This window comes from Flavobacterium sp. MMS24-S5 (assembly GCF_050320125.1).
GTDB classification, from domain to species: Bacteria; Bacteroidota; Bacteroidia; order Flavobacteriales; family Flavobacteriaceae; genus Flavobacterium; species Flavobacterium tyrosinilyticum.
Genome location: NZ_CP190016.1, coordinates 1,845,486 through 1,903,156, shown reverse-complemented (window position 1 = coordinate 1,903,156; position 57,671 = coordinate 1,845,486). Strand labels below are relative to the sequence as shown.

53 protein-coding genes, 1 tRNA gene and 4 pseudogenes (2 of these 58 cut by a window edge) are annotated in these 57,671 nt (G+C 33.6%); 26 read left to right on the top strand and 32 right to left on the bottom strand.

All coding sequences use genetic code 11. The features are described from left to right. The 11 genes and pseudogenes from ACPWTF_RS08655 to ACPWTF_RS08605 all read left to right on the top strand — a co-directional run. Nucleotides 1–1,779 carry the 3' portion of a TonB-dependent receptor plug domain-containing protein gene (locus ACPWTF_RS08655; protein WP_427875160.1) on the top strand. Its footprint begins 387 nt before the window's first position, so only the last 1,779 of its 2,166 coding nucleotides appear in the window; its start codon lies beyond the left edge, outside the window; it ends in the stop codon at nt 1,777–1,779. Between the two features lie 12 nt (nt 1,780–1,791). Further along, the gene (locus ACPWTF_RS08650) at nt 1,792–3,207 is read left to right on the top strand and encodes an HmuY family protein (RefSeq protein ID WP_427875159.1); all 1,416 of its coding nucleotides are present in this window, start codon (nt 1,792–1,794) and stop codon (nt 3,205–3,207) included. Between the two features lie 283 nt (nt 3,208–3,490). Continuing rightward, complete coding sequence (locus ACPWTF_RS08645; RefSeq protein WP_427875158.1) at nt 3,491–4,969, top strand: SGNH/GDSL hydrolase family protein; 1,479 nt, start codon at nt 3,491–3,493, stop codon at nt 4,967–4,969. 89 nt (nt 4,970–5,058) lie between these two features. Further along, nucleotides 5,059–6,387 (top strand): GDSL-type esterase/lipase family protein, encoded by a 1,329-nt coding sequence (locus ACPWTF_RS08640; RefSeq protein ID WP_427875157.1) that lies wholly within the window; start codon nt 5,059–5,061, stop codon nt 6,385–6,387. A gap of 1 nt (nt 6,388) precedes the next feature. Beyond that, nucleotides 6,389–8,071 carry an MBOAT family O-acyltransferase gene (locus ACPWTF_RS08635; protein ID WP_427875156.1) on the top strand — a complete coding sequence of 561 codons (1,683 nt, stop codon included), beginning with the start codon at nt 6,389–6,391 and terminating at the stop codon, nt 8,069–8,071. A gap of 237 nt (nt 8,072–8,308) precedes the next feature. Then, complete coding sequence (gene ffh / locus ACPWTF_RS08630; protein ID WP_095929402.1) at nt 8,309–9,673, top strand: signal recognition particle protein; 1,365 nt, start codon at nt 8,309–8,311, stop codon at nt 9,671–9,673. Nucleotides 9,674–9,803: 130 nt separating this feature from the next. After that, nucleotides 9,804–10,689 (top strand): annotated as a pseudogene (locus tag ACPWTF_RS08625) (bifunctional 5,10-methylenetetrahydrofolate dehydrogenase/5,10-methenyltetrahydrofolate cyclohydrolase). A 391-nt stretch (nt 10,690–11,080) separates the two neighbouring features. Further along, complete coding sequence (locus tag ACPWTF_RS08620; protein ID WP_250837351.1) at nt 11,081–12,007, top strand: magnesium transporter CorA family protein; 927 nt, start codon at nt 11,081–11,083, stop codon at nt 12,005–12,007. 410 nt (nt 12,008–12,417) lie between these two features. Continuing rightward, a complete protein-coding gene (locus tag ACPWTF_RS08615) occupies nt 12,418–13,032 on the top strand; it encodes a hypothetical protein (protein WP_427875155.1) in 615 nt (204 codons plus the stop codon). A 4-nt stretch (nt 13,033–13,036) separates the two neighbouring features. Continuing rightward, a complete protein-coding gene (locus ACPWTF_RS08610) occupies nt 13,037–13,327 on the top strand; it encodes a winged helix-turn-helix domain-containing protein (protein ID WP_095929406.1) in 291 nt (96 codons plus the stop codon). A 60-nt stretch (nt 13,328–13,387) separates the two neighbouring features. Continuing rightward, nucleotides 13,388–14,779 (top strand): DUF4173 domain-containing protein, encoded by a 1,392-nt coding sequence (locus ACPWTF_RS08605; RefSeq protein WP_427875154.1) that lies wholly within the window; start codon nt 13,388–13,390, stop codon nt 14,777–14,779. A 45-nt stretch (nt 14,780–14,824) separates the two neighbouring features. Here the strand turns inward: ACPWTF_RS08605 and rluF are convergent, their stop codons facing one another. From rluF to ACPWTF_RS08590, 3 genes are all read right to left on the bottom strand, one after another. Further along, a complete protein-coding gene (gene rluF / locus ACPWTF_RS08600; protein ID WP_427875153.1) occupies nt 14,825–15,658 on the bottom strand; it encodes a 23S rRNA pseudouridine(2604) synthase RluF in 834 nt (277 codons plus the stop codon). Nucleotides 15,659–15,766: 108 nt separating this feature from the next. Then, nucleotides 15,767–16,114, bottom strand: coding sequence for an antibiotic biosynthesis monooxygenase family protein (locus ACPWTF_RS08595; protein ID WP_250837347.1), 348 nt, complete (start codon nt 16,112–16,114; stop codon nt 15,767–15,769). A 13-nt stretch (nt 16,115–16,127) separates the two neighbouring features. Then, nucleotides 16,128–17,279: a cytochrome P450 gene (locus ACPWTF_RS08590; protein WP_427875152.1), complete on the bottom strand. Its 1,152-nt coding sequence runs from the start codon at nt 17,277–17,279 to the stop codon at nt 16,128–16,130. Nucleotides 17,280–17,353: 74 nt separating this feature from the next. Between ACPWTF_RS08590 and ACPWTF_RS08585 the strand changes: the two genes are divergently transcribed. After that, nucleotides 17,354–18,034 (top strand): ArsR/SmtB family transcription factor, encoded by a 681-nt coding sequence (locus tag ACPWTF_RS08585; protein ID WP_427875151.1) that lies wholly within the window; start codon nt 17,354–17,356, stop codon nt 18,032–18,034. Between the two features lie 197 nt (nt 18,035–18,231). Here the strand turns inward: ACPWTF_RS08585 and ACPWTF_RS08580 are convergent, their stop codons facing one another. From ACPWTF_RS08580 to ACPWTF_RS08570, 3 genes are all read right to left on the bottom strand, one after another. Continuing rightward, nucleotides 18,232–19,104 (bottom strand): alpha/beta fold hydrolase, encoded by an 873-nt coding sequence (locus ACPWTF_RS08580; protein ID WP_427875150.1) that lies wholly within the window; start codon nt 19,102–19,104, stop codon nt 18,232–18,234. Between the two features lie 163 nt (nt 19,105–19,267). Next, nucleotides 19,268–20,047, bottom strand: coding sequence for a zinc ribbon domain-containing protein (locus ACPWTF_RS08575; RefSeq protein ID WP_095929412.1), 780 nt, complete (start codon nt 20,045–20,047; stop codon nt 19,268–19,270). Nucleotides 20,048–20,050: 3 nt separating this feature from the next. After that, nucleotides 20,051–21,145: a Nif3-like dinuclear metal center hexameric protein gene (locus tag ACPWTF_RS08570; protein WP_427875149.1), complete on the bottom strand. Its 1,095-nt coding sequence runs from the start codon at nt 21,143–21,145 to the stop codon at nt 20,051–20,053. Nucleotides 21,146–21,255: 110 nt separating this feature from the next. On the opposite strand from ACPWTF_RS08570, the gene ACPWTF_RS08565 reads away from it, so the two are divergent. The 3 genes from ACPWTF_RS08565 to lpxK are packed head-to-tail and all read left to right on the top strand — an operon-like array spanning nt 21,256 to nt 22,791. Next, on the top strand, nt 21,256–21,501 hold the full coding sequence (locus ACPWTF_RS08565; RefSeq protein WP_427875148.1) for a DUF2683 family protein: 246 nt from the start codon (nt 21,256–21,258) through the stop codon (nt 21,499–21,501). Next, nucleotides 21,483–21,764 carry a Txe/YoeB family addiction module toxin gene (locus ACPWTF_RS08560; RefSeq protein WP_427875147.1) on the top strand — a complete coding sequence of 94 codons (282 nt, stop codon included), beginning with the start codon at nt 21,483–21,485 and terminating at the stop codon, nt 21,762–21,764. The genes ACPWTF_RS08565 and ACPWTF_RS08560 overlap by 19 nt, the downstream gene beginning before the upstream one ends. Nucleotides 21,765–21,768: 4 nt before the next feature. Next, nucleotides 21,769–22,791, top strand: coding sequence for a tetraacyldisaccharide 4'-kinase (gene lpxK / locus ACPWTF_RS08555; protein ID WP_427875146.1), 1,023 nt, complete (start codon nt 21,769–21,771; stop codon nt 22,789–22,791). A gap of 24 nt (nt 22,792–22,815) precedes the next feature. Here the strand turns inward: lpxK and ACPWTF_RS08550 are convergent, their stop codons facing one another. The 3 genes from ACPWTF_RS08550 to lipA form a co-directional block, all read right to left on the bottom strand. Next, nucleotides 22,816–24,987, bottom strand: coding sequence for an ATP-binding protein (locus ACPWTF_RS08550; RefSeq protein ID WP_427875744.1), 2,172 nt, complete (start codon nt 24,985–24,987; stop codon nt 22,816–22,818). Nucleotides 24,988–25,016: 29 nt separating this feature from the next. Further along, entirely contained in the window at nt 25,017–26,015 is a 999-nt protein-coding gene (gene gap / locus ACPWTF_RS08545) for a type I glyceraldehyde-3-phosphate dehydrogenase (protein ID WP_427875145.1), read from the bottom strand. Nucleotides 26,016–26,089: 74 nt separating this feature from the next. Further along, complete coding sequence (gene lipA / locus ACPWTF_RS08540; RefSeq protein WP_202005899.1) at nt 26,090–26,956, bottom strand: lipoyl synthase; 867 nt, start codon at nt 26,954–26,956, stop codon at nt 26,090–26,092. Nucleotides 26,957–27,151: 195 nt separating this feature from the next. Between lipA and ACPWTF_RS08535 the strand changes: the two genes are divergently transcribed. Then, nucleotides 27,152–28,027 carry a M48 family metalloprotease gene (locus ACPWTF_RS08535; protein WP_427875144.1) on the top strand — a complete coding sequence of 292 codons (876 nt, stop codon included), beginning with the start codon at nt 27,152–27,154 and terminating at the stop codon, nt 28,025–28,027. Nucleotides 28,028–28,228: 201 nt separating this feature from the next. Then, a complete protein-coding gene (locus ACPWTF_RS08530) occupies nt 28,229–29,101 on the top strand; it encodes a M48 family metalloprotease (RefSeq protein ID WP_427875143.1) in 873 nt (290 codons plus the stop codon). Nucleotides 29,102–29,154: 53 nt separating this feature from the next. Here the strand turns inward: ACPWTF_RS08530 and ACPWTF_RS08525 are convergent, their stop codons facing one another. The 10 genes from ACPWTF_RS08525 to recF all read right to left on the bottom strand — a co-directional run bounded on the left by ACPWTF_RS08525 (nt 29,155) and on the right by recF (nt 38,059). Then, nucleotides 29,155–29,535, bottom strand: a complete 381-nt coding sequence (locus ACPWTF_RS08525; protein ID WP_095929421.1) for a PH domain-containing protein — start codon at nt 29,533–29,535, stop codon at nt 29,155–29,157. A gap of 62 nt (nt 29,536–29,597) precedes the next feature. Then, nucleotides 29,598–30,335: a DUF4184 family protein gene (locus tag ACPWTF_RS08520; protein WP_427875142.1), complete on the bottom strand. Its 738-nt coding sequence runs from the start codon at nt 30,333–30,335 to the stop codon at nt 29,598–29,600. Nucleotides 30,336–30,435: 100 nt separating this feature from the next. Next, on the bottom strand, nt 30,436–31,257 hold the full coding sequence (locus tag ACPWTF_RS08515; protein WP_427875141.1) for an energy transducer TonB: 822 nt from the start codon (nt 31,255–31,257) through the stop codon (nt 30,436–30,438). Nucleotides 31,258–31,414: 157 nt separating this feature from the next. Then, nucleotides 31,415–31,966 carry an RNA polymerase sigma factor gene (locus ACPWTF_RS08510; RefSeq protein ID WP_095929424.1) on the bottom strand — a complete coding sequence of 184 codons (552 nt, stop codon included), beginning with the start codon at nt 31,964–31,966 and terminating at the stop codon, nt 31,415–31,417. Beyond that, complete coding sequence (locus ACPWTF_RS08505; protein ID WP_379801423.1) at nt 31,957–33,063, bottom strand: glycosyltransferase; 1,107 nt, start codon at nt 33,061–33,063, stop codon at nt 31,957–31,959. The genes ACPWTF_RS08510 and ACPWTF_RS08505 overlap by 10 nt, the downstream gene beginning before the upstream one ends. Nucleotides 33,064–33,148: 85 nt before the next feature. Next, nucleotides 33,149–33,763, bottom strand: coding sequence for an FMN-binding negative transcriptional regulator (locus ACPWTF_RS08500; RefSeq protein WP_427875140.1), 615 nt, complete (start codon nt 33,761–33,763; stop codon nt 33,149–33,151). Between the two features lie 120 nt (nt 33,764–33,883). Next, nucleotides 33,884–34,897: a UDP-N-acetylmuramate dehydrogenase gene (gene murB, locus ACPWTF_RS08495; protein WP_427875139.1), complete on the bottom strand. Its 1,014-nt coding sequence runs from the start codon at nt 34,895–34,897 to the stop codon at nt 33,884–33,886. A gap of 138 nt (nt 34,898–35,035) precedes the next feature. Next, nucleotides 35,036–36,085: a glycosyltransferase gene (locus tag ACPWTF_RS08490; RefSeq protein ID WP_427875138.1), complete on the bottom strand. Its 1,050-nt coding sequence runs from the start codon at nt 36,083–36,085 to the stop codon at nt 35,036–35,038. Between the two features lie 100 nt (nt 36,086–36,185). Continuing rightward, on the bottom strand, nt 36,186–36,863 hold the full coding sequence (locus ACPWTF_RS08485) for a DUF2461 domain-containing protein (protein WP_427875137.1): 678 nt from the start codon (nt 36,861–36,863) through the stop codon (nt 36,186–36,188). Between the two features lie 116 nt (nt 36,864–36,979). Continuing rightward, nucleotides 36,980–38,059: a DNA replication/repair protein RecF gene (gene recF / locus ACPWTF_RS08480; protein WP_427875136.1), complete on the bottom strand. Its 1,080-nt coding sequence runs from the start codon at nt 38,057–38,059 to the stop codon at nt 36,980–36,982. Between the two features lie 241 nt (nt 38,060–38,300). Between recF and ACPWTF_RS08475 the strand changes: the two genes are divergently transcribed. The 7 genes and pseudogenes from ACPWTF_RS08475 (at nt 38,301) to ACPWTF_RS08445 (ending at nt 45,360) form a co-directional block, all read left to right on the top strand. After that, a complete protein-coding gene (locus ACPWTF_RS08475) occupies nt 38,301–39,083 on the top strand; it encodes a tetratricopeptide repeat protein (protein ID WP_250837326.1) in 783 nt (260 codons plus the stop codon). 81 nt (nt 39,084–39,164) lie between these two features. Then, a complete protein-coding gene (gene ribH, locus ACPWTF_RS08470; protein ID WP_095929433.1) occupies nt 39,165–39,737 on the top strand; it encodes a 6,7-dimethyl-8-ribityllumazine synthase in 573 nt (190 codons plus the stop codon). 134 nt (nt 39,738–39,871) lie between these two features. Beyond that, the gene (locus ACPWTF_RS08465) at nt 39,872–40,555 is read left to right on the top strand and encodes a DUF6624 domain-containing protein (protein WP_427875135.1); all 684 of its coding nucleotides are present in this window, start codon (nt 39,872–39,874) and stop codon (nt 40,553–40,555) included. Between the two features lie 150 nt (nt 40,556–40,705). Next, nucleotides 40,706–42,644: pseudogene (gene mutL, locus ACPWTF_RS08460) on the top strand (DNA mismatch repair endonuclease MutL). Next, the gene (locus ACPWTF_RS08455) at nt 42,641–43,390 is read left to right on the top strand and encodes a rhomboid family intramembrane serine protease (RefSeq protein WP_427875134.1); all 750 of its coding nucleotides are present in this window, start codon (nt 42,641–42,643) and stop codon (nt 43,388–43,390) included. The pseudogene mutL and the gene ACPWTF_RS08455 overlap by 4 nt, the downstream one beginning before the upstream one ends. 42 nt (nt 43,391–43,432) lie before the next feature. Next, nucleotides 43,433–44,296: a rhomboid family intramembrane serine protease gene (locus ACPWTF_RS08450; RefSeq protein WP_427875133.1), complete on the top strand. Its 864-nt coding sequence runs from the start codon at nt 43,433–43,435 to the stop codon at nt 44,294–44,296. Nucleotides 44,297–44,343: 47 nt separating this feature from the next. Continuing rightward, nucleotides 44,344–45,360: an endonuclease/exonuclease/phosphatase family protein gene (locus ACPWTF_RS08445; RefSeq protein ID WP_095929564.1), complete on the top strand. Its 1,017-nt coding sequence runs from the start codon at nt 44,344–44,346 to the stop codon at nt 45,358–45,360. A 96-nt stretch (nt 45,361–45,456) separates the two neighbouring features. On the opposite strand, the gene ACPWTF_RS08440 is transcribed toward ACPWTF_RS08445, so the two are convergent. The 7 genes and pseudogenes from ACPWTF_RS08440 to ACPWTF_RS08410 all read right to left on the bottom strand — a co-directional run bounded on the left by ACPWTF_RS08440 (nt 45,457) and on the right by ACPWTF_RS08410 (nt 51,375). After that, a complete protein-coding gene (locus ACPWTF_RS08440) occupies nt 45,457–46,071 on the bottom strand; it encodes a WbqC family protein (RefSeq protein WP_427875132.1) in 615 nt (204 codons plus the stop codon). Between the two features lie 91 nt (nt 46,072–46,162). Then, nucleotides 46,163–47,716 carry a signal peptidase I gene (gene lepB, locus ACPWTF_RS08435; protein ID WP_427875131.1) on the bottom strand — a complete coding sequence of 518 codons (1,554 nt, stop codon included), beginning with the start codon at nt 47,714–47,716 and terminating at the stop codon, nt 46,163–46,165. Nucleotides 47,717–47,772: 56 nt separating this feature from the next. Next, nucleotides 47,773–48,474: a 4-hydroxy-tetrahydrodipicolinate reductase gene (gene dapB / locus ACPWTF_RS08430; RefSeq protein WP_250837319.1), complete on the bottom strand. Its 702-nt coding sequence runs from the start codon at nt 48,472–48,474 to the stop codon at nt 47,773–47,775. A gap of 40 nt (nt 48,475–48,514) precedes the next feature. Then, a complete protein-coding gene (locus ACPWTF_RS08425) occupies nt 48,515–49,075 on the bottom strand; it encodes a DUF5683 domain-containing protein (protein WP_095929440.1) in 561 nt (186 codons plus the stop codon). After that, on the bottom strand, nt 49,075–49,977 hold the full coding sequence (locus tag ACPWTF_RS08420) for a ParB/RepB/Spo0J family partition protein (protein ID WP_095929441.1): 903 nt from the start codon (nt 49,975–49,977) through the stop codon (nt 49,075–49,077). Before ACPWTF_RS08420 ends, ACPWTF_RS08425 begins: the two co-directional genes overlap by 1 nt. 5 nt (nt 49,978–49,982) lie before the next feature. Further along, the gene (locus tag ACPWTF_RS08415; RefSeq protein ID WP_427875130.1) at nt 49,983–50,750 is read right to left on the bottom strand and encodes a ParA family protein; all 768 of its coding nucleotides are present in this window, start codon (nt 50,748–50,750) and stop codon (nt 49,983–49,985) included. A gap of 219 nt (nt 50,751–50,969) precedes the next feature. After that, nucleotides 50,970–51,375: pseudogene (locus ACPWTF_RS08410) on the bottom strand (septal ring lytic transglycosylase RlpA family protein). Nucleotides 51,376–51,603: 228 nt separating this feature from the next. On the opposite strand from ACPWTF_RS08410, the gene ACPWTF_RS08405 reads away from it, so the two are divergent. Further along, nucleotides 51,604–53,775, top strand: a complete 2,172-nt coding sequence (locus ACPWTF_RS08405) for a hypothetical protein (RefSeq protein WP_427875129.1) — start codon at nt 51,604–51,606, stop codon at nt 53,773–53,775. A 304-nt stretch (nt 53,776–54,079) separates the two neighbouring features. Here the strand turns inward: ACPWTF_RS08405 and ACPWTF_RS08400 are convergent, their stop codons facing one another. From ACPWTF_RS08400 to ACPWTF_RS08385, 4 genes are all read right to left on the bottom strand, one after another. Next, nucleotides 54,080–54,331, bottom strand: a complete 252-nt coding sequence (locus ACPWTF_RS08400) for a GIY-YIG nuclease family protein (RefSeq protein WP_427875128.1) — start codon at nt 54,329–54,331, stop codon at nt 54,080–54,082. Nucleotides 54,332–54,452: 121 nt separating this feature from the next. Next, nucleotides 54,453–54,704, bottom strand: coding sequence for a GIY-YIG nuclease family protein (locus tag ACPWTF_RS08395; protein ID WP_427875127.1), 252 nt, complete (start codon nt 54,702–54,704; stop codon nt 54,453–54,455). 120 nt (nt 54,705–54,824) lie between these two features. Next, nucleotides 54,825–55,076 (bottom strand): GIY-YIG nuclease family protein, encoded by a 252-nt coding sequence (locus tag ACPWTF_RS08390; protein ID WP_427875127.1) that lies wholly within the window; start codon nt 55,074–55,076, stop codon nt 54,825–54,827. Between the two features lie 54 nt (nt 55,077–55,130). Then, nucleotides 55,131–55,205 (bottom strand) — tRNA-Pro (locus ACPWTF_RS08385). A gap of 176 nt (nt 55,206–55,381) precedes the next feature. On the opposite strand from ACPWTF_RS08385, the pseudogene trxB reads away from it, so the two are divergent. Continuing rightward, nucleotides 55,382–56,330, top strand: a pseudogene (trxB, locus tag ACPWTF_RS08380) (thioredoxin-disulfide reductase). Between the two features lie 126 nt (nt 56,331–56,456). On the opposite strand, the gene ACPWTF_RS08375 reads toward trxB, so the two are convergent. Further along, a complete protein-coding gene (locus ACPWTF_RS08375; RefSeq protein ID WP_427875126.1) occupies nt 56,457–57,317 on the bottom strand; it encodes a GIN domain-containing protein in 861 nt (286 codons plus the stop codon). Between the two features lie 83 nt (nt 57,318–57,400). After that, nucleotides 57,401–57,671: the 3' end of a head GIN domain-containing protein gene (locus ACPWTF_RS08370; RefSeq protein ID WP_427875125.1), read on the bottom strand. It continues 464 nt past the right edge of the window; only the last 271 of its 735 coding nucleotides appear in the window; its start codon lies beyond the right edge, outside the window — the gene reads right to left on this strand; the stop codon is at nt 57,401–57,403.

Here is a 57,671-nt window from a genome sequence, read left to right as displayed (position 1 = left end):
GTTGAGCGAATCGAAATTATCGAAGGATCAATGGGAGTAACCCATGGAGCAAATGCAGTTACTGGTATTTTAAATATTATTACAAAAAAAGGAGGCGGTTATAAGTGGCAGATTAATGCGACCGTTCAAGAAGAAACAGTAGGTAAAGAGTTTGCATTTTTTGATAAAGGTCGTCATATTCAATCGGCTAAAATTGGTTACAATTTTAATGAAAATTGGTTTGTCAATATTGGAGGAAATCGAAATGCGATGGCCGGTTATTATGACGATAAGAAGGGAAAAGATTATGATAAAAATGATGGGCTTAGAGGTTATACCCAGCTTCCGAAAGAACAATTGGTAGGGAATGCAATTTTAGGCTACCAAAAAGATGGTTTTAGAATTTTTTACAAATTTGATTATTATGGTGAAGATGTTCACTATTACAATCCACAAGTAAATATACAGGATAATTATCCTTTTCCAGATACTTATTTTTCAAGAGATAAAAGATATATCACCAATCGTTATTACCACCATTTAAATGCCAATGGAAATCTTTTCTCGAAACTAAAATATAATGTTTCCGTTTCTCAACAGAAACAAGAACGTGATTTGGAAAATTTTGTCTACCACATAGATACAAAACAGGAGGTAGATAATCAAAGAGCCACTTATCAATCAAAAGAGGTCTTTTATTCGACAGGTACACTTAGCAATTTCTTTGATAATAAAAGTGTAGACTTTCAGCTTGGCTACGAAATCACTAACGAGAATGGTTTCTATGACTCTTCAGTTGGGGCATTTAGAGATGATAATCAGCAAGGCGTAGATATTAGAAAGAGACTTGAAAATTATGATATTTATTCAGTTGCAGAAATTGGCGTAAACGAGAAATTCTCCATTCGTCCAGGGCTTCGATTTTCATTTCAAAGTGCTTTTAACAATCAATATGCAAGTTCATTAGGTTTAAGATATCTTTTTGATAAAGGATTAGAAGCAAGAGCTTCTTTAGGTAAATCCTATCGTACTCCAAACTTTGATGAGCTGTATACTTATTTTGTTGATTCAAACCATAATATGCAAGGAAATCCAAATCTGATTCCTGAAAACAGTACATCGTATGAAGTTAGTTTTAAAAGAGCTTGCTCTTTTAATTCGGGCGCTCAAATATCTAACAATTTAGCTGTTACGTATTTAGATGTTGATGACAGAATTGATATGGTGGTTACACAGGTAACTCCCACTTGGAATTATAGATATATGAACATCAACAAATATAAAATGTGGAACATTTCTACAGTTGAACAATATACTTATAAAAACTGGAATATAATGTTGGGAGCAGCTGTAGTAGGTATTTCTAGAAAATTGGATTTGGCAGCTGAAAATTTGGTTTCTGATGATAAGTTTTTCTACTCGTTCAGATTAAATTCAAGTATTTCTTATAACATTCCGAAATGGAATACTTTGTTAGCTGTTTTTTATAAATATAATGGACAACAGCAACAATATGTTGCAGGTACTGGTACAGACGGGAAATCGGGGTTCTTCTTAAGTACATTAGAATCTTACAGTTGGATGGATGCTTCTATCCGAAAAGCATTTTTTAAAAATCAATTTGAAGTTACACTCGGAGCTCGAAACTTATTTAACGTAACCAATTTGCAATCTGTGCAAAATGGCGGCGGTGGCGATGCAAGTGGCGGCGCGCATGGAGGAGGAACTTCTAGCGATATGATGCTTGGCTACGGCCGATCTTACTTCTTAAAACTTTCATATAATCTAAATTTTAATTAATAAATCAATACCATGAAAAAAAACTTTATTTTAATATTATCTTTTGTATTGCTTGCCATTGGTGCTTGTAGTAGTGATGATGAAGCAGTTCAAGCCAATGTTGTAGCTTTTGCAGCGACTTCAGTAAATTTATCTGCTGAAACGACTCCAATCGAAATTAAATTTGCTTCTCCAACTGCATCGGCAGGTTCTTTAACTTTAACTTACACTGAAACAGCAGTTGCAAGTGGCACAGATTATAGTACTACGCCAGCAATCGCTGCTGGTAAACTAATCGTTCCTTTTGATCAAAATGTTTCTTCTGTGACATTTACTTTTAAGAAATTAAAAGAAGCTATTGAAGGCGAAGTTAAAAATGTAGTTTTCACTATTAGTAGTGCTTCTATCAATGCTGTGATTTCTGAAAATAAGTCTATTCAGGTAAACTTTAACGAAACAGCTTCTTTAGGGAATGCATTAGCTCCGGAAGTTGGTGAACCAACAGAACCGAATCAAGTTTTTGTTGATTTGAGTAGTGGAAAAATGACTGCTGTTCCAAGAGTTTCATGGGATTTAGGATTCTATTCTGGTACAGATTTTAGAGTTATAATAAATCATACTGTAAAAATGACTGCTAAACAAACGAATAGTGTGAATATTGACGAAGTTCAAGCGGAAGATGCAACTATGCTTGTTAATGGTGAAGGAAGCACTACTCAAATTGATGATCCTACTGGAGATATTACTAAAACCGCTATTGCAGTAATCTCTGCAACAGATGCTGATAATAAAGTATACGTAATAAATATGGGAAGTAATCCTGGAACAGTAGCTCCTAAAGTTGGATCTGAGGGTACAGGTACTGGACCTTCTAGAGGATGGAAAAAAGTTAGAATTTTAAGAAGCGGAAATGATTATAAAGTACAATATGCTGATATTGCCGCTACTACTCACGACGAAATCATTGTTACTAAAAATGCAGCTTATAATTTTACTTTCTTAAGTTTATTAGACAAAAAAACAGTTAGTGTTGAGCCTCAAAAAGCACAATGGGATATTAGTTTCACAAGTTTTACTAATACAACAGGTACACAGTCAGGAGGTATAGCTCCTTATAATTTTGCGGATTTCATTTTAAATAATGTTAAAGGTGGTGCAAGAGCTTACCAAGTACTTACAACAGCTTTCGCATATGATGCTTTTACATTGGCAAATGTTGAAAGTGCAAAATTCACAGACGATCAAAGAAATATTGGTTCGAACTGGAGAGGAACAGTGGGAGGAACAGATGCAAATGGCAATCCAACTTCTGGATTTGCAGCAAGATCAGATCGTTTCTATGTTGTTAAAGATCCAGCAGGAAACGTTTATAAAGTGAGATTTACCGCAGGTGTAAATGCTGCTGGAGAAAGAGGTTATCCTACTTTCCAATATGCTATCTTAAAATAAATTCATAAATGAAAAAATCTAAAGATTATAAAGAATATTTCATTTTAACTTAAAAAATGCTTCGGCATTAAAATTTAGTTAATCATTAGCTTTGTTTTTTTTATTTTTTTTTGATTCAAGAGGTTAGAATTTCTAACCTCTTTTTTTGTTCTACTTTCTTGTTAAAATGAATTAGAAACAAAATGTTATTCTATCTTTGCACAAATTTTTTCTGCAATAAGTTAACCATTATTTAATTGGTTTAATTTTTGAATGCAGTTCTTCATATTTTATAATTATTTAGGTGAATACAAAATCTTATTTTTTTCAATCTTTTGCGATCGTGGCGTTAGCGCTGGTTGCTTTTATTGGGTTTAAGCAAATTCTTCCAGACAAAATATTTTCTGAGACTAAATTAGATTCTAAAAATATATTGATAGACAGTCTGCTTTTAGAATCTGTTGCCGAAGATTCACTATCGGTAGACAAAGACAGTATTGCAAAAAGTGAGCGAGCACTAAACGGCCAGAAAATTGTTTTTGATGAAACCGAAGGAATCGAGTTTCCAGCCGAAACATTTGAAAACTACAAAGGTTATCAATACCTGATTTCCTTTTATGAGAAATTGTATCAGTTAGAAAAAAATCCTCAGAATAAGGTCAGAATTGCTTATTATGGAGATTCCATGACCGATGGAGATTTAATTGTACAAGACGTTCGTACTAATTATCAAGAACGTTTTGGAGGAAATGGAGTAGGATTTGTTTCTATTACTTCAGAGTCTGCTGCATCAAGAGGTTCTGTAAAATCAACCTATTCTAAAAACTGGAAGACACAATCTTATTTAAATGTAAAAAGACCAACAAGTCCTTTTGGAGTTAACGGACATGTGTTTTTTGCAAATGATAAATCCAATTCAACTTGGGTTCAGTACGAAGCTGGGCTTAATAAGTATTCTACTTCTTTAGATAATGCAACCTTATTTTACGGTCGCTCCTCTAAAACAGGAAAAGTTAATTTCATTATCGGAAAAGACACTATCAAGAAAAGTCTTTCGCCAAATAGTTTAGTGAACACACTAAAAGTTTCATCAGGAAGTTTAAAAGCTTTCAAGGCAAACTTTGTTCAGGCAGATTCTATTCCGATTTACGGATTTAATTTTGATAATGGAAGTGGAGTTCATGTTGATAATTTCTCGCAGAGAGGAAATTCTGGACTTCCAATTTCGATGTTCAATGCAGATGTAATGAGAGCTTTTAATAATAGTCTGAAATACGATTTAATTATTCTGCATTACGGAACGAACGTTTTAAATTATGGAACAAAAAATTATTCTTGGTATGAAAAAGGAATGACTAAAACCGTAAATAAAATTAAAGAATCCTTTCCAGGAGTTTCAATCCTGATTGTTTCTACTGCCGATAAATCAACAAAATATGATTTAGAAATGAAGACCGATTCTGCTGTAGTTCCATTAATGAAAGCGCAAAAACACTATGCATTGGAAGCGCAAGCAGGATTTGTGAATTTATATACTTTGATGGGAGGAGATGGATTTATGATTAAATGGGTTGACGAAACTCCTGCAAAAGCAAATAAAGATTATACCCACTTTAATCAACGTGGTGCAAAAGCAATTGGTAATTTGCTATACGGACAATTGAATAAAGGATACGAAGAATATAAAGTGCTCAGAGAAAAAAGAGATGCTGAAGGAACTAAGCCAAAACCAGTAAGAAAAGCCAGACCCGATTCCGTTTCAGTAACAAAAGATAGTGTATGATAAACAAACTTATTTTTTTCTTTTGTTGTCTTTTTTTTGCAACAAATGAAAAAACTCCAAAAACAGATGTACATCCAACACCCAAAAGTATGATTCAAAAAGCAGATAAAGCAATAATTGATGCTCCTTCTGATGGTCAAATTTATAATGCAAAAGCGTTAAATGATTTTTTTCAGAAACTGGAAAAGAACGAAGATCAGAAGAGTCAAAAAATCAATATTGTGCATATCGGAGATTCGCACATTCAAGGTGATTTGATGACTAATGAGATCAGAAAAAAACTGCAGCAGAAATTTGGTAATGCAGGACGCGGTTTAGTATTTCCGTATCAATTAGCTAAAACAAATGGTTCTTATAACGAACGTTTCAAATCGAACAGAACTTGGGAAAGTTATAGAAACATTCACCCAGTTAAGAATTGTCCGATTGGGTTAAGCGGAATAGGACTTTGGAGAGATTCTGGCGGATTTGTGATGGAAATGGATGTAAAAGATTTGGCTTATAAATTCAATACAATAAAAATTATTACGCCTCAGAATCAGGATATGTTTGATTTGGCAATTTCGTCAAAAATCAATTCTATCCAGACAACAGAGCCAAAAGTTATTACACACAAAATTAAAAAAGGCGAAGTGCTGGGTACAATTGCAGACAAATACAATGTTTCGATTACAGAAATTAAAAGAGACAACCATTTAAAGTCTAATAATATCAGAGCGGGAAGAACCTTAAAAATTGCCACAAAGGAAACGAGACAAAAGACGATTTCAATGTCAGAATTTGTTCCCTTAGCAGTAAAATCAGATTCGTATTCGCACTATTATAATTCTGAAAATGCTTTGAGCCGAATTTTCTTGATTCCGAACAAAGAAGCAAAGGATTTTGAGTTAAACGGAATTGTTTTAGAAAAAGACACTCCTGGAATTATTTACAGTGGAATTGGAGTAAATGGAGCTAAATATTCAGATTACAATAAGTATCCTTTATTCTTTGAGCAATTAAAATCGTTGCATCCAGATTTACTGGTTTTCTCTTTAGGAACAAATGAAAGCTATGATCATTTAGATCCAGAAAAATACATTCGGGAGCTAAAAGAATTTATAAGCAATATAAGAGCACAGAAAATAGATGCGCCGATCATTGTAATGACACCGCCGCCATCTTTGCTAAGAAGAAAACCAAACACTTATGTTGATGATTATGCTAAACAAATTCTTAATATAGCGCAGAAAGAAAATCTTGCCGTTTGGGATTTATACGAGGAGTTTGGAGGAATGAGCGGCATCAGACAATTAAAAGTACAAGGATTAATAGGACCAGATTGGGTTCATTATTCAAAAAGAGGATACGAGAAACAAGGAGATTTGTTTACTCAGGCGTTTTTAAGATCATACGATAATTTTAAATCAAAGAAGTAAGTTGACAACAATAGAGAGCATTAATAATTGGTTTATTCAAAATTTTGGTGCAATTACAATAGAGCAAGTTAAAAGTTGGTTCGTTTATAATGAAGACGAAAAACTTTTATTCAATACCGGTTTATTCTTAGGTTTATTTCTGGTTTTCTATTTTGTGTATGGTTTTTTACGCAAAACATTTTATTTGAGATTAACGTATGTTATTCTCTTTTCACTATTCTTTTACTATAAATCAAGCGGAATTTACTTTCTACTGCTATTGCTTTCATCGGTTGTAGATTATGGTTTGAGCCAGATTATTTATAGAGAAAGCAGAGATAGTGTTAAGAAATTTTACTTGGTTATAAGTGTTATTTTGAACTTAGCGCTTTTAGGCTATTTTAAATACATGAACTTTTTGATTGTGACTTACAATGATATGTTTCATGGTAATTTTGCACTTCACAATGTTTTTCTTCCTGTTGGAATTTCGTTTTATACTTTCCAATCTATGAGTTATATTATTGAGATTTATAGAGAAGAAATTAAACCGACAAAAAATTACATCGAATATTTATTCTTCGTTTCGTTTTTCCCGCAATTAGTTGCTGGACCAATTGTACGCGCGAAAGACTTTTTGCCTCAGATTTATCAAAAATTAAACCTGACCAAACAAGATGTAAACAACGCTTTGTTTTTAATTATTGGAGGTTTAATCAAAAAAACAGTTATCTCAAATTATATATCAGTAAACTTTGTTGACCGTGTTTTTGATACGCCAATGAGTTATACTTCGTTCGAAAATTTAATGGCTTCGTACGGATATGCTATTCAGATTTACTGTGATTTCTCTGGATATTCAGACATGGCAATTGGTATTGCATTATTGCTTGGATTTAAATTGCCAGTCAACTTTAGAACTCCATACAAATCGACTTCGATTACCGATTTCTGGAGAAGATGGCACATTTCGCTTTCGACTTGGTTAAAAGACTTTTTATACATTTCGATTGGAGGAAACAGAGAAGGTTCTTTCGCAGGATATTTATTCCCAAGTTTATTTTTCTTCGGATTATTGCTTTGGGGAATGTCTTGTTATAATGAAAGTATAATTCCACTTATCATTGCAGGAGTCAGTATTTTAATTTTCGCTTTGTCATTTTTATTGTCAAGCAAAATAAAACAAACCTTAGTAACCAATTTCAATTTGTTTACCACGATGCTTTTAGGAGGTTTGTGGCACGGAGCAGGAGCACAGTTTATTGTTTGGGGAGCGCTTCACGGATTAGCATTGGCAGTTCATAAAATATTTATGGAATTTTTTCCTTCGAAGAAAGACAAAAGTCCAAATTTTTTGTGGAGATTTTTCTCAATCCTAATCACATTCCATTTTGTAGTTTTCTGTTGGATTTTCTTCCGAGCTAGAGATTTCGAAACAGCCTTGCAGGTAATTAATAATATTGGTCAATTAACATTCGAACCAGAACTTTGGAAAACAATTGTATTAGGTTATAAAAATGTTTTCGGATTGATGCTGTTCGGTTATGTTTGGCATTTCTTGCCAGATTCATTTACAAACGGAATGAAATCTGTTTTCGATAAAACGCCATTATTAGTAAAAGCAATAATCTTAGGATTTGTTTATTGGATTGTTTACGCAACAGCAGTAGCCGGTTCACAGCCTTTCATTTACTTTCAATTCTAAAAAGATATGGCCGCAAAGGCACAAAGGCGCAAAGGTTTTTATTCTTTGCGCCTTTTTTGTTTTTTGCCACAGATTAAAAGGATTGAAAAGATTTTTAAAAATCTGCTAAAATCTTTTTAAATCTGCGAGAAACAAAAACTTTGTGTCTTAGTGCCTTCGTGGCAAAATTGCATTCAAATAAAAATTGCCTGAAATATCTAATTAGATTATCTTTGCACTTCATATAAAGAAAATGATATGTTTGATAATTTAAGTGATAAGTTAGATAAAGCGTTCCATATATTAAAAGGACACGGTAAAATTACAGAAGTAAACGTTGCCGATACCTTAAAAGAAGTTCGTCGTGCATTACTTGATGCCGATGTTAACTTTAAAATTGCTAAAGATTTTACTGCAAGAGTAAAAGACAAAGCAATTGGTCAGGATGTATTAACAACATTACAGCCAGGACAATTATTGGTTAAGTTAGTAAAAGACGAACTTACTGAATTAATGGGTGGAGACGTTGCTGGTGTGAACCTTTCAGGAAATCCAACAGTGATTTTGATGTCAGGACTTCAAGGTTCTGGTAAAACGACTTTCTCTGGAAAATTAGCTAACTTCTTAAAAACAAAGAAAAACAAGAAACCACTTCTTGTAGCGTGTGATATCTACCGTCCAGCGGCGATTAACCAGTTGCATGTTGTGGGAGATCAAATAGGTGTTGAGGTTTACTCAGAACCAGAAAATAAAAATCCTGTAGAAATTGCTCAAAACGCAATTAAACATGCAAAAGCAAACGGATTCAATGTTGTTATCGTCGATACAGCAGGACGTTTAGCCGTAGATCAGGAAATGATGGACGAAATTGCTCGTGTTCATAAAGCAATTCAGCCACAAGAAACATTGTTCGTTGTCGACTCTATGACAGGACAAGACGCTGTAAACACAGCAAAAGCTTTCAACGATATCTTAAACTTTGATGGAGTTATCTTAACGAAATTAGATGGTGATACTCGTGGTGGAGCTGCACTTTCAATCAAATCGATTGTAAACAAGCCAATTAAATTTGTCGGTACTGGTGAGAAAATGGAAGCAATTGATGTTTTCTATCCAGAACGTATGGCAGAGCGTATCTTAGGAATGGGAGACGTTGTGTCTCTTGTTGAAAGAGCTCAAGAACAATTTGACGAAGAAGAAGCAAGAAAACTTCAAAAGAAAATCGCTAAAAACGAATTCGGATTTGACGACTTCTTAACGCAGATTCAACAAGTAAAGAAAATGGGTAACATGAAAGACTTGGTTGGAATGATACCAGGTGCTTCAAAAGCCATGAAAGATGTTGAGATCGAAGATGACGCTTTCAAACATATCGAAGCGATCATTTATTCGATGACTCCAGGAGAAAGAAGCAAACCAGCGATTATCGACGTAAAAAGAAAAGCCAGAATTGCAAAAGGTTCGGGAACTAAAGTCGAGCAAGTAAATCAGCTGATGAAACAGTTTGACCAAATGAGCAAGATGATGAAGATGATGCAAGGCCCAGGCGGAAAAAATCTGATGAAAATGATGGGAGGTATGAAAGGGATGCCGGGTGGTATGCCAGGAGGAATGCCGAAATAATAAAAAGAGTTTCAAGTTTAAGGTTTCAAGTTAAGAAACCAAAACTTGAAACTTTTTTAATTCAATAAATAGTAAGTTTCAACAATAACATGAAACTTGAAACAAAAATTAAAACCTGAAACAACACACAATGCAACTACTAGACGGTAAAAAAACATCTAACGACATTAAAAACGAAATTGCAGCCGAAGTTCAATCCATAAAAGCAGCTGGAGGAAAAGTGCCTCATTTAGCAGCGGTTTTAGTGGGTAATAACGGAGCAAGTTTAACTTACGTAGGAAGTAAAGTAAAATCATGCCAAGAGATTGGTTTCGATTCAACTTTGGTTGCTTTACCAGAAACCATTACAGAAGACGAATTATTGGCTAAAATTAAAGAATTGAACGAAGACGATAATCTAGACGGATACATCGTTCAGTTGCCTTTGCCAAAACATATCGACGAGCAGAAAATTTTATTAGCAATTGATCCAGACAAAGACGTTGACGGATTCCACCCAACTAACTTTGGAAGAATGGCTCTTGAAATGGAAAGTTTTATTCCAGCAACTCCATTTGGAATTATGGAATTGTTAGAGCGTTACAAAGTAGAAACTGCAGGAAAACATACAGTCGTAATTGGAAGAAGCCATATCGTAGGGCGTCCAATGAGTATCTTAATGAGCCGTAAAGGAAATCCAGGTGATTCTACAGTTACGTTAACTCACAGCCGTACAAAAGACTTAGCAGAATTTACTAAAAACGCCGATATCATTATTACAGCTTTAGGAGTTCCAGAATTCTTAAAAGCCGATATGGTAAAAGAAGGAGTAACAGTTATCGACGTTGGAATTACACGCGTAGAAGATGCTTCAAACGCAAAAGGATACGTGATCAAAGGAGATGTTGACTTTGACGGAGTAAGTAAAAAAGCGTCGTTTATTACGCCAGTTCCTGGTGGAGTACGAGCCAATGACAATTGCAATGTTGCTTAAAAATACACTTTTAGCAAGAAAAATGAGAAGCGCAAGAAAATAATTCTCTTTCTAAGAATATATTACAAAGCCTGTTCTGTTGAACGGGCTTTCTTGTATAATACAACTAAAAAAAAATAACACATAGAACAAGATTGACTCTGGCTATGATTGATTTAAGTCGAAGCTCTGCTAACTCAAAACATGTAAAGAATTAAAGAAAGGCCTTGCGTTCTTTGCCGTTGAAAAATTGGAATTTGGAATTTTAAATTTGGAATTTAAAAATATCATTTTAATATATAATTAATAGTTTAAAGTTTTGGTTCTTAAAAATAAAGGATACTTTTGCACCACTTAAAAAACACTTCTCCAAATGGACGATTATTATTCGTTAGTATTTAATTAAAGCAGCTTTTGAAATTTCAAAATGCTGCGCTAAAAACCTGTATTTTGAAATGAAAGCCTTTTACACAAACAACAACGGATTGGTAGAAATCCAAAAATGGACTTCAAATTGCTGGATTCATATCGAATCTCCAACAGAATCAGACAAAAACTATTTAGTAGAAGAACTTCAAATTCCTGAAGCCTTTTATAATGATATCGAGGATATCGACGAAAGACCCCGTATCGAAATCGAAGACGGCTGGACACTTATTATTATGCGTATTCCAGTTAAAAGTGGTGATATTAAAATTCCTTTTCATACCGTTCCTCTCGGAATCATTTTTAAAGATGATATCTGTGTGACCATCAGTTTTTATAAAACAGAAATCATTGCCGATTTTGTGTCGTATTCACAACGTAAAAACATCGAAATTGAAGACAATTTCAACCTTGTACTAAGATTGCTTTTGTCATCAAGCGTTTGGTATTTGAAATATCTAAAACAAATCAATCATAAAATAAAACTCGCCGAAGACAACTTAGAGAAATCGATCAAAAATGAAGAATTGCAAGCCTTGCTTCAAATCGAAAAATGTTTTGTATTCTTCATCACTTCATTAAAGGCAAATGACGTTTTATTTCAAAGAATTAAAAATTTAAAAGCACACAAAGCCAATTACGACCCAGAATTATTAGAAGATGTCGAAATCGAATTAAATCAGGCACAAGACACAGCCAATATTTATAACAACATCTTAACAGGAATGATGGACGCCTACGCTTCTGTAATTTCAAATAATATGAATACAATCATGAAACAGATGACGTCGATTTCGATCATCTTAATGATTCCAACCCTAATCGCCAGTTTATACGGAATGAACGTGCCAAACGGTTTAGAAGAAAGTAAGTATGGAATCTGGATTCTGCTTTTAGTCTCTATAATTCTATCTACTTTCGGAGTTCTTCTATTCAAAAGAAGAAGATGGTTTTAATTCAAAATTTCAAAATAGTAAAAGCCTGTTCGTTAAGAATGGGCTTTTTCGCTTTTATAATTTGGGCGTGACCGTCCCGATATAAGAAGGCCAATATACTTTATGTAAATACGCCTTCTTATATCGGGACGGTCGGGCTATCCGCGCTACTTCGGTAGCATGCTCCTATCCCTCACGCAACTTTACGGTAATAAATAAACTCGCTTTCCTGCAAGGTTTCCAAAACCTTGTAGGTATTTTTGAGGCTTAAATTAAAATCTGAATTTCAGTTTTCATTTATATATTTCCTCGAATCTACAGGGTTTTCAAAGCTTTGTAAGCATCTATATTATTTTTGAAAAATAATTTTCACTTTTTTTATTTGCCAATTCAAAATAAATAATAACTTTGTATCGCAAAGTACTTTAATTATGAATCAAAAGCACCAAGAAGATTTAGCACATATTCGTTCCATGATGGAGCGCTCTTCACGATTTATATCATTAAGCGGACTTTCGGGAGTTTTCGCAGGTCTTTCGGCTTTAATTGGTGGAATCTATGTTTACCAGCTTTTTAAAGCAAACGGAATGGATTATCTAAATGATGAGCATAGATTATATTCTGCCAATCTCGTTTCAGAATTATTCTGGATCGGAATCACAATTTTAGTATTTGCATTTGCATTCGGAATCTTTTTCACCATTAGAAAAAGCCGAAAATACAATTTGCCAATCTGGACTTCAGCAACAAAAAAGATGTTGTTCAATCTAGCCGTTCCGCTTTTAGCTGGTGGAGTGTTTTGCTTGGCAATGATGTACCACGGTTACTTTGGTTTAGTGGCGCCATCGACATTAATATTTTACGGATTAGCCGTTATAAACGCAGAAAAATATACATTTTCGGATATTAAATATCTAGGTTTTTCGGAACTGATTTTAGGATGTATTGCACTTTTTAATATAGGATATGGTTTGATTTTCTGGATTATCGGATTCGGAATCCTACATATTGTATACGGATTAGTGATGTTCAAAAAATACAAATAACCCAATGGGAATTATTGATAAACTAAATAAAGATTTTGAAAGCCGTGTCAGACTGGGTATAATGTCCGTTCTGATGGTTAACGACTGGGTAGATTTTACCGAGATGAAAGCGCTTTTAAATATCACCGACGGTAATTTAGCGAGTCATTCCTCTGCGCTTGAGAAAGCAGCTTATATCGAAGTAAAGAAAGAATTTGTGGGCAAAAAGCCAAAAACCTCTTATCAGGTAACCGATTTGGGGCGTGCAGCTTTTAAAGAGCACTTATCGTACCTTGAAAAATTAATGAAATCATAAATAACGCTATTTTTTTACTCAAAAACTTTGAATTACAAAGTACTTTTAAATTTATCAATCATGAAAAAACATCAAATTATCTTAGCCTGTACAGCGGTTTTTATACTGCTTTTTTACAACCAATCTGTGGGAATCAATATTTCTATTTTCGGTGTAGTTCTTACACTCTTGATTAGTTATTTCTTTCAGGAGAAGTTTGTCGACAGATCACATTTAGTTCTTGTAGTGACGTCAATCTTGTCTTGTTTCGCCTTTGCATGGTATGGAGATGCAGCATCATTTTTTGCTTTAGCTTTATCCATTTTATTTCTACAATTTAAAACACAAGATGGAGAACTTAAAATGATTCAGGTTTTCCCGCTAATAGTCTTAAACGGATTTACTTCTGTGGGTAGAATATTTATTTTTAAGCAATGGCTTCCAGAGCGTAAAATCCACAATGATTTTGCTAAAAAATTAATTGCCTTTGTTCTTATTCCAATTATTTTTCTCGGATTGTTTTTTATCGTGTATTCTTTCGGAAGTGATCATTTCTCTTCATTATTTACAGATTATGAATTAGACATTAATCTTCCACAATTAATTGCAATGTGCATTTTGGGATTTTACATCTCGTTCAGTTTTTGGAATTATTGGGTTCCAGACACTTGTTATGAGTATAATCCGAAATTAAATAATGATTTCAGCAATATTTCTGAAATAAAAAATCAAAGTACTTTTTCGTTTTTAGATCTTGATTTTGAAAGGAAAAGTGGCGCAATTACTTTGTTTCTTTTAAATATTATGTTGTTAGTTTTTATCGCAACTTACAATTACGAGCAATTTTTTGAAGCAGTAGAAAAAACAAATCTAAGTTCTGATACGCATGAACGCGTAAACGCCGTAATTTTTTCAATCTTAATGGCAGTGGGCGTAATCTTATTTTATTTTAAAGGAGGGTTTAATTTTGATGAAAAAGCTTCTTCTTTAAAAATGCTGGCTAAAGTATGGCTTGGGCTAAATGTGATTTTAATTATAAGTGCGATTATTAAAAATTCAGAATATGTTTCTTTTTATGGTCTAACTTATAAAAGGTTAGGAGTGTATGCTTTTTTAATTTTAGCTATTATCGGATTAGTAGTTTCATTTCAAAAAATCAGCAAACAGAAAACAAATGCTTTTCTTTTCAATCAAATGCTTTGGTATTTCTACGGAACAATTCTTTTGTGCAGTTATGTAAATTGGGGCGGTTTAATTACGAATTACAATATTTCTGTAAACAAAGGAGTAGAGCCAGTTTTCCTTAGCGGATTAAATTTTAATGATGAAGCTCGACGAGAATATTTTAAAAAGAACAATTTAGACGGAAAATATGCAGAATCAGTTAGAGAAGAAATGATATGGAATTATCAAGACGCTAGCTTTTTATCTAAAGCTTTGTATTATGATTTTTTGAATAAAGAAAAGAAATAGAATAAAATAAAAAATCCCATTCCGTTAGTGAATGGGATTTCTGTTTTATTTATTATCTCCTCTTTTTTTAAATCGAGGATTGTGTTTTGAGATGAAATTTTTTCTTCTAGTTGGAGTTGCACTTGAATCCGAAGTTTCAACTTTAGGAAAACTTGCTTCTTCCGTTTTACTCGAAGGCTCAATCAACTGATTTAATTCTTTTATTTCAGCATCTGTTAAATCTCTATATCTTCCAACAGGAACATCCAAAGAAATATTAATGATTCTGATACGTTTTAACGCCGTAACTTCATAACCCAGGTATTCAGACATTCTTCTAATCTGACGGTTTAATCCTTGCGTTAAAATGATCTTGAAAGTGTATTTGCTAATTTGCTCTACTTTACATTTTTTAGTAACCGTATCCAAAATCGGCACACCATTTCCCATTCTCTGAATAAAACGATCTGTAATGGGTCTGTCAACGGTAACGGTATATTCTTTTTCGTGATTGTTTCTGGCACGAAGAATCTTGTTTACGATATCACCATCATTGGTCATAAAAATTAATCCTTCGCTGGCTTTATCCAATCTTCCAATTGGGAAAATACGTTTTGGATAATTGATATAATCAACAATGTTATTTTTAACCTCTAAGTTGGTAGTACATTCGATTCCGACTGGTTTATTGAAAGCCAGATAAACCAGTTTCTCGTTTTTTTCAACGATTAATTTTCCGTCAATACGTACTTCATCATCTGGCGAAACTTTAGTTCCCATTTCAGCCACAGCGCCATTTATTGTAACGCGTCCTTCTTCGATTAATTTATCGGCTTCACGACGAGAACAATAACCAGTTTCTCCTATAAATTTATTGAGACGTTTCAAATTTTCTTCCATACTGCAAAAGTAGGCAAAAGTTTAGATATCTTAGAATTTTAGAATTTAGACTTTAGATTTTTGAGAAAAAACTTAGAACCTTAGTAGCTTAGAATCTTAGCACCTTTTCTACGAATCATGAAAAACTGAACTATCACTCGGCGTTTCTTTTCGATCAAACATTCCATAATCACGAACCACAGTCGCAATTCGTAAATGATAATCTTTAAAAACTTCATTTCGACCTTTTGCCTGCGCGTGACGATGCATTTCCAGATTTCTCCATTGCTGAATACTTTCTTCATCTTTCCAAAATGATAAAGACAACACTTTTGAAGGATCGGTAAAACTTTGAAATCGTTCTATAGAAATGAATCCTTCAATATGGTCTAATTCTGGACGCAGACTTGCAGCGATGTCCAGATATTCTTCTTTTTTTCCTTCGTTCGGAATTACTTCAAAAATTACAGCTATCATATTTTTATTTTTTTTATTGTAATGAAATCCAGATATTCTTCGGTAATCTGGCATTGATCATGGGTTCGTATTGAATATTATTTTCTAAAATGGTAATGGTTTTGAATTCATTAAACAGAAACCATAAAGTTTCAGTAGTTAAATGAATAGAGAAATGTTTCGCCAGACACATATGACCGCCAATTCCAAAAGTCAGATTCTCAGTATTATTATTTCTTTCAATATCAAATTTTGATTCATTTTCAAATTTCTTCGGGTCTCGATTTGCCGACGCAAGTACAACTAAAATGGAATCGTTTTTTCTAATTAGGCTTTCGCCGATGATAATATCTCCAACGGCAATTCGTCTAGTGTTTTGAATTGGAGGATCAAAGCGCAAAGTTTCTATTACCGATTTTTCAATTTCTGTTTTACTAGAAAAAGTTTTATTATTCAGAATCTGCAAGAGAGAATTGCTCAAAATTCCTCTTCCCGCATCAAAACTCTGAATAAACAATCCAATTAAATTGCTAATGCTTATTGTTTTAATTTCGTCAAGCGAAAGAGAATTTGATTCCGAAATTTTGGCTGATAAAGATTCGTAAAAGTTTAATTGAAAAAGCTGTTTTTCTACGATTGAAAATATTGTTGCTGAAACTTCATTTATAGATTTTACTTGTTCTTCTGTTTTCTGCGGAAGCATTATTTTAACCAAAGATTCTATTTGGTTTGCAATAAACTCACAATCTTTTTCTTCAAAATTAAAACTTTTCAGAACGACTAGAACTGGCAGTTTTTTGCAAACCGAATTTACCCAATCCATTTTATTTTCAACTAAATTGCTTTTTATTAATTGGGAAATAATCCGATTGATATCTACAGATTTCATTTTTGAAAACAACAACATTGCGATTTCTTTTGAAATTTCATGCTGTATCCCGTTTGATAATCTTGTTAAGTTATTTAAAATTTCTAATGCCGTTTTGTTCAGTTTTTGTTTGTTGTCTGGATTTAAAGCCGGAATCTCAGCTTTAGGATTTTTTAAAATAGAAACACAATCTTCATAAGAATATATTGCCCATATTTTATTGGTTTCATCCCAATACACAGGATTGTTTTGCAACATGGTTTTATAGATCAAATAAGGATCGCTGCTGTCAGATTGAAGGAATAAAGTTGACTTCATGTGGAATGTTTTTAGCAAAGTTATTTAACTTTACAAGGCAATAGTTCATTCTGCACTTAACTATGAACATCTAAATGGAAGATCAATTTATAAAAACAGCATCCTTAATTGGCGATCCTACGCGCGCTTCAATTTTGTGGACTTTAATGGACGGAAGGGCTTTTACAGCTACAGAACTGGCAGTAAGCGTCAACACATCTCCGCAAAATATTAGTATGCATTTAGGGAAGCTTCTCGATGCCGATTTGCTTTGTGTAGAAAAACAAGGGCGTCATAAATATTACCGATTTTCAAATAAAGAAGTCGCTTATGCGCTTGAAGCAATGGCAAGTTTAATTCCGAAACCTGAAGTTGCTTCGAAAAATAAAACTGAAACTTATCCACCAATAAAATTCTGCAGAACTTGCTATGATCATCTAGCGGGAAAGATTGGCGTGGCTTTAACGGATAGTTTATTGGAACAAAAAATAATCGTCAATCAAAATAACACTTTTGAAATAAGTTCAGATGGGAAAAAGTGGTTTTCAGATTTTGGAATTAATTTGGAAGAAGCACAAAAACAAAAACGAATTTTCTTAAAACCGTGCTTAGATTGGAGCGAACGCAGAAATCATATTGCCGGTTCAATTGGAACATTGCTTTTTAATAAAATGCTGAAAGAAGACTGGCTAAGAAAAACTGAAAATTCGAGAGCTATTACTGTTACTGGAAAAGGAGAGAAGGAATTGCTGAAGTATTTTAAGATTGTTGTTTGAAAATTTTAGATTTCAGATTAATAGATTTTACGCAATCTTGTCATATCGACTAAGGAGAAATCTTCGTGAGAAGCTCGACAAAGATTGGGTTTTCGTTACGGAGTTACTTGCGAAGATTTGCTCCGCCTGTTCGCTATCGCTCGAGTCTCCTTTGGCGAATGGCAATACTGCCGTTTTTAAGGGGAAAACTTAGTGTCTTAGCGACTTAGTGGCTCAGAACCTTCAGAAAAAAGAAACTCAATCACTTTGTCATACAATTCATCATCATGCATTCCGTGGCCTAAACCAGAGGTTTCAATAAACTGACTGTTTTTCCAGCTGTTGGCTATTTTTTTTCCTTCTTCAAAAGCAACGATTTTATCTGAAGTATCATGAGCAATAAAACCTGGAAGAGTAAATTGGGAAGCAAATTTTTGTCCTGAAAAATCGTCTAGTTTAAAGTTGAAACGATTTACAAATTTGGTTTCTAGAAGAGGCAGCATTTTTCTGTTCAAACTAAGCATCGCAATATAATTGTCGATCAAAGTCTTTAAATCAGAAGGTGCACCAAGAACAACCATTTTTTTAATGCTGGTATTCGGAAACAAATACTGATGATAAACGCAGGCTGCACCGCCAATAGAATGTCCTATAATAATTTCTGGCTGGTATTTTTCTACTGCTTTATTGATAAACTCAGCATAAAGCGGCACATTAAATTCTTTTCCGCTGCTTTGTCCATGAGCAGGAGCATCGATGGCAATAATAGTGCTTCCGGATTTTTGAAGGTGAGGTAATGTTTTTTTCCATCGCGCAGCATTGCTTTCCCAACCGTGAACCAATAGAATTTTGGTTTCATTTCCTTTCCAGATGTAGGTTTGAAAATGATGTTCGTTATGATGAAACGTTTCTGTTTCTGTATGTCGCAAAACTTTCGGAAGTTCTTCTTTTTTCAATCGGCCAATTCGCGGTTGGCTAAAAAGAGCATAAGAAAGCTCCATTGCTTTTTGCGGACGCACATAGCTCAAAAAATTAATATAAGATCCAACTGATTTTAATGTAATAAAACGAATGCCTTTTTTAATTCCCAAAACTTAATTTTTTTTTCTAAAGGTAAAAAATGTTTTGCCACAGATTAAAAGGATTAAAAAAGATTTTATTCAGCATAAGAATAATTTAATCTGCGTTAATCCTTTTAATCTGTGGCAAAAAAAATAAGTAAAAAAAAAGTCCCGATTTAATCGGGACTTGATATTAGAATTTTGCGAACAATTGTTCCATTTTTTCTTTTTCTTCTTCAGCTAATTGAGTATCAACTAAAATTCTTCCAGAGTGCTCATCAGTGATGATTTTCTTTCTTGAAGCAATTTCAACCTGAGTTTGTGGTGGAATTGTAAAGAAAGATCCAGCAGAAGCTCCTCTTTCGATAGAAACTACAGCTAATCCGTTACGAACACTGCTTCTGATTCTGTTGTAAGCTGCTAATAATCTGTCTTCGATTTGTGAAGCAAATTCAGCAGATTTTTCAGTTAAGAAAGTTTCTTCTTTCTGAGTTTCAGCCATGATAGCATCTAACTCAGATTTTTTATGTTTTAAATGAGAGCTTTTAGCATCAAGTTTTTCTTTTAAATTAGAAATAACTTCTTTTTTGTGCTCGATAGAAGCTTTCATTTCTTTGATTTGCTTTTCAGCCAATTGAATTTCTAATTCTTGAAATTCAACTTCTTTTGTCAAAGAATTAAATTCTCTGTTGTTACGTACTGATTCTTGTTGTTTAGTGTACTTCTTGATAACCTCTTTATGCTCCTCAATAGCAATTTTCTTTGCTTTGATTTGCTCCTCAATCACTTCAAGTTCACCTTTCAGTTTTTCTGAACGAGTGCTCAAACCTGCAACTTCATCTTCTAAATCTTCAACCTCTAAAGGAAGTTCTCCTCTAACGTTTCTGATTTCGTCAATTCTAGAGTCAATAAGCTGTAAATCGTATATTGCTCTTAACTTGTCCTCAACACTTAATTCTTTCGTATTCGTCATATTCTATAAGTACTTAACTGGATTTGTATTTTCTTCCGATAAAATGATTGCAAAATTAAGAATTTTTTTTCGAAGATAATCAACAATATAATTTTTTGTATAGCGTTCGCTCTCAAAATGACCAATATCTGCCAAAAGTAGCTTGTTTTCAGCTTCATAAAACTGGTGATACTTCAAATCGGCAGTCAAAAAAGCGTCGGCTCCAGCCTGAATTGCATTTTTTATGGCAAAACTTCCAGATCCTCCCAAAACAGCTACTTTTTTTATTTTTTTGCCTAAAAAAGCAGAATGACGAATTCCGTCGGCAATCATTTTTTCTTTTACACAAACAAGGAAATCTTTTTCATCCATTTCGTTTTCCAGCTCGCCAATCATTCCTAAACCAATAGTTTGGTGAGAATTCTTTAAATCGTAAATCTCATAAGCGACCTCTTCGTAAATATGATTCGCAAAAAGCACTTTTAAAATCCTGGATTGAAGATGTTTTTCAAAAACCACTTCAATTTTAATTTCTTCTCCTGTATGCAGTTTTCCTTTTTCTCCAATTACAGGATTGCTGTCTTCATTTCCTTGAAAAGTAAAAAAGCCTTGTGTGTTGAAACTGCAATTGTCATAGTTTCCAATTGTTCCAGCTCCAGCTTCAAACATGGCATTTCGAACTTTATCTGCATTATCTGGAACGGTAAATGTGACTAATTTTTGAATGAAATTTTGTTTCGGAATCAAAACCTTAGCGTTTGTCAATCCTAATGTATCGCAGAAAATTTTATTTACGCCTTGCGAATGATTGTCAAGCGCGGTATGAACGGCATAAATAGCAATATCGTTTTTGATCGCTTTTAAAATAGCGCGTTCCACATAATTTTTGCCTGTAATTTTTTTAATTCCAGAAAATAATATCGGGTGAAAACAAACGACTAGATTACAGTTTTTAGCAACAGCTTCATCAATAACACTTTCTAAGGCATCATGACAGACTAAAACTCCAGTAGATTCGGTTTCAGAATCTCCGACTAAAAGTCCAACATTGTCAAAATCCTCGGCGTAAGCCAAAGGAGCCATTTCTTCAAGAGCCGATATAATATTTTTGATTTTCATTTTCAGTTTTTTCCAAATTTTTGTTGGTAACAACTATTTATACTAATGGTAATAATAGTTGATACTAAAAGTACAAATTTAGTACATTTGTAATATAAAATTTATAAGTTATGACAACTATAAAAATTAACGAACGCACGAAGACGGGAAAAGCATTTATGGAAATGTTCGAAGCTTTTTTTAAAGGTCTTGATGGTATTGAGATTATTGAAACGGATAGTTATGGACAGGTTAATGAGGAATCAAGTATTTATAGTGCCGAATTTATTGAAAAAATTAAAAAAGCAGAAGAGAATATTAAACAAGGAAAAACGACAAGATTAAATCCAGATGATATATGGGGAAGTATTTTGTAGAATTTGACGATATTGCTCGTAAAGATTTGAAAAATCACTATAAATCAGGAAATAAAGCTACCATAAAAAAGATTGAAAAAATACTTTTAGAACTAACTGAAACCCCTTTTTTTGGAGAAGGACAACCAGAAGAGTTGAAGTATAGCCTTAATGGATATTGGGCTAGAAGAATTAATCAAAAAGATAGAATGATTTATCGGGTAGAAGAAGAGATTGTCACTGTTATTATAGTTTCTGCAATGGGTCATTACTCAGATAAATAATTCTATGAACTTACTTCGAAAAATACTTTTCCCTTTCGCCATTTTATACGGATTCATTACTTCAATCCGTAATTTTCTTTTTGATAAAGGAATTCTAAAATCCACTTCGTTTGATATTCCAGTAATTGCTGTTGGAAATTTAAGTGTTGGCGGAACTGGTAAAACACCTCAAATAGAATATTTGATTCGTTTATTATCTGATAAATATAAAGTTGCCACTTTAAGCCGCGGTTATAAACGAAAGTCAGAGGGGTTTGTTTTGGCTAATGAAAATTCGAATGCCGAAATTTTGGGAGATGAACCTTTTCAGTTTTATCAAAAATTTCCAAATATAATGGTAGCTGTTGATGCCAATCGTACAAACGGAATTCAGCAATTACTTTCTCAAAACGAAAAGCCAGAAATTGTGCTGTTAGATGATGCCTATCAGCACCGAAAAGTAAAAGCTGGTTTTTATATTTTACTGACTTCTTATGGTGATTTATATGCAGACGATTTTATGCTGCCAACAGGGAATTTGCGTGAAAGCAGGAGCGGAGCAGAAAGAGCGAGTATAGTAGTTGTTACAAAATGTCCTAAAATTTTAACAGAAGAAGAACAAATTGAGATTAGATTAAAGTTGAAGTTGAAAAGCAGTCAGAAAGTCTTTTTTACTTTTATAGATTACGATATGGTCATTTATGGAAAAAATGAAAAAATTGCCGTTAGCGAAATCAAATCTGAACCAAAATTGCTGCTGGCTGGAATTGCAAAACCAAAACCATTTTTTGATTATTTAAAAAATGAAAGTGATGAATGCTTGACTTTTCCAGATCATCATCATTTTTCTGATACAGATTTAGATTCAATTCGAAATAAAGCAAACGGAAGAAAAATAATCACCACCGAAAAAGATTATGTGAGATTGAAAGACTCAGAGTTAGTAGATCAATTGTATTATTTGCCAATAAAAAGCTCTTTCATCAATCATCAGCAAGATTTTGATGCAACGATTTTAGCGTATGTAAAAGAAAACACAAAATCTTAGCATCTCAGAAACTTAGTGTCTCGGTTAATCAAAAAACTTAGCAATAGTAGTATAGAAATCGTCTGGTACAAAAGGTTTTGTAATTACGTCATCCATTCCGAAAGAAAGAAGCATATCTCGGTTTTCGTCAAGCGAAATAGCTGTTAAGGCAATAATTGGAGTCGCTTTGTCAAATTCGCGAATCAATTTAGTAGCCGTCGTTCCGTTAATTCCTGGAAGATGAACATCCATTAAAATCATGTCAAAGCGTTTAACTTTTAAAAGTTCGACAGCATCTTCTCCATTGTCAACAATTTCGCAAGTGATATTTTTGTTTTCCAACATTTTGCGAGTGATCATTTGATTGATCTTGTTGTCCTCAATCAATAAAATAGATTTGTTTTTCAATTGTTTGTCATTATAAGGTTTTACTTCTTCGATTACTTCCAATGGTTCATTATTGATTTTGAAGTTTAACTTGAAGGTAAATGTAGAACCTTTACCTACTTCACTTTTTAATTTTATTTCGCCTCCTAAAAGTTCTATTAATTTTTTTACAATTGTAAGACCAAGACCTGTTCCTCCATATTTTCTGTTTACCTCAATAGAACCTTGAGAAAAGCTCTCAAAAACAGATTGAAGCTTGTCTTCTGGAATTCCGATTCCAGTGTCGACAATTTCAAAATAAACGGTTGCATTTTCTTCTTCCTGAGAATAAAGTTTTGCGATAACATTTACGTGGCCGTTCTGAGTAAATTTTAAAGCATTGTTGATTAAGTTTAATATAATCTGAGATAATTTGGTTGGATCTCCAATTAGATTGTCAGGAATGGTTTTATCTATTTCTAGGTTGAAGTAATTCTTATTGGCGGTTGCCAATTCTTTTAATGAACTTTGAATGTTGAAAAGCAGTTCTTTGAGATTAAAACTGATATTTTCAATTTCGACTTTAGTCGAATCAATTTTGTTGATCTCTAAAATTTCGTTGATAAAAGTGGTCAAATAATTCCCAGAGAATTTTAAAGATTCTAAGTACTTTAATTGTTTTTTCTTCGGTTTGTCTTCCAGTAGAATATGGGTAATTCCGTTAATTGCATTCAAAGGTGTCCGGAGTTCATGGCTTACTGTAGATAAAAATTCAGATCTTGCTTTTGATGCTTTTTCTGCTTTGTTTTTGGCCAGAATCAATTCTTTATTCTTTTCCCGAAGCAATAAATTGTTCTGATTTCTGATGATGTTGTTTTTGTATAGAGCTAAACTCAAAAGGGATAAAATCGAAATCAAAGCAATTGCCAAAATACTAACCAATTTAGAATAGCGATATGTTTTGAGTTGAAATTTTTCTTCGCTTTCTTTCTTAATTGTGTTGCTTAAAGATTGATTTTTTTTGAACTTTTGAAATTCATCCAAATCAATTTTGGCATTTTTTAGTTTTAGCATATAATTTTCCAGCTGATAATGCTCGTCTAGGTAGGAATATGCCAAATCATAGTTTTTATTTTGTTTGTAGTATTGGCTTATGGCTAAAACGATTTTCGATTTCTTCGGAAAATCATTGATTTTGTCATTGTAATCTAAGGCTTTATTAAAATATATAATTGCCGAATCGTTTCTTTTAAGTTGCCCTTCAATTAAACCAAGCTGATAATAGGTATCTACTTTGGTTTTTATAATTGCATTGTTGTCTGGTTTTTTAGTAATCGCTTTAAAAGTCTTTATAGCCGATTTAAGATCGTTATTGGTTTTAAATGCTAAAGCTTTCTGATAATTTAATATTTCTGCGTTATCATTGATATTCAGATTTTTTAGTAAATCTTTGGCTTTTGTATAATAAACATTAGCCGTTTTGTAATCGCCTTTTGCAGTATTGGTTACGCCAATATAATGCAATGCCAAAACTTTTGTGCAGCTTGGTTTTAAAGTATCAAATAAAGAAACCGTTTTATGGAAGTTTTTTAAAGCGTCTTCAAATTTTCTCTGATTGTAATAGATTTTTCCGAGCTTAAAAGTCTGATTGGCCAAATTCTCTTTTTTGCCATTTTCCTCACAGAAATTAATCGACTTTTCGGTGTAATAAACCGCCTGATCAAACTTTTTATTGTTAAGGTTAGAATTAGCCAGCTTGTTATAATAGGTAACACTATCCGTATTCTTTTTAGCTTGAGAATACAAAAATGAGTTTAAAAAACAAACAACAATAAAAAGATAGTATTTCATCATGTATGGCAACGCTATTACAATGAATCTTATTTTTTTCTTATCAGTAAAATTAAATCGATCAATCTTGATGAATAGCCAATTTCGTTATCGTACCAGCCTACAACTTTTACCATTTTATCGATAACCGAAGTTAGCTGTGCATCAAATAAACAAGAATGTGTATTGCCAATTACATCAACCGAAACAATCGGATCTTCGGTATAATCTAATATTCCTTTTAAATTTGTCTTTGAGGCTTGTTGGAATGCTTTATTTATTTCTTCAATGCTCACGGCACGTTTTACATTGAAGGTTATGTCTGTTAATGAACCGTCTGGAACTGGGACTCTAATACCACAGCCACCCATTTTATTGTGCAATTTAGGAAAAATTTTTGTTAATGCCTTAGCTGCACCTGTAGTTGTTGGAACAATCGACTGGCTGGCACCTCTCGCACGGCGTAAATCCTTATGTGGCTGGTCATGAAGACTTTGGTCTGTCGTGAAAGAATGTATAGTGGTAATGTAAGCTTGCTCAATTCCGCACAATTCTTCGATAATTTTGATCATCGGAGCTGCATTGTTTGTTGTACAGCTTGCATTAGAAACTATATCTTCGTTTCCATCCAAAATATGTTCGTTTACACCAAGAACTACCGTTTTGATCGTGTCAACTTCTGATGGAGCCGAAAGAATTACTTTTTTTGCTCCAGCTTCCAGATGCGCATTTAATTCTTCATGCGTTTTATATTTACCTGTCGATTCAATCACAATATCAATCGAATGCGACTTCCAGTCTATGTTTGAAATGTTTTTTTCATGAAAAAAGAAAAAATGCCTTCCGTCTACAATGATACTATTTTCGTCATGAATTACTTCGGATTTCAAAACACCGTGAATACTGTCATATTTAATTAAATGCGACATGGTTTTGTTGTCTGCAATGTCATTTATAGCAACGACTTCGATTTCGGGGTGATTTAAAAGCAATCGGAATAAATTTCTTCCAATTCTTCCAAATCCATTAATAGCAATTCTTGTTTTCAATTTTTTATTTATTCGTTTAACTGTTTAATCGTTTAATCGGTTTTACAATTAAACGATTAAACGATTAAACTTTTTTATAAAATATGTTTTTGCGCTTTATAGGAAGAACGAACAAGAGGTCCGCTCTCGACATGTCTGAAACCTAATTCAAGACCAAATTTTTCATATCTGGCAAATTGTTCGGGTGTAATAAATTCTTTTACAGGAAGATGTTTTTTACTTGGCTGTAAATACTGTCCAATTGTAACCACATCAACATTTGCATTTCTCAAATCGGTCATAGTCTGGAAAACTTCTTCTTCAGTTTCTCCAAGACCAAGCATAATTCCAGATTTTGTTCTGTTGATTCCTTTTTCTTTCAGATAACGAAGCACTTCTAAACTTCTGTCATATTTAGCTTGAATACGAACTTCGCGAGTCAAACGTCGTACAGTTTCCATGTTATGAGAAACAACTTCAGGATTTGCTTCTACAATACGATCAAGGTTTCTTTCAATTCCTTGAAAATCTGGGATCAAAGTTTCAAGAGTAGTTTGAGGATTCATTCTTCTAATGGCTCTCACGGTTTCCATCCAAATAATAGAACCACCGTCTTTAATATCGTCTCTATCAACGCTTGTGATTACAGCATGTTTGATATTCATGATTTTAATAGAACGAGCTACTTTTTCAGGCTCATCCCAATCTACCGTTTCTGGTCTGCCTGTTTTTACACCGCAAAAACCGCAAGAACGCGTACAAACATTTCCTAAAATCATGAAAGTTGCTGTTCCTTCGCCCCAGCACTCTCCCATGTTGGGACAGCTTCCAGAAGTACAAATGGTATTTAAACTATATTTATCAACTAAACCTCTAAGTTCAGTATATTTTTGTCCGATAGGTAATTTTACTTTTAACCACTTTGGTTTTGTGGTTTGTATATTTTCAGTGACTGTTTCCATATATCAATGTTCAAAGTGCAAAGATACGGAATGTAGTTTATTTTGAGATGTTTATTTGCTTTTCCTTTGCTTTTTCGAATATGCTTTTTCAAAATTTTATGCTTATGCCTTAATCTATTGCAAATTTGTCTTTTTGGGATACTATAAAGAAAAAACGGGGGATAATTTTACCCTATATTTTAAAAGATTAAGAACATGAAAAAGAAATTTGTTGTATTAGGAGTTTTAGTTGCAATCTTAGGTCTTACTAAAATGAATGCACAGGAGGGCTCAGATAAGAAAGAATTATCGCTTTTAGATAAAACTATGTTAGGCTTTACTTTTAGTGACGCCGATGCAGTAGCTATGGCTCAAAAAGGGATTACAGAACTAGATGCAAATAATCCGGTGGCTGAAGCGACAGATGGTTATGCAATTCGATTAAATCGCTTATTTGGAAAACATTCTTCTAGTGAGGGCGTTACTTTGAATTATAAAGTTTATTTAGTAAAAGACATAAATGCTTTTGCTTGTGCGGATGGAAGTGTTCGTGTATTTGCAGGTTTAATGAATATTATGGACGATAATGAATTACTGGCAATTATTGGGCATGAAATTGGCCATGTGGTAAATCATGATAGTAAAAATGGGATTAAAGCATTTTATAAAAAAGAAGCTTTATTGCATGCAGCGGCATCACAGTCGGATATTGTATCTACTATTTCAAAATCTGAATATGGAAAATTAGGAAGTGCAATGATTGATAGTGGGCATAATAGAAAACAAGAGTCTAAAGCAGATTCTTTTGCTTACGATTTTATGAAAAAAAATGGTTACGATGTTAACGCTGTGGAGTCATCTTTTAGAATTCTACAAAAAATAAGTGAAGGAGCAGACTCATCTTTTATTTCAAGAATGCAGAGTTCTCATCCAAATCCAGGAAAAAGGGCTGATGAAGCCAAAAAAAGAGCAATAAAAGATGGTTTATATCATGTTTATGAGCAACAGAAAATTGTCAATACAGCTCCAGTAACTGCTACAAAAAAGACAACCACAGCAACAAAAAAAACAAGTGCAGCAAAAAAGAAATAAGTTATGCATTATTCAAAACTGGTAAATCTAAAGAGTTTGCCGGTTTTTTTCTTTTTAGAATAGTAGCAAAATCGACTGTCTATTGATTATCAGCTCATAAAAATGTTATATCTTTATTTGTTGAAAAACAAGTTTTGTATGAAATTAAAATAGCATTTTGTTATGCTACATTTGTTGTTAAATTGTAATTATAAAAAAAATATGAAAAAGAAATTTATAATAGCGGGACTTTTATTTGCAGCATTTGGTTTAACTAAAATGAATGCTCAGATTAATTTTGGAGATAAGGCGATTGGAGCAGTTCAAAAAGGTGTTACAGGTTTTACTTTTAGTAATGCCGATGCTGCAAAATTATCTAAAGAAGCGGTAGATAAATTAGATGCCGAACATGAAATTGCTGGACCAACTGACGGTTACACTTTAAGATTAAATCGTGTTTTTGGAAAACATGCTTCTGGTGACGGATTTACTTTAAATTATAAAGTATATAAGTTAAAAGAAGTAAATGCTTTTGCAACTGCAGACGGAAGCGTTCGTGTATATTCAGGTTTAATGGATATTATGGATGACAATGAATTAATTGCTGTAATTGGGCATGAAATCGGACACGTAGCAAACAATGATTCGAGAGATGCTATTCGCGCGGCTTATCAAAAAGAAGCTTTAATGGATGGAGCAGCTTCTCAATCTGCAACAGTGGCGACAGTTACCGATAGTCAGCTTGGAAAAATTGGAAGCGCAATTATTGATAGTAAATATAGCCGTAAACAAGAATCTGAGGCAGATTTATTTGCTTACAATTTCATGAAAAAAAATGGTTACGATGTCAATGCTGAAGAATCTGCTTTTAGAATTTTGGCAAAAATGAGTGAAGGGTCACAAGCTTCGTTTATTGATCAAATGATGAGCTCGCATCCAGATTCTCAGAAAAGAGCAGATGAAGCTAAGAAAAGAGCAGAAAAAGACGGTTTGTACAAACCTTATGTGCAACAAAAGATTGTAAATACAGTTCCAGCAGCCACTACAACTAAAAAAGCAACAACCACTAAGAAAACTACAACCAAAAAGAAATAAGAGTTGTGTGTAATCATAAAAAACAAACCCGGCATTTTGCCGGGTTTGTTTTTTTATCCTAATACATGAAAAGCAAGAATCTTTTGCACTTCATAGACATTAACCGATTTATTAAATTGTTTTACAATACTCGGATGTTGTTCGCTTGAAATCCAGATTTTTAATTCGGCATCCAAATCAAAAGTTCCAGCTGTTTCTACACTAAAACGAGTAATGCTTTTATAGCCAATAGATTTGTATTCTGTTTTACTTCCTGTAATTCCTTGTACATCAACCAAGATTAATCTTTTGTTGGTGAAAATAAAAGTATCGCGAATAAGTTTAAAACCCATTTCGATTTCTTCATTTGCTGTCAAAAGCTGTCCGTATTTTTTAATTAAATCTTCTTGACTTACTGAACCCGCATTGCCAAGAATTGCTGAAAATATTCCCATTATTCTGTTTTAATTTAGTTAAAATGATTTCCGTTTTGAAGTAGTAAATGTAGTCGATTTTGTTATTGTTTTTGATTGGATTTAAATTTAATTATTAACGGGACTATTGTTATGGCAATTAGAAAGGACGCTATAAAAGTCACAATTAAATTTCCAATATTTAAAGCTTTTGGATTTAATGCAAATCTCATTGATATAATCGTAACGGTAAATAAAACAACAGCACTCCAATACAGTTTATTAATAGCGGTTTGCGGATAAGAAACTTTTGGGAGTTTAGAGAACGCATATAGTATAACAATAATTCCAAAAAGAGTACTTGAATGCTGCGCTATTTTCCAAAACGGAATTTCTACTCTGAATATTGATACGGTGTTTTGAAAAGCATCAAATTGATTGACAAAATAACCATGTTTATGTGTAAAGGCATCCCAGAAAAGATGAGAAAATATTCCGATTAACAAAGAGATTAGAACAATAAGCCAATTTCTTTTAAAATAAACATTCCAGTCAAAATCTGCAAAAATTAGAATTCTGTTTTTTATAAAAAATGGAAGATTTTGAAACAAGAGATTTTTAGTTAAATTATGAAAGAGAAAAGTTAGTAAAAGAGCAAAAGGTAAATCAAACCAGAAAATACCATTTAGAGTATGGCTGTAATCACTTTTAACTTTCATGCGGAGAAAATATTCGAAATCAGGAGTAAGGCTTCCGATTACTAATGCTGTTATAGAAAACCATGATTTTGGTAAATATCTTAACGGAAGAATTATTGCAGGATGCGAAAATGTAAAAGGCATTAAAGTTGAATTTTAATTAGCTAGGGTTTGATTGATGAATTAAATGTAAACAAAAAAGCAGAACCTAAGTTCTGCTTTTTCACTTTTCAAAATATTTATATTATTCGACTTCTGTTTTTATTGTGATAGGAAGGTTGTATGCAGTTCTCACTGGTTTTCCGTCTAGAATTCCTGGAACCCATTTTGTTTTCAATGATTTAAGAACTCTAATCGCTTCTTTTCCCACTCCGTAACCAGGATCATTTTTTACCATAATGTCAGTAAGCGATCCATCTTTTTCAACTACAAACGATACATACACTCTTAATGTTTTTTCTACATCAAGTTCTGGTCTGCGGAAATTGTTTCCAACATACTTGTAAAACTGCGCGATTCCACCTGGGAATTCTGGAAGCTTATCCAGAACCGCAACTGAAACAGGATCGTTGGTTGGCGGTGCAACCGAAGCAACATCTCCATTTCCTGCAGAAGAAGGCATTGCATTAATTGCAGGCCCATTTCCAGTTGTATTATTATCTGTAGCAGGTACATTTTCTGTATTTGCTGCAATATTTTCAACTGCCTCTTGTGTTCTCGTAACTACAGGATTTGTTAACTGTACCGCATCTGTTTTTGGAGCTGTACTATGTTCAACCACAGGTGCAGGCGGAGCTGGCGGTGGCGGCACAACAATTGGATCAACATGTACAATCGTTGGTTCGTAGATCTTAGGTTCTGGCTCAACTTCGACAGTTGAAGTCGTAATTTTGCTAATAAGTACCGGTGCACTTCCTAAAGCTGTTATTAACAATAAACCCATAAAGAGAGCTGTAACAGAGTTTTTGGAATTCTCCTGACGTAGCTGATAAGCGCCGTATTCTTTGTTTTTGTTCTCGAAAACAAGATCGGTCCACTTGTTTTCATAAATGCTTAATTTAGACATAATTTTTGGGTTTTAAGGTTAAGTAACTTTAAATCATACGCAAAAAAGGTTTAGGTTTGAGCTAACAACGTAAAAGTTGTAGTTTTAGTATTATGGAAATCTGTTTATTTTAAGAATAAAACGAGTAATTGTTTATTCTTTATTTAAAGATAATAAATTATCTGTTACGTTCGATAATTTCGGCTAATAATTTTTTAGCTCGTAAAAGCTTTACTTTAACGCTGCTTAGGGGTTCGTTTATCTTAACCGCAATTTCCTGATAAGACATTTCCTGAAAATAACGAAGCTGAATTACTTCTTGGTAGTGTGGTTTAAGTTCTTTGATGCATAGAAGCAGACGAGAAAGATTCTGTTCTTTAATTAAAGCATCTTCTGCAGATGGAGTAGGGTCGGCAATATTATATGCCTGTTGGTCTTCATTGTCTGTGATTTCTATAAAAAGATTGGTTTTCTTTTTTCGAAGCAAATCAATATAGACATTTTTTGCAATTGCAATAAGCCAGGTGTTAAACTGAAACTCTGAATTATAAGAAGCTATTTTGTCAAAAGCTTTGGAGAAAGTTTCTATCGTAATATCTTCTGCGGTGGTTTCGTTTTCGGTTCGTTTGAGCATAAACGAATACACCTCATTCCAATAATGATCTAATAAAAAAGTAAAGGCGATCTGATCGCCTTTTTTTGCTTTTTCTATTTTAGAATTTATTTCCAATATACGGGTTTTGAAAAGATATTAGTTATAAAGATATTAATTTGCGTTAATATAAGCGCTATCTCAACAACTGGAAACCAAATTTTAATATCTTTTTCTTTTAATTTTCCTGCTGAAAATCCAATTACGGTCCATACAACCGTATAGCGTGTTGCTAAAATTGCTAATACGGCAATCCATTGGAATTGAAATGCTAATAATACAATAACTAATAAAAAGAAAAATAATTGTGAAATGAAGAATAAGCCTAACTGCATTTTGTCAAAGAACTTATAATGTTCTGCGGTAGAAATATGTCTTCTTTTCTGAGTAAACCATTCCTTGTAAGTAGTCTTAGGTTTTGAATAGGTAAAACTTTCAGGCGTATAAGAAATAGTAGTGTTTGTTTTATTTGCGGCCTGATTAATGAATAGATCATCATCGCCAGAACGAATCTGAATGTGGTCAATAAAACCATTTACATTAAAAAACTCTTCTTTCTTATAAGCAAGATTTCTGCCAACTCCCATATAAGGAAGTCCCATTTTTGCCCAAGAAAAATATTGTATAGCAGTTAAAACTGTTTCAAAGCGAATAATTTTGTTTAAAAACGAACGCTCTACTTTTTCATAACCTCCATATCCTAAAACGATTGTTTTGTTCATCGTAAAATGAGAAGTCATAGAGGTAATCCAGTCTTTTGAACTTGGGAAACAATCTGCATCTGTAAAAAGCAAATAATCTTTCTTTGCCGCTTTTATTCCAAGCGTTAAAGCGTATTTTTTATTTCCCCAGAAAGCCTCATTATTTTCGACTTTTACCAAACGGATATTAGAGAATTCTTTTTCAAATTCTTCAAAAACTTCAAGAGTTTCATCGCTAGAGGCATCGTCGATTAAGACAATTTCAAAATCTGGATAATCTTGCTGTGCCAAAATCGGAACGTATTTTTTTACATTCTCTTCTTCGTTTTTAGCACAAACGATTACAGAAACTGGAAGATTTTTAGGCTTAATTTGCTGTGGCTTAGCAAAAGCAAATTTCCCAAAGACTCCTAAATAATAAAATAATTGAACTACGACAATAGCAATAAAAAAGTAAAATATGTATATAAGCATCTGATTTATTTGATTCTATTAATTTTCACGTTCTGCGACTGCAAATGTACTTATCAATTCGATAATTTCAATAGCTAAAGCAGATTTACTTTCGGCATTTTGACATTTCTTTTGCAACAGCAATAGACTGAGGGTTTTCGGTTTTTTCCAATTCCGAAATTATGTTTTTGTAATTATGATCGTCGCGGTTTTGGGAGAGTTTTTTTGTGGCTTGAATTTCGTCAATTTCGATTTCAAAACCAAAAATCCCTCTGGCTTCGCGCATTGTTTTTTCAGATAAATCTTCAACTCGTACTGGATTTTTAGAATTTGCTTCGTATTTATCTACAAGTTTTTTCAGTTGTTCTACAGAAGTTTCGTAATCTACAATTTTGATTCTTCCGTAAACATGTACAGCTATGTAATTCCAAGTTGGCACATTTTCGTGATCGTACCAAGAAGAAGAAATGTAACTGTGCGGACCTGTAAAAATGGCCAAAATCTGATCGTTTTCTCTGAAGCCTTCGGCTTGCGGATTCAGTTTTGAAATATGTCCTTGCAAGATTTCTTTTCCGTCAGCATTCATTTCCAATTCTATCGGAATATGAGTTGCGCATAATTTTCCGTTGGTCTGATTAATCAGGATTCCAAAACTGTTTTCTTTCAAAAAAGCTCTGATTTCCTCAGGATTTTCATTTTTGTATAAATTGGGTGTATACATGATCTTGTTGTTTATACAATTTGTCACATTGAGCGGAGTCGAAATGCTTTATAGCAAAGACTTCGACTCCGCTCAGTCTGACAGTGTGTTAAATTTGTGGCAATTAGTGAAATTTGTGTTTTAAATCACATTTACTTCTGCCTCAATTTGAATGCCGAATTTTTCAAAAACGGTTTTCTGAACTTCTTTTGAAACAGCTAAAATTTCCTGTCCTGTTGCGTTTCCGTAATTTACTAAAACTAAAGCTTGGTTTTTATGAACTCCAGCATCTCCAAAACGTTTTCCTTTAAAACCAGCTTGTTCAATCAGCCAACCTGCAGGAACTTTTACTTCGGTTTCTGAAACTTCGTAAAATTTCATTTCTGGGAATTTTTGGTGGATTTTCTCAAAATCAGATTTCAATAAAATCGGATTTTTGAAGAAACTTCCGCTGTTTCCTAGTTCTTTTGGATCTGGCAATTTACTCTGTCTAATAGCGATTACAGCATTACTCACATCTTTTAATGTTGGTTCTGTAATGTTATTTTTGGCTAATTCAGCCAAAATATCTCCGTAAGAGGTGTTGATTTTATGATTGCGTTTGGTCAATTTAAAAATAACCGAAGTAATAATATATTGGTCTTTTACTTCATGTTTGAAAATGCTTTCGCGGTAGCCAAAATTACATTCAGCATTGTTGAAAGTTCTCATTTCCTGAGTTTCAATATTCATGGCTTCGCAAGAAACGAAAGTGTCTTTAATTTCCGTTCCATAAGCGCCAATATTCTGAACTGGCGTTGTACCGACATTTCCAGGGATAAGCGACATATTTTCTAATCCGCCAAAATTATTATCAATTGTATAAAGTACGAAATCGTGCCAAGTTTCTCCAGCCTGACTTTCAACCCAAACAAAATCGCCGTCTTCTTTAATTGTTTTTTTGCCTTTTAAATCGATATGAATCACCAAAGCGTCAATATCTTTTGTCAAAAGCATATTGCTTCCGCCTCCTAAAATGAATTTTTTCTCGTTTTTGTTTGCTTCTAAAACTGTTTTTAATTCAGCAATAGAGTGAACGGCAACAAATTGTTTGGCATTGGCTTCAATGCCGAAAGTATTATATTTTTTTAAAGAAAAATTGGATTGGATTTCCATAAATAAAAGGCTTTTTAATATGAGTCAAAAGTAAGGATTATAATTTATTTGTGGTTGTATTTTACCGCAAAGGCACAAAGTTTACGCAAAGTTCGCTAAGCTTTGCGTTCTTGGCGTAAATCTTAGCGAACTTTGCGTTTAAATATCACGCAGATTAATCAATTCATGATACTTCTGCGAAATAACCTTCATATTAATATAATAATTTGCATTTTCCTCCACAAATTTTCTATTTCGAGTAATCGCTTCGTTTCGCAATTCGGGATTTTCAAAAGACAAGATTAATTCATTGGCTAACATTTCAGTGTCGTCAATTGTAATTAATTGCCCGTTTTCTCGATGCGTAATCCAGCTTTGGTTTCCTGGAATATCTGATACTATAGGATAACAATTGCATGCCATTGCTTCAAATAAAGAGGCAGAAACGCCTTCAGTAGTAGGCATGCTGATGTAAACATTGGATTGCTGCAGTAATTTTGGAAGTTCTGTATTCGGGATTCTTCCTGTAAAAATCACTTTATTTTCGATTTGCAGCTCTCTCGCCAAATCTTTTAAATATTGCAGTCTTGTTCCATCGCCAACAATCGTCAAAGAAAAATCAATTCCTTTTTGGCTTAAGATTCCGAAAGCTTTTAAAATAGAATCGTGTCGGTATTCTGGCTGAAGCGAGCGCGTAACAATTGCTTCAATTTTGTTTGAATTATTTGTTGATGGAGTAAAAAGCGACAAGTCAATTCCTTTTGGAAGAACCAGAACTTTGTTCATGTCAACTCCAGAAGCTTTCATGTGAATTGCCATGACAGGTCCCCAAGCATGAATTAAATGTGCTTTTTTGAAAGCATATTTTTGGATGAATCTCTTAAAAGGATACAATTTAGATTCTTCAGGCCATAAATCGGTTCGTCCTTGCTGTGCGATTGCAATGGTTTTAGAGCCAGAAATTGCTGCAAGAAAACCATAACTAGTGGTTCTTTCAGCAATTACCATGTCTGGTTTTTCTTTCTGGATTGTTTTTCGAATAGAAAGAGGAGAGAAGAAATACTCTAAAATACGTTTGAATCTATGGTTGTTAGAAGTTTGAAGTTCCCAAGTAATAATTTCAAAATCACCAAATTCTTTCAGACCTTTCATCCAAGTGATGGCATCAGCACGATAAGATTCTCCAAGAAAAAGTATTTTCCTTTTCATTCTGTTGTTGTTTTTTGCCACAGATTAAAAAGATTAAAATGATTTTGCAATTGCGAAAAATTAATCTGTGAAGAATCTGTGAAATCTGTGGCAAATAAAACTAAAATTCTTCAGTATCCAAAGCGCGGTTGATGAATTCGTTTAGTGGTTTTAAAGCAATCAATTTTTGGCTCATTTTCTTTACGAAATCTTTTTCCGTCACCTCAGAAACATTATAAACCTGAGTTGCGGTGAAACTTTTTAATTTTAAAAACTCAATTGCGGGATGGTCTTTTTCGTAACCGCGAGGCATGCTTTTAAGTGAATTGTTTTCGTTGATGTCTAAACTTCCAAATTCTTTCTTGAAGTTTTTGTCGTTTAAAATTTCCTGTAAATCTTCGTAGAAAAAAGCAATTTCTTTACGGACTTTCTTTAAGTCTTCCGCTTCAGGCGAATAAAATCCGCCAGCAATAAAACTCGCACCTTTTTCTATATGAACATAATATCCGGCACTATTTGCGCCTTTTGCACCAGCTGACATCCAAACGCCCAAATGTGCTTTATAAGGAGATTTGTCTTTAGAAAAACGAATGTCACGGTTTATTCTGAAAGTGCAGTTTTTAACTTCCAATAATTCCAATGAAGGATCAAGCGGTTTCATGGCATCCAGAAAATCACTTACCAATTGATGGTAATCTTTCTTAAAAACTTCATATCGCTTTTTATTTTCCTGAAACCATTCGCGGTTATTGTTCTTTTTTAAATCGTCTAAAAATTGCAATGATTCTTTCGTTAGCATAATACTTATATATTTTATTGCAGTTGTTTTTAAGTTTTTTTGTTCAGGCTAATTTACTGATTTCTATTTTGTGATTAATTCTGAAAACTGATACAAATTGTACCAAATTTCCCGAATTACAAATTGAATATCTTATAAGTCTGATGTGTCGATTTTACAATCGCTTCGGTTCTTTCTGGATGCGTATCCGAAATAAAAAGCTGTCCAAACGTTTCGCTGTTTACCATTTCTACAATTTTGGCTACACGCGTTTCGTCGAGTTTATCAAAAACATCATCAAACAAAAGAATAGGTTTTACACCGCTTTGTTTTTTCAAAAACTCGAATTGCGCCAATTTTAAAGCAATTAGAAAAGATTTCTGCTGACCTTGAGATCCGAATTTTTTTATCGGATGCAAATCAATTTCAAAAGACAAATCATCTTTATGGATTCCAACAGAGGTATAATGTAGCGCGCGATCTTTATTGATGTTTTCCTGCAAAAGTGTTAAAAGGTCTTTTTCGAACAAATGACTTTCGTAAACCAATTGCACACTTTCTTCAGATCCCGTTATTGCCTGATGGTGTCTATTAAATATAGGTATAAACTGTTCTAGAAAATCTTTTCGTTTTTCAAAAATCGATTTTCCGTAGCCTTGCAACTGTTCGTTATATATAGATAAGGTATCATTGTCAAAAACATGATTCAAAGCAAAATATTTTAAAAGTGCATTTCGCTGTGTGATTACCTTTTGATATTGTATTAATTCGTGCAGATAAGTAGCATCTAATTGGGAAATCACACTGTCCATAAATTTACGGCGCGTTTCGCTTCCTTCAACGATCAAATCTCTATCTGCCGGCGAAATAATAACTAACGGAATAAAACCAATATGATCTGAGAATTTGTCGTAAGGTTTTCCATTTCGCTTTAGAACTTTTTTCTGTCCTTTTTTTAAACTGCAAATAATCTGCTCGGTTCTCTCATTTTTTTCGAGTTCGGCATCTATCACAAAAAACTCTTCGCCATGTTTGATGTTTTGAACAGCAAGCGGATTAAAATAACTTTTCCCGTATGCCAAATGATAAATAGCATCGAGCACATTAGTTTTTCCAATGCCATTTTTTCCAACAAAACAGTTTATTTTGATATCGAAATCAAAACTTGCTTCAGAAAAGTTCTTGTAATTAAATAATGAGATTTTGTTTAAATGCATTTGTAAAGACTCCAAGTGTAATATTTACTGCTTTTGAGCAGTAAAAATTTGAGGCTGCAAATTACCGAAAATTATCGATATAATTGGCTTTAGCCCTTTCTTAGGCTTATTTATTTTACCGCTTTTGCGAAAGCATAACTGAATCGTGAAAATATTTCTTTTAAAATAGTGATAAAATTGAAATTTTTTACCTCAGTTTCAATAAAAATTTTATTTTTGCCGTTCACTAAATAAATTTTAAATGGCAACTTACAATAAAAGAGGATATAAGACACCAAAAGAAAAGGAAGTAAAAGAAGTGGTTACTGAAGAGCAACAAGTAGTTATTGACGAAAAAGACAGCACAACAGCTGGAGTTTTCTCAAAATTAGACGAAACAGCTTCAAGAACTGAGGATTGGGTGGCTAAAAATCAAAAAATCATTATTGGTTTAGTTGCTGGTATCGCGGTTGCTACAATTGGATATTTGGCTTACCAAAAATTTATAGCAACTCCGAAACAAGAAGAGGCTGCAAGTGAAATGTTTGTTGCGCAACAAAACTTTGAAAAAGCTGTAAACGGTGTTTCTAGCGATTCATTATTTAAATTATCATTAAACGGTTCAGAAGGTAAATTCGGATTTATTAAAATCGCTGACGAATATTCTGGAACTGACGCTGGAAATTTAGCAAATTACTATGCTGGTATTGCTTACTTAAATACTGGTAAATTTGATGAGGCAATTAAATATTTAGGTGAATTTAAATCAGAAGATGTAGTTTTAAGCGCTTTAGCTAAAGGTGCTACAGGAGATGCTTACTCTCAAAAAAATCAGCAAAAAGAAGCTTTAGATTTTTATGTGAAAGCTGCTGAGTCTAACAAAAACGATTTTACAACACCTCGTTTCTTGTTAAAAGCTGGAAAAACTGCTTTAGCTTTAGGGCAAAAAGAAGATGCTTTGAAATACTTTAATGATATTAAAGATAATTACGATAATACTCCAGAAGCAGCTTCTGTTGATGCTTTGATTGGATTAGCACAATAAAAATTTTAGACTTTAGATTTAAGATTGTAGATTTGTAGTTACGAATCTAAATTCTAAAATCAAAAATTTAAAATATTACAGATGGCTACTGAAAATAAAAATCTATCAGAATACGATAAAAACACAATCCCAAACGCGAAAGACTTTCGGTTTGGGATTGTTGTTTCTGAATGGAATGACACTATAACAGAAGGACTTTACAATGGTGCTTTTGATGCTTTGGTTGATTGCGATGTTCCTGCCCAACAAATTATCCGTTGGAATGTTCCAGGAAGTTTTGAGCTAATCTACGGCGCTAAAAAAATGCTTCAGACGCAAAATGTGGATGCGGTTATTGTAATTGGATGCGTAATTCAAGGAGAAACTAAACATTTTGATTTTGTTTGTGAAGGCGTTACACAAGGAATTAAAGATTTGAATGTTCAAACTGATGTTCCAGTTATTTTCTGTGTTTTAACAGATAATAATATGCAACAATCTATTGACAGAAGTGGAGGAGTTCACGGAAACAAAGGAACTGAAGCGGCAATTGCAGCAATAAAAATGGCTTATATTCGTCAGCAGGCTTCAATAGCTCACGTTTATAATCAGCCATTGTTAGCTTCGGGAGCCATTCAAATTGAAGATTCTCCGAAAAAAATAGAAAACGAATAAGCACGTTTGTTTTAAAAAATATTAAAACCTATACTGTTAAAGTATAGGTTTTTTTATGCTTTTTTTGTGATTGTGTTAAGTCGCATCGGATTTGGAATTATATTATATTTGAGTTGATATCAAATTTTGGAATTATGAAAAGACCTTTACTTCTTATTTTATTGTTGTTATTTTCTGAAGTTATTTTGGCTCAAAATAAAATCAATCAAAGTTTAAAAATAGAATTGGATTCGATTATGAAATCAGATCAGATTCTTAGAGAATATCTCGATTCTGAAACAACAGAAATTAGAAAAAAAGAAATTTTAAAGGAACTCGGTAGGCAGGACGACAATAATTTCAAAAATAATATATGGATGCATATGAATGCGCAGGATTCTGTCAATATGAAGAAGATTGAAAAAATTATTTTGGAGTATGGTTATCCCGGGAAAAGCTTAGTAGGCGAACCAACAAATGAATCTGCCTGGTATGTTATTCAGCATAGTAAAGAAATATCAAAATATTTGCCGTTGATTGAAGCTGCTGCTAAAAAAGGAGAAATTGCGTTTACTCGTTTTGCAATGATGGAAGATCGTTATCTGACTCAGCAAGGTAAAGAGCAGATTTATGGAACTCAAGGACAAGGGAAATTAATTACAAATAAACAGACCGGAAAGAAAGAATTTTTTAATTACGTTTCTCCAATTCAAAATCCAAAAAAAGTTAATAAACTGCGAAAAGAAGCTGGTTTTACTACAACAGTTGAGGAAAATGCAAAGAGAATGGGGATTGAATATAAAGTTTATACACTTGATGAAATTGCAAAAATGAATTAATATAAATTGCAATTCTTCTGTTTTGTAGACTGTTGTAGTTTTTGTTTTTTTTATGATTATTCTTATTCTAAAAGCCAATCAAAATTCACTAAATTTGTACTTCTTGGTTTATAAAAAACCTAATCTAAACTTTAAAATTATTTTTGCTTAATGTCGAGTATTATTCAATTGCTTCCTGATCACGTTGCTAACCAAATTGCTGCTGGAGAAGTGGTTCAAAGACCAGCTTCAGTTGTAAAAGAATTGTTAGAAAATGCTGTTGACGCCAAAGCAACTGATATCAAATTAATTATAAAAGATGCTGGTAAATCGCTAGTTCAGGTAATTGATAATGGTGTTGGAATGACCGTTACAGATGCCCGTTTGTGTTTTGCCCGTCATGCTACTTCCAAAATCCGCCAGGCAGAAGACTTGTTTTCGCTTGGAACAAAAGGTTTCCGTGGAGAGGCTTTGGCTTCTATCGCGGCGATTGCGCACATGGAAATGAAAACCAAACAGGATCAGGATGAACTGGGAACGCACATTGTAATTGAGGGAAGTAAATTTGTTTCGCAAGAAGTGGCTGTTTTGCCTAAAGGAACTTCATTTGCGGTTAAAAACTTATTTTTTAATATTCCCGCTCGCCGTAATTTCTTAAAGTCCGATACGGTTGAATTTCGTCACGTGATGGATGAGTTCCAGCGTGTAGCATTGGCACATCCAAATATTCATTTTAGTTTTTACCATAACGGAAGTGAGATGTACAATCTTCCGGCAGCAGGATATCGTCAGCGAATTGTTGGTATTATGTCTGGAAAAACTAATGAAAAATTGGTTCCCGTAAATGAAGATACCGAAATTATAAACGTTCAAGGTTTTGTATGTAAACCTGAATTTGCTAAGAAAAATAGAGGAGAACAGTTCTTTTTTGTAAACGATCGATTTATAAAAAGCAGTTTCTTGCATCATGCAGTAATGTCTGCATACGACGGATTGCTGAAAGATGGTTCTCAGCCAAGTTATTTCTTGTATCTGCAGGTTCCGCCAAATACAATTGATATCAATATACATCCAACTAAAACGGAAATTAAGTTTGATGACGAGCAAGCATTGTATGCTATTTTAAGAGCGTCTATCAAACATAGTTTAGGGCAGTTTAATGTTGCTCCGGTTTTAGATTTTGATCGGGATGCTAATTTGGATACACCGTATCATTATAAAAACATGGAGGCAGAAGTGCCTACGATTCAGGTAGATGGGACTTTTAATCCGTTTACTGATGATAAAACCAATCAGCATTATAGTAAAGCTGCTTCGGGATCATCAGGATATAGTTCGGGGCTCTTTTTCATCTTCGTCGGGATCATCTTCTTCTGGGATGTCGTATTCGGGTTATTCCAAAAGGGTAGAACCAACGACAAGCTGGGAAAGTTTATATGTTGGTTTAGATGTCGAAAATCCAGAAAGCATAGAAAGCTCGCCATTCACATTCGAAAATGAAGAAGTGACTTCTTCTTTGTTTAATGATGAAGATGTAGAACAAGCAACACAGAAAACGTATCAAATTCATAAAAAATATATCGTTTCGCCAATAAAATCAGGAATGATTATTGTGGATCAGCAGCGCGCGCATCAGCGAATTTTGTACGAACAATTTTTGCTGAATATGACCGTTAATCAAGCTTCGAGCCAGCAGTTACTTTTCCCTTTAGATTTGTTTTATTCAGCATCTGAAATGGAATTAATAGAAGAATTAAAACCTTCTTTAGAAACTACCGGATTTGTTTTTGACGAAAGCAAAACCGATCATGTTGTAATTTCTGGAATCCCTGTAAATATTACAGAAAGTGAAGTCTCGCAGGTAATCGAACAATTATTAAGTGATTTGCAAGACGGAATTCCAGCAAATAGTTACAGTCAGAACGATACAATTGCCAAGTCAATGGCCAAAAGTTTAGCGGTTAAAACTGGATCTTATTTAACCGAAAAAGAACAAGATAATTTGGTAAACGGATTGTTTGCTTGTAAAGATCCTAATATTTCACCTTTTCAAAAACCTACCTTCATTACCATGCGTGTTGAAGATATAGATAAAAAGTTTGCTTTATGATGAATATGACTCCAGTAGTTAAACAACTACTTATTATTAATATTATATTTTTTATTGGTTCTCAGTTAGTACCAATGTCTTACGAGTATTTTGCGATGTTCTTTCCAGAAAATCCAAGTTTCCGAGTATGGCAGCCTATTACGCATATGTTTATGCATGGCGGAATTATGCATATTGCGTTTAACATGTTTGCATTGGTTTCTTTTGGATCTGCTTTAGAGCATTTTTGGGGAGGTAAAAAGTTTTTATTTTTTTACATCTCTTGTGGTTTAGGTTCAGCATTGCTTCATACAGCGGTAAATTATTACTTTTTTGAGGATACAATTAATACATTGACAGCAAACGGATTTCATAAAGCGGATATCTTAAATATTTTAAGTCAGGGAAAAATCGATACGAGATGGCAAAGCTTAGTAAGTTCAGCTCAATTTGATGGATTTACAAGTGCTTACATTGGAACAGTCGTTGGAGCTTCTGGTGCTATTTATGGTTTGCTGACTGCTTTTGCTTTTATGTTTCCTAATGCAGAATTGGCACTTTTGTTTATCCCAGTTCCAATCAAAGCTAAATACTTTGTTCCTGGGCTTTTATTAATGGATTTGTTTTTAGGTGTTAAAGGTACTTCTTTGTTTGGCGGTGGCGGTACAGGTATAGCGCATTTTGCCCACGTTGGAGGTGCAATTACTGGTTTTTTAATGATGTGGTACTGGAAAAAAAATCAGTTTAATAACAACCGTTGGAATTAATTTTTAACTTTAAAGTACAAATTCTAAAACAAAAGAGTTTCTATGAATATTTTAGACGATTTAAAATTACAATATAGATTAGGAGGTATTGCCATGCGTGTCATGTACTGGAATATAGCATGTTTTATTGTATCGCTTATTTTCTTCTATAACTATTCAAATGGTTTTTTTAATTTTCCAAGTTGGATTGCTTTGTCTTCAGATCCTCAGGTTTTTATGTTTAAACCTTGGACTTTTTTAACGTACGCTTTCTTTCATGATGGATTTTTGCATTTGTTGTTTAATATGATGGTGCTTAATTTTGCCAGCTCTTTGTTTCTCACGTATTTTACTCAAAAGCAATATTTAGGATTGTATCTTTTAAGTGCTCTTTTTGCAGGAGTGGCTTTTGCGCTGAGTTTTTATCTGTCTAATATTGGTGGTTCCATTGTTGGAGCATCTGCTGCCATCATGGCAATTTTGGTTGCTACAACAACTTATTCTCCGCTAATGAATGTTCGCTTGTTTCTATTTGGAAATGTGAAGCTTTGGCATATTACTGCTGTTATTATAATTTTAGATTTGATGCAGTTTCGTCTTGGAAACATGGGCGGGCATATTTCTCATCTAGCTGGTGCCTTCTTCGGATTTGTTTATATTAAATTGCTACAAAACGGTACCGATTTAAGTGCTATCGTTTCTAAAACTTTAGATTTCTTTGCGAATCTTTTTAAAAAATCTCCTACGACCCCATTTACAAAAGTTCATAAAAATTACAGAAAACCTACAGAAAAAACCACATCAAGAATTGTTACTAAAGATAAAACGCAACAACAGATTGATGAAATTTTAGACAAAATAAGCCAGTCAGGATACGACTGCTTAACAAAAGAAGAAAAAGAGTTTTTATTTAAAGCTGGAAAATAAACTTGTAGGAGATAAATATGAAAAACCTTTCTTGGTTTAATAAAATAATGTTCTTTTTGAACATAGTGCTAACTGTGCTTACATTTAGCGTCTATGTTTTACCTTTTTTAGCACCTAAAAGTTTTCCGCTTTTATCGGTGCTTACTTTGTTTATGCCGGCCTTTTTTGTGGCCAATATATTGTTTTTTATCTATTGGGGAATTCAGTTTAAAAAACGTCTTATTTTGTCTGGTTTGGTTTTGCTAACAGGAATTACATTTATTAGTAAGTTTTATAAGTTTTCTGGAAAAGAGTATGTGAAAGACGAAAAGGATTTCTCTGTAATGAGTTATAATGTTCGTCTGTTTAATGTCTTTAAGTGGCTGGATCGTGATGATATTCCGTCCAATATTAAATCTTTTATCGACGAAAAAGATCCTGATATTCTATGTATTCAAGAGTATTCAAATTCTGCACATTTAGATTTAAAAGTATATCCGCACCGTTATATTTTTATTGATGGTAAAAAAATTAAAACGGGACAGGCTATTTTTTCTAAATTTCCTATTATAGACGAAGGAAAGATTGTTTTTCCGAAATCAGATAATAATGTTGTTTATGCTGATATTAAGCGCGGAAAAGATATTATTCGTGTCTATAATATGCACTTGCAATCCATTAAGATATCTCCAGATGTAAGCGAGATTTCTGATGATATTGATAATGTAAATCAGAAAAAATCACAGCGTATTTATGCTAGAATCAGTAAAGGATTTACACAGCAGCAAGAACAGGCTGAAATTTTTAAAGAGCATATTAAGAAATGCAATTATCCGATTATTATTTGTGGAGACATGAATAACAGTCCGTTTTCTTATGTTTATAGAAGTATTAAAGGCAAGCTAAAAGATGCTTTTGAAGAAGCCGGAGAAGGTTTTGGAGCTACTTATAAATTCAAATATTATCCTGCAAGAATTGACTATATTTTTACAGACAGTAAAATGAAAGTAAAGCAATTTGAAAGTTTCTCTGATTTCGAAAACTCAGATCATTATCCCATAATGACAAGACTTTTGGTGGAATGATTTATTATCAGAAAGTGAAAAGTAAAAAGTTAAGACGATATGAGAATTCATAGCTCATTACTTTTAACTCATAACTCATAACTCATAATTCATAGCTTATATGATTTTCTGTGTTTTTAGATAATCCATTGCAAACTTACCTTCATTAAAAAGTAAATCCAAAACACTTAAATTGTTGATGAAGCCATGTTTGTCGTCAAAAACCTGAGTGTATTTTTCGAAAGAATTTGCATCTTTTTTACCATTTGCCAAATATCTGAAATCGGTAAAATCATTTACTTCATGAAAATATTCTGTTGTTTTTCCAAATTCTAATTTCATTCTAAGACATTTCGTAACAATGTCTAAAACTTCGAAGTTTAAATCCATCAAAAATTGGTGTTTTTTCTCAAAAATAGGAGCAATATCGTCTTCAAAGTACTCGAAGAACGGAGAGCTTCTATATGCCGCTTCAAGCGATTTAAAATGCTGTTTCTGCCAATCAAATTCATTTTCGATCAAAACGTCTTTTGTTTTCTGATGTGTCGCTTTAGAATGCTTAACAGGAATGTTTAATAATTGAATTCCATTTGGACTATAGATGTAGGTTCTATTTCTATTAGTTTGTTTCTGAAAATTATCTTCCATTTCAAAAGTAATGTTTTCAGATTGTGCAATTACGGCAAAATGACTGATAGATGGAAAATAAGTTGGAAGTATTAAGGAATTCATTTCGTTTTGTTTCAAGTTTAAAAGTATCAGGTTTCAAGTTGACGTAAAAACGTGAAACTTGAAACCTGATACAAAAATAACTTTTTTTTAATTATGCTTTATTCTCTCTTCTTTTTTTCCAAATAAAATCTCCTACAAAATAGATAGCTAGAAGAATTAAGAAGTATTTGAAGTAAGATTGAGGCTGGCCTTCACCATCTACAGTTGTAAACACTCGGCTCCAGCGAACTTTATTGATGCCTTTTCCGTTAGTATCCCAGCTCATCCAAATGAAAACTGGTTTTCCTACAATGTGATCTTCTGGAACATAACCCCAATAGCGGCTATCTTCTGAGTTATGACGGTTGTCTCCCATCATCCAGTAATAGTTTTGTTTGAAGGTATATGTTGTTGCAGGTTTTCCGTTAATTATAAATTTTGAACCTTGCAATTCTAATGTATTTCCTTCATAATTGGTGATGATCTCTTTGTAGAATGGAAGAGACTCATTGGTTAGAGCAACTGTTTTTCCTGCCTCAGGAATGTAAATAGGTCCCATATTGTCTTGGTTCCATTTGTTGATGTGAGGGAAAATGTCGTTGTTGTCTCCTGTGTCAACTTTTCTAATTACAGCAGTAACTCCTGGAGTGTGTTTAAATCTTTCTGCTCCAGCTTCTGTTAATGCGCCTAAATAAAGAGTGTCTCTTTTTTCAGTTCTAAAACCAGCTGGATCCGTAATATCTAATTCTTTGAAAATGGTTTCAAAGTCAATAGGTGTTTTTCCGTCTAATGCTACAGCGTATGAGTACTGAGGTTTTGCTCTTTCAGGTAAAACTAGTTTTTTTCCGTTAATAAAAACATAACCGTCTTTTATTGATAAGCTGTCTCCAGGAATACCAACGCATCTTTTTACATAGTTTGATTTTTTGTCAATTGGCTTGATAACACCCGGTCTTCCTTTTGGTTCAAAGAAATAGTGAACTGTATCGACAGGCCAATTGAAGACGACAATGTCGCATCGGTTTATTTTCTGAATAGCTGGCAATCTAAAATAAGGTAATTGTGGCCAGCTTAAATATGATTTACTTTTAGTTAAAGGAATAGAGTCGTGAACCATTGGTAATGCAACAGTTGTCATTGGAACTCGAGGGCCGTAGTTTAATTTGCTTACAAATAAGAAATCACCAATCAATAAAGATTTTTCTAAAGATGATGTTGGAATTGTGTAAGGCTGTACAACATAAGTATGGACTAAAGTTGCGACTATAATGGCGAACAATAAAGAGCTAACAGTATCTGCTGCTTTATTTTCAGGAGTTAATTTGCGGTCTTTATGGTACTCTAACTTTTGAGTATAATTAACAACATAGATGTAAAAACCGAATGTGAAAAGTCCTAAAATAGTGTCTAAGGTTGATTTTTTGCCAAAGGTTCTTAGTGTTTCCACCCAAATAACTGGAAACATAATCAAGTTGATAATCGGGATGAAAAGTAGTAATGTCCACCATGTTGGGCGTCCGATAATCTTCATTAAGACGATAGAATTGTATACCGGAATTGCTGCTTCCCAGCTTTTTCTTCCTGCTGCCAGATACAATTTCCATGTTCCAAGAAAATGAATAATTTGAACGGCTAAGAAAAATACGAACCAAGAGTAAAGTGTCATAATATTGTATTTTAAGTTTCAAATTCAAGTATTTAATAATCCTGAATTTTGGTCAATTATTGTAAGTTTAGTACATCTTTCATAGAGAAAATTCCCTGTTTTCCTGCTAGCCATTCTGCTGCAACGACAGCTCCAAGGGCAAAACCTTCGCGGTTATGAGCAGTATGTTTAATTTCGATGCTGTCAATAGCAGAATCGTAATTTACAGTGTGTGTTCCGGGTACTTCTCCAATTCTTTTTGCTTCAATATGAATTTCATTCTTTTTTGCTTCATCCATAGTCCAATTTGCATAGTCGCTGTTTTGGATAACGCCTTGAGCTAAAGAAATAGCTGTTCCGCTAGGAGCATCAAGTTTGTGGATATGGTGAATTTCTTCCATCGAAACTTTATAAGAATCGAATTGCTTCATGATTTTAGCTAAATATTCATTTAGTCCGAAGAAAATATTTACTCCCAAACTGAAGTTCGAACTTGAAATAAATCCTCCTTTTTTCTCATTACAAAGTGCAATCATTTCGTCATAATGTTCTAACCAACCAGTAGTTCCTGATACCACAGGGACATTAGCGTTAAAAGATGCAGAAATGTTGCTCACTGCTGCTGATGGAACGCTGAAATCGATGGCAACATCGGCTGTTGAAAGCCCGTCATAGGTGTTAAATTCATCTTTTCTTAAAACTATTTCATGACCTCTTTCTAAAGCAATTCTTTCGATTACTTTACCCATTTTTCCGTATCCTAAAAGCGCAATTTTCATTATGATTTGTTTTTTGATTTTTTAAATAGAATTCAATCTATTAGAACTTATAATTAAAAGTTAGACCCACGTTTGGTTTGAATGTTACATCGGCAGGATAAATTTCTGGACGCATTGAAAGTCTCTCGTTTACGTTAAATTGTATCAACGCAGCGTCAACATTGGCGTCGATTATGTTTAAAACATAGAATCCGACAACAAATAAAGCAGATAAATCTCTATTTCTTTGGTAGAATTTTTGTCCAGCAATAAGTCGGCTATCATCCAGATATTTGTAATTGTCATCGTTATAACCTTCTAATCTTCGTTTGTAGGCGTCACGATAGTCATGGTATTTTTTATTGTTGTCTATGTAGAAATACAAACTTGTTCCGATTGCTCCGTAAACCAATGGAATTTTCCAGTATTTTTTGTTGTATGCTTGACCTAAACCAGGTAAAACTGCAGAGTAAAAAGCTGCTTTTGCTGGTGTAAGCGGATCTATTTCTTCTAATGATGTGGTGTCTTTTACGACCAAAACCGTGTCTTCTTTTACCTGGGCAAAAAGAGAAACGGTTCCTGTTAGAAAGAACAATAGACCAATGGGGACAATTTTATTCACTATCCGTTTATTAATTTCATAATTCTGTTAAAGTCAGCTTCAGAATTAAATGGAATTGTAATTTTTCCTTTTCCGTTACCAGCGACTTTTATATCAACTTTTGATCCAAAATAATCGTTGAAAGAATTTTTTTGAGTTTCTCTAACTACGAATGCAGCATCTGCTTTTGGCTTTCCATCTGCTTTTGGCTGTAAACCTTCGTGGTAATTTTTAACTAAAGCTTCTGTTTCGCGAACAGATAGATTTTGGCTAACGATTTTTTGGTAAATATCGGTTTGAACGTCTAAATCTTCAATGTTGATAATTGCTCTACCGTGTCCCATGCTAATAAAACCATCACGAATACCAGTCTGGATAATCGGATCTAATTTTAAAAGACGCAAATAGTTGGCAATTGTCGAACGTTTTTTACCCACTCTTTCACTCATTTGTTCTTGAGTTAATTGAATTTCGTCGATTAAACGTTGGTATGATAAAGCAATCTCAATTGGATCTAAATCATGACGTTGGATGTTTTCAACCAAAGCCATAACCAATGATTCGTTGTCATTTGCAATACGAATATAAGCAGGAACGTGAGTTAAGCCTACTAGTTTAGACGCGCGAAGACGACGCTCTCCAGAGATTAACTGGTATTTATTAAAATCTAATTTACGAACAGTAATAGGTTGAATTACACCAAGTTCTTTAATAGAAGTGGCTAACTCGCGTAATGATTCTTCATTAAAATTGCTTCTAGGCTGAAACGGATTTATCTCAATCGCACTTATTTCAAGCTCAATGATGTTTCCAACAACTTTGTCAGCATTTTTGTCTTCTACTGATTTGATGTCGTTTTCCGGATCTTTTAATAAGGCAGATAATCCTCTTCCTAAGGCTTGTTTTTTAATTACTTTTGTCATAAAAACTATTTACTGTTTTTCTTTATAATTTCCTGTGCTAAATGAATATAGTTTACGGCACCTTTGCTTGTCGCATCATAATTAATGATGCTTTCTCCAAAACTTGGAGCCTCACTTAGTTTTACATTTCGCTGAATTACAGTATCAAAAACCATATCGTTAAAGTGTTTTTGAACTTCTTCTACAACCTGATTTGATAAACGTAATCTTGAATCGTACATTGTTAATAATAAACCTTCAATGTCAAGATCTGGGTTGTGGATTTTTTGAATACTCTTAATAGTGTTCAATAATTTTCCTAATCCTTCAAGTGCAAAATATTCACATTGGATAGGAATAACAACAGAATCTGCTGCTGTTAAAGCATTCAAGGTTAACAAACCTAAAGAAGGTGCACAGTCGATAATGATATAATCATATTCTTCTTTTGCTTCTTCCAATGCTTTTTTAAGCATGTATTCGCGGTTTTCTTTGTCAACCAATTCAATTTCGATAGCAACAAGGTCAATGTGAGCAGGGATCACGTCAACGTTTGGAGCTGTACATTTTAAAACGGCTTCTTTTGGTGTTACAGTATGTTCAAGTATTTGATAAGTTCCAACTTCAACTGTTTCTACGTCAATTCCAAGGCCAGATGTTGCATTGGCTTGAGGATCAGCGTCGATTAATAATACTTTTTTTTCTAAAACACCTAATGAGGCAGCAAGATTTACTGATGTAGTAGTCTTTCCAACGCCTCCTTTTTGATTAGCAATAGCAATGATTTTGCCCATTTATTTTCTGAATTTTGAACCGTAAAAATACAATTATTTATGGTTTCTGAAAATCTATTTTGTTAACATTTGTGAAAGTCTGCCTAATCGGGGTTTCATGGGTGTTTGACACAAAATAATTTTAGTTATAAATAAAATTATTAATAAGTTTTTAGGATAATTTAGTGCTATTCTTGCCTCAAAAAGACAAGAATCTAATTTTGGTGTGAGAAAATCTTTTTATTTTAAAATCTCGATAGTGACATAAACTAAGCCACTTTTTTTATTAGATGCAATATCCATAAAAGCTCTTTTGCTGAGATCAATTTCTCTTCCGTTAACAAAAAGTTCCTCGATCTGTAATTTCTACGATTGTGAATTTATTGTTTGCCTCGTTTGTTATTTTTAGTATTGTGCCAAAAGGGAATTTTTTATGTGCAGCAGTTAGCTCATTGTTATTGAATCTTTTTCCGCTCGCTGTTTTTCTTCCATTAAATTTATCATGATAATAAGAAGCGTGGGCATTTTTTTTATATAAGACACTTTCTTTTGCTAATGAACATGAATCTATTGAAATGATGTTTTTTTCTTGCGCGATTATAGCAGTAGAAAAAACTAAAGCAATAAATAATAGAATCTTTTTCATTTTGTTTTCTTTTTTTATTTGGGGGCAAAAAAAAGCTATTAAAGAAAAAGAGATGTCTTGGATAGGGCATATTTGTGTTATAAAAAGACAAAATTTGCAGGTTTTGTAGTGTTTTTGATAAGAAAATTGCGTTCAAAAACGGACTCGAAGGTTGAGGATTATTGCTATTTTGGGCTTTCTTAAAATTACAATTATTACAATCTATCAAACCACAAAATGAACATTCTTATGAGTAAAAAAGCAATTTCATTATTTACAGCATTTGCATTTATGCTGCTATTATGCAGTTTTACTTCGTCATTTTCGAATAACGAAAAAACAGAAGGAAATAAAAAAATTGGACGCAAAATTGTTTACAGCAAAAAGAAACATAGTATTACATTATCATGGTCGGCTTTTGGTTCTTCTGGAAATTATATAATTACTAGAGGAGGCAGCCGTTTGGCATCTGATTTTGTTTCAGTAGGATCAACTTCTAAATTGACATTTACCGATATTAAGCCTAATGTAGCTAAATATGAGAATTACTATAAAGTTACTCGAAATGATGTTACCATTATAATTTCACTCGAAAATCAGATTTTCGGAGATAATGTATATTTCTATGATAGAAAACATGAAAAAGCTGAAACAGCCCGAAATGAAATTAATGCACAATTTAGCAGTATCGGTTTAGGCGGTGCCAATGGAGAGTGGACAACAAAACGACAAGCTTATTATTTTAAACCAAATGTGAATGGACAAACCTACGATGTTGGCGGATCGGGTTCTGCATCGTCTGCAACATCTAATGCTATCGAATTAGGGTTTTATTCTCATATTGGAGGTTTAGGAAAAGTGCCTTCAGACGTTAAATTGGGAGCAATATTTACAAGACCTCATCTTTCGGGTGGAGCAAATGCGACTTGTACATTTTGGCGTTCCGTTGAAAATGTACAAGTAATGCGTGATTTTTCATGGACGGTTTCTCAGTCAACTAGCGCCAGAAGATTGCTGATTGAAAATACTTCAAAGTATATTTCGGATATAGGAGACACTAATTTTTGGGGCAGCGGAGGTTTTATTGCAGATGCTCATTATACAACTTCAAGACCAAACTGGGGTGGACAGCAACAGTGGTATACTAGAAATACAGTTTTTCCTTCCGGTTCTGAGGCTATGGGAGGATCGTATAATATGGTTTGGCAGGGTTGTGTAAATCCTCCAAAAGCAGATGATAGTAATTCTCCAATTTCGACAACTCCTATTATACGAGAAAAACCTTTTCTTTTTATTGATAGTGATGGGGAATACAAAGTATTTGTTCCGGCATGGCAAAGGGATAGAGTAGGAGTTTCTTGGTCGGCAACAGATATAGGAAAAGGTGAAATTCAAGATTTGATTGCAAATTGGTATGTGGCTAAAGAAGGAGATACCGATGTAGAAATTAATGCTGCATTGAAAGCGGGGAAAAATATATTTTTCACTCCAGGACATTATGCTTTAAATGCTCCGATTCAGGTAAACAGAAAAGATGCCATACTTCTGGGGGCTGGTATTGCTTCTGTGACACTAGAGCCAACAGAAAAAAATAGCTGGGGATGTATTTATGCTGATGATAAAGACGGAATTATCATTGCTGGACTCTTAATGGATTCATCAAATAGTACGACATACCAAGTTAGAGTTGGTAATGAAGGGTCAAATGCAAACCATAGTGCAGATCCTATTTTACTTAGTGATATTACTTGCCGAGTGGGCGGGGTTCAGTCAAAAAATATTCAGATTCAGGCTTCTATGCAGTTAAATAGTAACAATGTTGTAGGAGATCATTTCTGGTTGTGGCGTGCCGATCATGGTTCGCAGAAAGGTGGTGACGCACGTTGGAAAAGAGACAGATGTAAAAACGGACTTATTGTAGCGGGAAATGATGTGACGCTTTATGCCTTGTTTGTAGAACATTATCAGGAATATGAAGTTTTTTGGTTAGGAGAGCGTGGTAGAACTTTCTTCTTTCAAAACGAACCGCCATACGATGCACCAAATCAAGCAAGTTGGAGCAGTCAAGGAGGAAGAGTCGATGGTTATGCTGCGTTTAAAGTAGCAAATTCGGTAAAAGAACATCACACTATCGGAATGGGATCTTATGCGGTTTTTACGGGAACAGATGGAAATGTGAATAAGAAGAATGGTTTTGAAGCGCCTAATAATCCAAATGTGAAATTGGAGAAAATGTGTATTACTCGTTTTGCAGGTTCAGGAAATATTCAGAATGTTATTAATGGTACTGGCAGAAGCACGGCAACTGGTGTAAAACGTGTGGCATCATATAATAATGGAGAAGGCGTACAGCCTTTTGATGAAGAATTTACTTTGCCTAGTAAAGAATCTTATCCTTCTTATATAAGTATGGAGAAATAGTAAGAACGATTTTTTTTTCGCCACGAATTCACGAATTATTTTTTCAAATCTTCGCGATTATTTATTCGAATTAATTCGAATAATATTAGATAAAGTATTTAAAAAGAAAATTCGTGAATTCGTGGCCAATACTATTTATTTCGTTTCTAGTATGTTTAGGAAATAGCTGATAAAGGCGCAAAGTTTTTTATTTGAGTTTATTGCAAAAAAAAGTCTTTTCAATTTGAAAAGACTTTTGTCGGGGTGGCAGGATTCGAACCTGCGGCCTTCCCGCTTTAAGGCGGGACGCGATAACCGGGCTACGCTACAAATGATATATGAAATCTATGTCTTGTAGGTGTCTTTTTGCACCACGTTTTTTTATTTTAGTTTCTAAAATCATCGCTTCAGATCTTGAGTCAAGTTGAATTGTATAAATGATTTTCCAAGGGACGCCGTTTTTTGTAGACAAGGATTGTCCGTTATTGTGTCTTTTAAGTCTGTCTTCTATATCATTAGTTTGACCAATGTAGAACTTTTCTTTTTTAGTGCTGTAAAGAATATAAACGAAAAACATAAAGTTTAAAATTTTAAGAAAAACAAAAAAGCCGAACATTTCTGTTCGGCTTTTGTCGGGGTGGCAGGATTCGAACCTGTGGCCTTCCCGCTTTAAGGCGGGACGCGATAACCGGGCTACGCTACAAATGATATATGAAATCTATGTCTTGTAGGTATCTTTTTGCACCACGTTTTTTTATTTTAGTTTCTAAAATCATCGCTTCAGATCTTGAGTCAAGTTGAATTGTATAAATGATTTTCCAAGGGACGCCGTTTTTTGTAGACAAGGATTGTCCGTTATTGTGTCTTTTAAGTCTGTCTTCTATATCATTAGTTTGACCAATGTAGAACTTTTCTTTTTTAGCGCTGTAAAGAATATAAACGAAAAACATAAAGTGTAAAATTTTAAGAAAAACAAAAAGCCGAACATTTCTGTTCGGCTTTTGTCGGGGTGGCAGGATTCGAACCTGCGGCCTTCCCGCTTTAAGGCGGGACGCGATAACCGGGCTACGCTACAAATGATATATGAAATCTATGTCTTGTAGGTATCTTTTTGCACCACGTTTTTTTATTTTAGTTTCTAAAATCATCGCTTCAGATCTTGAGTCAAGTTGAATTGTATAAATGATTTTCCAAGGGACGCCGTTTTTTGTAGACAAGGATTGTCCGTTATTGTGTCTTTTAAGTCTGTCTTCTATATCATTAGTTTGACCAATGTAGAACTTTTCTTTTTTAGCGCTGTAAAGAATATAAACGAAAAACATAAAGTGTAAAATTTTAAGAAAAACAAAAAGCCGAACATTTCTGTTCGGCTTTTGTCGGGGTGGCAGGATTCGAACCTGCGGCCTCCTGCTCCCAAAGCAGGCGCGATAACCGGGCTACGCTACACCCCGAAGATGTAATTTTGTTGTAGTGCCCGAAAGCGGATGCAAAGATATAAATAAATTTGATTTGTAAAAGAAAAAAATGAAAATAAATAAAACTTATTTCCACATAGCTATTTCAGATTTATTTTAGACGTTATTTTTTATAATAAAGTTTACATTTGCAACTCAAAAATACTATTACTATGTCAAATACAATCGAAAAAATTAAATGCCTTATTATAGGTTCTGGTCATGCAGGTTACACTGCGGCTATTTATGCGGCTAGAGCTAACATGAATCCAGTATTATATCAAGGAATGCAGCCTGGTGGTCAATTGACAACGACTAATGAGGTTGAAAACTTTCCTGGTTATGTTGATGGAGTAACAGTGACCTGAAATGATGATTCAGTTACAAGATCAAGCAAAACGTTTTGGTGCAGACATTCGTGACGGATGGGCAACAAAAGTTGATTTTTCTGGAGATATTCATAAAGTTTGGATTAACGATACAATCGAATTGCACTGTGAAACCGTAATTATTTCTACAGGTGCTTCGGCTAAATATTTAGGATTGCCATCAGAACAGCACTATTTAAATATGGGTGGTGGAGTTTCTGCTTGTGCAGTTTGCGACGGATTCTTCTACAGAAACCAAGATGTTGTTATTGTTGGAGCAGGAGATTCTGCTTGCGAAGAAGCACATTACTTATCTAAACTTTGTAAAAAAGTAACGATGTTGGTTAGAAGCGAGAAATTCAGAGCTTCTAAAATCATGGAAGAGCGTGTTCGTAAAACTGAAAATATCGAGATTTTAATGAATCATGATACAGTTGAAGTTTTAGGAGACAACAATGTTGTTCATGCTATTAAAGCTTTAAACAAAACAACTGGCGAAACAATCGAAATTCCTGCAACTGGTTTCTTCGTAGCAATAGGACATAAACCAAATACAGATATTTTTAAAGATTATATCACTCTTGACGAAACTGGTTATATCGTAAATACACCAGGAACATCTAGAACAAATGTAGATGGTGTTTTCGTAGCTGGTGATGCTGCAGATAATGTATACCGTCAGGCAATTACGGCTGCGGGTACAGGTTGTATGGCTGCTTTGGATGCTGAAAGATATTTGGCTTCAAAGGAGTAAGTTAAAAAAGTTTCAAGTTTCAGGTTTCAAGTTGTTGGAACTTTGAAATTTTTGTAATAAAAAATCCCAGTCTAAAATTTTAGACTGGGATTTTTCTTTTTCATTATATTTTAAACTTTAAAGAGTTTACAATGTCGTTGATTTTGCTTTTGTTGCGCCTGGCTTTTTAATCAGTTTTGCTTCTTCGCTAAAGCGCGTAAGGTCTATTTTTGGATTGCCATATAATGAGATTTCAGATTTGTCTCCAGCTGCTATTGCAATAGTAGTATCTGCTAAAATAGTAGCAACGGCAGAACCTTCAGTGGTAACATTTGCATCTTTCAAAGTAAATTTTGTTCCTGTAAAAACAGAATTATTGTCTAATCTAATAGTTGCTTTTTCGGCAATGCCTTCAATTGCAGCAGTTGCTCTTTGATACAAATCACATTTAAATTTTACAGCAGAAACCAATGTTTTAACCACGGCATTTTTACTCAATTGTAAATTTCCGTCTTCGGCTTTTAAGTTTAACTCTGTTTTAGATTTATCATCGGCAATTAGAGTAAATCTCTTTGCATTTACATTCAGATACAATTTAGAATAATCAACGCAATTCATCGTAATATCATCTAATTGCAATTCCTGAATAGCATAAACAATAGCTTCATTTTTTGTGATTACTTTATTTAATGATTTAGTATAAGTAACCTTAACAGATAATTTCTTGAATATAGAAGATTCTTTATTGGTATATAATCGAAGTGTTTTTTCTCTTAAATCCATTCCAATGATATCGTGAAGATTGTCATCGGCTTCAATTTTAATTTCGTTTTTTTCTCCTTGTTCCAAATAAACTTCAATATTATCATCGACTTCAAGGGCATCAAAACTTCCAACTTCTTTTACTGAGGTTGTCACAATTTTAGAACCTTTAATTTTTTCTCTTTTTTGAGCGAAAGTCAGTGTCGTAACAAATAATAATAGGAGCAGGGCTGTACTTTTTTTCATTAATTCTAGATTTGATTTTGACAAATATAAAAAAATCATCCACTTTTGATGAATGATTTCGTTTATATTTAACAGTTGCTTTTTTAGCTTTTATTTACACTCCCTCCAGATGTTGCAGATTTTTCAATAGTTTTTGGAGTGCCGCTATAGTTAATATTTCCTCCACTAGAAGCATCTGCTTTTAAGCTTAAGATTGGTTTTACAGAAACTGTTCCTCCGCTAGAAGCATCTGCCTGAACCTCATTAGCCATTAACTTTTCGGCATCAATACTTCCTCCGCTTGAAACAGAAGTAGTAAGGCTTAATGCTTTACCTTCAATATCTACAGAACTTCCGCTTCCAGCATCTATTGCA

Coding starts and splice junctions, on each gene's coding strand:
- ACPWTF_RS08650 (WP_427875159.1), top strand. CDS start 1,792: ATGAAAAAAAACTTTATTTTAATATTATCTTTTGTATTGCTTGCCATT.
- ACPWTF_RS08640 (WP_427875157.1), top strand. CDS start 5,059: ATGATTCAAAAAGCAGATAAAGCAATAATTGATGCTCCTTCTGATGGT.
- ffh (WP_095929402.1), top strand. CDS start 8,309: ATGTTTGATAATTTAAGTGATAAGTTAGATAAAGCGTTCCATATATTA.
- ACPWTF_RS08620 (WP_250837351.1), top strand. CDS start 11,081: ATGAAAGCCTTTTACACAAACAACAACGGATTGGTAGAAATCCAAAAA.
- ACPWTF_RS08615 (WP_427875155.1), top strand. CDS start 12,418: ATGAATCAAAAGCACCAAGAAGATTTAGCACATATTCGTTCCATGATG.
- ACPWTF_RS08610 (WP_095929406.1), top strand. CDS start 13,037: ATGGGAATTATTGATAAACTAAATAAAGATTTTGAAAGCCGTGTCAGA.
- ACPWTF_RS08605 (WP_427875154.1), top strand. CDS start 13,388: ATGAAAAAACATCAAATTATCTTAGCCTGTACAGCGGTTTTTATACTG.
- rluF (WP_427875153.1), bottom strand. CDS start 15,658: ATGGAAGAAAATTTGAAACGTCTCAATAAATTTATAGGAGAAACTGGT.
- ACPWTF_RS08595 (WP_250837347.1), bottom strand. CDS start 16,114: ATGATAGCTGTAATTTTTGAAGTAATTCCGAACGAAGGAAAAAAAGAA.
- ACPWTF_RS08590 (WP_427875152.1), bottom strand. CDS start 17,279: ATGAAGTCAACTTTATTCCTTCAATCTGACAGCAGCGATCCTTATTTG.
- ACPWTF_RS08585 (WP_427875151.1), top strand. CDS start 17,354: ATGGAAGATCAATTTATAAAAACAGCATCCTTAATTGGCGATCCTACG.
- ACPWTF_RS08575 (WP_095929412.1), bottom strand. CDS start 20,047: ATGACGAATACGAAAGAATTAAGTGTTGAGGACAAGTTAAGAGCAATA.
- ACPWTF_RS08570 (WP_427875149.1), bottom strand. CDS start 21,145: ATGAAAATCAAAAATATTATATCGGCTCTTGAAGAAATGGCTCCTTTG.
- ACPWTF_RS08565 (WP_427875148.1), top strand. CDS start 21,256: ATGACAACTATAAAAATTAACGAACGCACGAAGACGGGAAAAGCATTT.
- ACPWTF_RS08560 (WP_427875147.1), top strand. CDS start 21,483: ATGGGGAAGTATTTTGTAGAATTTGACGATATTGCTCGTAAAGATTTG.
- lpxK (WP_427875146.1), top strand. CDS start 21,769: ATGAACTTACTTCGAAAAATACTTTTCCCTTTCGCCATTTTATACGGA.
- ACPWTF_RS08550 (WP_427875744.1), bottom strand. CDS start 24,987: ATGAAATACTATCTTTTTATTGTTGTTTGTTTTTTAAACTCATTTTTG.
- lipA (WP_202005899.1), bottom strand. CDS start 26,956: ATGGAAACAGTCACTGAAAATATACAAACCACAAAACCAAAGTGGTTA.
- ACPWTF_RS08535 (WP_427875144.1), top strand. CDS start 27,152: ATGAAAAAGAAATTTGTTGTATTAGGAGTTTTAGTTGCAATCTTAGGT.
- ACPWTF_RS08530 (WP_427875143.1), top strand. CDS start 28,229: ATGAAAAAGAAATTTATAATAGCGGGACTTTTATTTGCAGCATTTGGT.
- ACPWTF_RS08525 (WP_095929421.1), bottom strand. CDS start 29,535: ATGGGAATATTTTCAGCAATTCTTGGCAATGCGGGTTCAGTAAGTCAA.
- ACPWTF_RS08520 (WP_427875142.1), bottom strand. CDS start 30,335: ATGCCTTTTACATTTTCGCATCCTGCAATAATTCTTCCGTTAAGATAT.
- ACPWTF_RS08515 (WP_427875141.1), bottom strand. CDS start 31,257: ATGTCTAAATTAAGCATTTATGAAAACAAGTGGACCGATCTTGTTTTC.
- ACPWTF_RS08505 (WP_379801423.1), bottom strand. CDS start 33,063: ATGCTTATATACATATTTTACTTTTTTATTGCTATTGTCGTAGTTCAA.
- ACPWTF_RS08500 (WP_427875140.1), bottom strand. CDS start 33,763: ATGTATACACCCAATTTATACAAAAATGAAAATCCTGAGGAAATCAGA.
- murB (WP_427875139.1), bottom strand. CDS start 34,897: ATGGAAATCCAATCCAATTTTTCTTTAAAAAAATATAATACTTTCGGC.
- ACPWTF_RS08490 (WP_427875138.1), bottom strand. CDS start 36,085: ATGAAAAGGAAAATACTTTTTCTTGGAGAATCTTATCGTGCTGATGCC.
- ACPWTF_RS08485 (WP_427875137.1), bottom strand. CDS start 36,863: ATGCTAACGAAAGAATCATTGCAATTTTTAGACGATTTAAAAAAGAAC.
- recF (WP_427875136.1), bottom strand. CDS start 38,059: ATGCATTTAAACAAAATCTCATTATTTAATTACAAGAACTTTTCTGAA.
- ACPWTF_RS08475 (WP_250837326.1), top strand. CDS start 38,301: ATGGCAACTTACAATAAAAGAGGATATAAGACACCAAAAGAAAAGGAA.
- ribH (WP_095929433.1), top strand. CDS start 39,165: ATGGCTACTGAAAATAAAAATCTATCAGAATACGATAAAAACACAATC.
- ACPWTF_RS08465 (WP_427875135.1), top strand. CDS start 39,872: ATGAAAAGACCTTTACTTCTTATTTTATTGTTGTTATTTTCTGAAGTT.
- ACPWTF_RS08455 (WP_427875134.1), top strand. CDS start 42,641: ATGATGAATATGACTCCAGTAGTTAAACAACTACTTATTATTAATATT.
- ACPWTF_RS08450 (WP_427875133.1), top strand. CDS start 43,433: ATGAATATTTTAGACGATTTAAAATTACAATATAGATTAGGAGGTATT.
- ACPWTF_RS08445 (WP_095929564.1), top strand. CDS start 44,344: ATGTTCTTTTTGAACATAGTGCTAACTGTGCTTACATTTAGCGTCTAT.
- ACPWTF_RS08440 (WP_427875132.1), bottom strand. CDS start 46,071: ATGAATTCCTTAATACTTCCAACTTATTTTCCATCTATCAGTCATTTT.
- lepB (WP_427875131.1), bottom strand. CDS start 47,716: ATGACACTTTACTCTTGGTTCGTATTTTTCTTAGCCGTTCAAATTATT.
- dapB (WP_250837319.1), bottom strand. CDS start 48,474: ATGAAAATTGCGCTTTTAGGATACGGAAAAATGGGTAAAGTAATCGAA.
- ACPWTF_RS08420 (WP_095929441.1), bottom strand. CDS start 49,977: ATGACAAAAGTAATTAAAAAACAAGCCTTAGGAAGAGGATTATCTGCC.
- ACPWTF_RS08415 (WP_427875130.1), bottom strand. CDS start 50,750: ATGGGCAAAATCATTGCTATTGCTAATCAAAAAGGAGGCGTTGGAAAG.
- ACPWTF_RS08405 (WP_427875129.1), top strand. CDS start 51,604: ATGAGTAAAAAAGCAATTTCATTATTTACAGCATTTGCATTTATGCTG.
- ACPWTF_RS08400 (WP_427875128.1), bottom strand. CDS start 54,331: ATGTTTTTCGTTTATATTCTTTACAGCACTAAAAAAGAAAAGTTCTAC.
- ACPWTF_RS08395 (WP_427875127.1), bottom strand. CDS start 54,704: ATGTTTTTCGTTTATATTCTTTACAGCGCTAAAAAAGAAAAGTTCTAC.
- ACPWTF_RS08390 (WP_427875127.1), bottom strand. CDS start 55,076: ATGTTTTTCGTTTATATTCTTTACAGCGCTAAAAAAGAAAAGTTCTAC.
- ACPWTF_RS08375 (WP_427875126.1), bottom strand. CDS start 57,317: ATGAAAAAAAGTACAGCCCTGCTCCTATTATTATTTGTTACGACACTG.